Consider the following 57,671-nt stretch of genomic DNA (forward strand, 5'->3'; position numbering starts at 1 on the left):
AAATTTGAGTTGCGAGACTGCGGAAAATGACCTAACTCGATTTCCTGAATGCTTTTATCATATATCTTTTGAAAATTCAGAACTATAATGGTATAATGTTTACATATATTTAATAAAATAGATAACATAATGCTTATTGAGGTGACAATATGATATCCAAGAAAAGAGCAGTGATTATAGCTGTTTTGCTAGTATTAGTAACTAGTGCATCCACATTTGTTTTTAGTAATATGATACAGATATCTCTTAAAGATAAAGTTATTATTACTCAAAGTGAATACAATGACTTAGCAAGTGTATATAGGAAATATTCTAAGAACATTCTTTTAGAAGATATAGTAAAAGAATATTATCTAAGAGATGTAGATGAAGATGTGCTATTAGAAGGACAACTGAAGGGTCTGTTTAGTGCTATTGAAGATCCTTATTCAGTGTACATGACAAAGGATGAATTTAAAAGTTTTATGGAGCATACTAAAGGTGTATTTGGAGGGATTGGTGTTTATGTTGCTCCAGGAGATGACAATCTAATAACTGTAGTATCGCCTATAGAAGATACCCCGGGAGAAAGAGCAGGTATAAAACCTGGAGATAAAATTATTAAAGTAGATGGCAGGGAGTTTACTGCTGATAAAATGGATGAAGCAGTTAAACATATGAAGGGTGAACCGGGTACAGAGGTATTACTTACTATTATGAGAAAAGACTTAGAGGGTAATTCGCAAATTTTCGATAAAAATATTAAAAGAGAAGAAATCAGAATCAAAAGTGTTAAATCAAACATGCTTAAGGATAACATTGGATATATAAGAATCATTTCTTTTGACGATTTCACTTATAATGATTTTATGGCACACTTAAAAGAATTACAAAATAAAGGTATGAAAGGCTTAGTATTAGATTTAAGAAATAATCCTGGAGGACTTTTAGATATTTCTGCTAAAATTGCAGATGAATTAATGGGTGAAGGAACTATAGTTTATACAGAAACAAAGAAAAAAGAAAGAGAATATTTAAAATCAGATAAAAATAAATTAGGAATACCTTTAACAGTCTTGGTAAATGAAGGTAGTGCAAGTGCTTCAGAAATCCTTTCAGGAGCCCTTCAAGATACCAAGGAAGGTACTATAATAGGAACTACTACTTTTGGTAAAGGTGTTGTACAGCGAATAAAAGAGCTTTCGGATGGCTCGGGGTTTAAAATCACTGTATCCGAATATTTCACACCTAATGGAAGAAATATTCAAGGCATAGGAATAGAGCCTGACATTATAGTTGAGATACCTAAGGATGTTGAGCAAATAGGTGTAGAAAATCTAGAAGAGGACACTCAGCTTCAAAAAGCAATTGAGGTAGTGAAAGAAAAGATTAATAAATAATGGAGAGAATATATTAAAGGATAGCTTTTTAGCTATCCTTTTCATATTCATTAAGTTCATCAAAATTAATACCATATATAAACTGAGAATCAGCATTATCTGAAGATGGAACTACGCTAAAAAAGCCTGTGTTTAAATTGTGGCTATAATAAATATTCTTATCTAGTACCTGTCCTAGTAGTTCGGATTCATCCTTTTTAAGATTATATAAATATATAGAATAATCAGTGGAGGTGTTATTTTTACCAACTATGAAAATTGTGTCCTTATTGACAATAGAAAATTCCCTAGTATCAATATCAGTTAACAATGTTTCCTCATTTTTCTTTAAATCATAGATATACAATTCGTATTTATCTTCTTTTTCTACTTTTTTTCTATAAATTAGCCTATTATCGTCTATAAATTTACCCTCAATACCAGAGCTGATTTTTCTTGATTTATCATCACTTTTCTTAAAATACAGACTAGAAATATCTTTGGTAAAATCACTTTCCTCAAGAACAAAGGCATCTCCATTTACGTCAAAATTAGTAATATTTAAATTTACCTTAAACAAAACCATTTCCTCATTATTCAAGGTATCCAGAGTAATTATTGAAGATACCTTCTGATCATCATTATTTACTGCGCACAATATGTGGTTGTTCTGCCATTTTATATTCCACGTATGTCTGCGATCCATTGGAGTAATTTTTTGAGTTAGGTTACTATCTAAATTTACTACATATAAATCAGTTAGTTTTCCATTATACTCAATTATTGCAAGTTTTTTTAAATCTGGGCTAAATTCAACAGAAAAAATAGAGTTATTAGTTGAATAAATTTTTCTTTTCTCAAAGCTGTTAAGATCGTATAACCAAAGACTTTCGCTAGATATATTGTCGTTTTCCTCTCTTTGGACATAAGCAATAAAGCTATCCTTTGCATAGTCAATTATCTTACCTTGATCAATAGTCTCAGATAAAAGTATTGGCTGGGCATTTAAGATGTCGCCACTATCAGAGTTGATTTTTGCTTTGAACATAAAAAGAGGGCTACTAGGATTATTTTTTAGAAATGTATTATTTAATCTCACATTCCATATGTACTCACTATTTTCTTTTATAAGACTTACAACGGGCATAGTGTTAGCAGTATACTTAAATTGAGTATATATTTTATTAAGAACCTGGGCCCTATCAAATTTTATTTGGATGGGCTTATAGTTGCTAGGAATAACATTGAATTTTAAATCCTTAAGTGGCAAATCATCAATATCTTCAAGCTTAATCAAAATTTGTGGAACTACTATATCTTTTTTACCCCATTCTTTTTTTACTGAGGTATATATGTTAACTTCATTGTTTACCCTAGATATGCTGTCAACACTGGCAGTAGAGCATTCAACTACACCAAATTTAACTAAAAAGTATTGACCTCTGTCTTTTTCCATTAACTCAACAGCGGGAGAGATAGATTGGAAGCCCTTAGACAATATTGTTTTCTCTACTTTATATTCTATGTCAGATGTCACATTTGTAGAAAGGCTAGAGTCAACTAAAGGTGTATTACTTTTAGGACTGCAAGCAGTTAAAGTTAACATCAATGACACATATAATATCCCTTTCTTCATTTAAATTACCTCCTACTATGAGTTATATATTCCACATTAAATCAAAATGACCTTCTAAAATTAATAATAATTTTTTGGAAAAATAAAATATATTTGATATATTGATTTATATGAATATTAAATATATAATTAATACGAACAAGTGTTCCGAAATTGTGATTAAATTAATTTTGTGAGATACTATGGTTTATAAGTATAAATTGAGGTGATACCTTGAACAAATTTAAAATAAAATCAGAGTTTAAACCTACTGGCGATCAGCCTCAGGCTATTGAGCAGTTAGTTAATGGAATAAATAAAGGCCTAAGCTCTCAGACTCTTCTAGGGGTTACAGGCTCTGGTAAGACATTTACCATGGCTAATATAATTGAAAGAACTCAAAAACCAACTATTGTAATAGCACATAATAAAACATTAGCGGCACAGCTAACTAGTGAGTTCAAGGAATTTTTCCCTGACAATGCTGTAGAATACTTTGTAAGCTATTATGATTATTACCAACCAGAAGCATATGTACCCCATACGGATACATATATAGAGAAGGATGCATCAATAAATGATGAAATTGATAAGCTAAGGCACTCTGCAACGGCTGCGTTATTTGAAAGAAGAGACGTAATAATAGTAGCTAGTGTGTCTTGTATATATGGATTAGGAGATCCAATCGATTATGAAAATCTAGTACTATCCTTAAGACCAGGAATGATAAAGGATAGAGATGAAATCATAAGAAAGCTTGTAGATATTCAGTATGAAAGAAATGATATAAACTTTGTTAGAGGAACCTTTAGAGTTAGGGGGGATGTGGTGGAAATATTCCCAGCTTCGTCTAATGAGCATGCTATTAGAGTAGAACTTTTTGGAGATGAAGTAGAAAAAATAACAGAAGTCAATGCTTTGACTGGTGAGATTATAGGAACTAGAAGCCATATTTCCATATTTCCTGCATCTCACTATGCTACAAGCCCAGAAAAGATTGAAAGAGCTATAAAGAGCATAGAAGAGGAATTAGAGGAAAGATTAAAGGAACTAGCTAAGGAGGATAAGCTCTTAGAAGCTCAAAGACTACAGCAAAGAACCATGTACGATATAGAGATGTTACGGGAAATGGGATTTTGTCAAGGAATAGAGAACTACTCTAGGCATATTAGTGCAAGACCACCAGGAAGCAAGCCCTACACTTTACTAGATTATTTCCCAGAGGATTATCTTATGATAATAGATGAGTCCCATGTTACTATTCCTCAGATTAGAGGAATGTATGCAGGAGACAAATCAAGAAAAACTACCTTGGTAGACTATGGGTTTAGGCTACCTTCTGCACTTGACAATAGACCACTTCAGTTTGATGAGTTTGAAAAGCATATTAATCAAGTATTATTCGTAAGTGCAACACCTGGACCTTATGAGCTAGATAATTGTCAGCAAATTGTAGAGCAAATTATTAGACCAACAGGTCTATTAGATCCAGAAGTTGAAGTTAGACCAACGAGAAATCAGATAGATGATTTGGTAAAAGAAATAAACATTAGAGCAGAGAAAAACGAAAGAGTTTTAGTGACTACCTTAACTAAGAAAATGTCTGAGGACTTAACTAATTATTTTAAAGAAATAGGTATAAAAGTTACCTATCTACACTCAGATATTAAAACTATTGAAAGAATGGAAATAATAAGAGATCTTAGAATAGGCAAGTTTGATGTTCTTGTAGGCATCAATCTTTTGAGAGAAGGACTAGATTTACCAGAGGTTTCTCTAGTAGCAATACTAGATGCAGATAAAGAAGGCTTCTTAAGATCGGAAACATCTATGGTACAGACTATAGGAAGAGCTGCTAGGAATTCAGAAGGCAAGGTTATAATGTATGCTGATAGAATAACAAATTCAATGCAGAAAGCAATAGACGAAACTAATAGAAGAAGGCATATACAGTTAAAATATAATAAAGAGCATAATATAATTCCTCAAACTATTAAAAAAGGCATAAGAGATGTTATCGAAGCTACTAAGGTAGCAGAGGACCATGAAAAATATGGTTTTGATACAAAGAAAGAAATGGGTATAGATGAACTAATGGTTTATATTAAAAATCTTGAGATTGAAATGTTTGAGGCTGCAGAAAATTTACAATTTGAAAGAGCAGCAGAATTAAGAGATAAGATTAGCGAGTTAAAGAAAAAAATATAATTACTTATGCATGTAGACTGTTGAAAAATGCATTTGTGTTATCCTGGGCATTAGCTAAGAATCTAGTATTAAAATACTCAGATAAGAAAAACGAGGTGCAGAAATGTTAAAAGACAAAATAATAATTAGAGGAGCAAAGGAGCACAATTTAAAAAATATTAATCTAGAGCTCCCAAGAAACAAATTTATTGTATTAACAGGCTTAAGTGGTTCTGGTAAATCATCCCTTGCCTTTGATACCATATATGCAGAAGGTCAAAGAAGATATGTAGAGAGCCTTTCAGCCTATGCTAGACAGTTTTTAGGTCAAATGGAAAAACCAGACGTTGAGTATATAGAAGGTTTATCTCCTGCCATATCCATAGATCAGAAGACTACAAGCAAAAACCCAAGATCTACTGTTGGAACAGTTACTGAGATTTATGACTATTTAAGACTTCTGTATGCTAGAATAGGAACACCACATTGCTATAAATGTGGAAAGGAAATAACTTCTCAAACAGTTGACCAAATGGTGGATCAAATACTATCCTTAGAGGAAAGAACTAGAATTCAGCTGCTTTCGCCTATTGTAAGAGGGCGCAAGGGGGAGCATCAAAAAATATTTGAAACCATAAGAAAAGAAGGCTTTGTGAGAGTAAGAGTAGATGGAGAATTAAAGGAATTAAGTGAAGAAATAAAGCTAGATAAAAATAAAAAACATAATATAGAAGTAGTAATAGACAGATTAATAGTTAAGGAAGGAATAGAGCAAAGACTAACAGATTCCCTAGAAACAGGACTGAAGCTTTCAGAGGGATTAATAATAGTTGATGTAATAGACAAGGAAGAATTACTCTTTAGCCAAAAACTATCCTGCCCTGACTGTGGTGTAGGCATAGATGATTTAGAGCCAAGATTATTTTCGTTTAACAGTCCCTTTGGTATGTGTCCAACCTGTAATGGATTAGGCAGCCACATGAAAATAGATCCTGAGCTAATTATTCCTAATAAAAACTTGTCTATAAATCAAGGCGCCATAGCCCCTTATGCTAGCACGTCTGAAGACACATATTATTTTAAAATGTTTACTGCTATAGCAGAGTATTATGATTTTAGTCTGGATGATCCTATTAGCAGTGCGCCAAAAAAGTTAATAGATGAAATACTCTATGGAACAGGCAAAAGAGAAGTAGAATTTGAATTTGATAGTAGATTTGGTGGATGGAGAACATATAAAGCGCCTTTTGAAGGTGTAATACCTAATCTAGAAAGACGATATGGTGAAACAAATTCAGATTATATGCGCGATAAGATAGAAGGCTTTATGGGCATTATACCTTGTCCTGACTGTAATGGAAATAGGCTAAAGCCAGAAGCACTTGCAGTAACTATAGGAGAGCTAAATATTTCAGAGTTTACTCATATGTCCGTAAGACAGGCAATAGACTTTGTGAATAATTTAAGCTTAACTAAAATGCAGGAAAAAATTGCATATCAAATTTTAAAAGAAATAAGAGAAAGACTAAAGTTCCTTGTAGATGTGGGATTAGATTATCTAACATTATCAAGAAATGCAGGGACTCTTTCTGGCGGAGAGTCTCAGAGAATAAGGCTAGCTACTCAAATAGGCTCAAGCCTAGTAGGAGTTCTCTATGTATTAGACGAACCAAGCATTGGGCTTCATCAACGAGATAATGATAGACTACTAAAAACCCTTAGAAGTCTTACAGACCTAGGAAATACTTTAATAGTAGTAGAGCATGATGAAGATACTATGTATTGTGCTGACCACATAGTAGACATAGGACCAGGGGCAGGTGTTCATGGAGGCTATATAGTTGCAGAAGGAAGCCTTGAAGATATAAAAAAATGCAAGGAATCTATTACAGGCCAATATTTAAGTGGTACTAAAAAAATAGAAATTCCGAAAAAGAGAAGAAAGCCAAACGGCAAATGGGTAGAGGTACTAGGCGCTGCAGAAAACAACCTAAAGGATATAGATGTTAGGATACCCTTAGGTGTGTTCACATCTATAACAGGTGTTTCAGGCTCTGGTAAAAGCACATTAGTAAATGAAATATTGTATAAAAGACTATCTCAGGAGCTACACAACTCTAAGGTTAAACCAGGAAAACATAAAGACATATTAGGCATGGAGCATATTGATAAAATCATAGATATAGATCAATCACCTATAGGTAGAACACCTAGATCAAACCCTGCAACGTATACAGGAGTATTTGATCAGATTAGGGACTTATTTGCTATGACTCCAGAGGCTAAAGCTAGAGGATATAGTAAGGGCCGCTTTAGCTTCAATGTGAAGGGCGGAAGATGTGAAGCTTGTAGAGGAGATGGTATATTAAAGATAGAAATGCACTTTTTGCCTGATGTATATGTTCCATGTGAAGTATGTAAGGGCAAAAGATATAACAGAGAAACTCTGCAAGTAAAATATAAAGGAAAGACTATATCAGATATATTGGATATGACAGTAGAGGAATCTGTAGAATTCTTCGATAGCATACCAAGCATAAAGAGAAAGCTAGAGACCATGTACGAAGTAGGGCTTGGATATATAAAGCTAGGTCAACCTTCAACGCAGCTTTCAGGTGGGGAAGCACAGAGGGTCAAATTAGCCACAGAGCTTAGCAAAAGAAGTACAGGCAAAACCCTATATATTCTTGACGAGCCTACAACTGGTCTTCATACAGCAGATATTCACAAGCTTATTAAGGTGTTAAATCAGTTAGTAGATGCTGGAAATGCAGTAGTAGTTATTGAACATAATTTAGATGTAATCAAAACCTCTGACTATATAATAGATTTAGGGCCAGAAGGCGGAGATAAGGGTGGTACAGTAATTGCTAAAGGAACACCAGAGGAAATATGCAAGATTAAAGAATCATATACAGGTCATTTCTTAAAAAAAGTATTAGAAAAATAAATATTAGTATAATCCCCTTAATTTTGTCAATAATTTTAGTAAAAGCAAATTAGGGGGTTTTTTTATGAAAAAAAGCTTAGTGTTTTTACTAGTTGGAATAATACTTTTACTATCAGCTACAGCCTTTGCAGGAGGATATTTCAAAAGAATAGATGTATTTATAAAGGATATAAAGATAGAGGTAGATGGAATAAATATAAAAACAGATACAGAGCCTTTCATATACAATGACCGAGTGTTTGTTCCATTGAGACCAGTAGCAGATGGCTTAGGATGTGAAGTTACATGGGACAGCAAAGAAAACAAGGTTATAATAAACAAATATAAGGATTTTCCAGAATGTGATTATTTAAATGGTGAAATATTCGTATATGGAATGATAACTAAAATAGACCATGAAAACAAAACCATAGAAATTGAGCAGCATATTGACGATAATAGCAGGGAAGTAACTCCATTACTAAGTATAAGAGAAGATGTCATTATACTACTTCAGAGAAATGATAAAACTATGAATATTGATTTTAGCGATTTGAAATGTGGAGATATTTTAGGGGCAGTTATAGACAAGGATAATTTCATAAGAGGAATAATAATATCCTTCTAAAGACTAGAGAAGATTTTAATATAAGATAGGGCTGACCATTGTGTCAGTTCTTTAATTTTTTGTTACCAAAGACTTATTTCTATAAATATAATTTATAACATTAATGTTTATTGCTCTTTTTGCTTTCTTGTAATAATATGATGTTATTGAGAAAAGTCTAGAGTGTTTTGGGCATGTTTAATAAACACATCATAACATAACAAGAAAGCAGGCTGATAACTTTGATATTTCAAAATTTTATTTTTAGTATAAATGCTGTTTTCCCAGTTTTTATAATTATTATATTGGGATATGTTTTAAAAACGAAAGGTATAACAGATGAACACAGCATAAAGAAGATGAATACTATTTTATTTAATATAGCATTACCTATGCTATTATTTAGGGATATTTCTCGTTCGAATTTTAATGATTTTTTTAATTTAAAATTGCTAATTTTTGCCCTTGTTGCAACTCTTTTATCATTTATACTAATATGGCTAGGTGCAGAACTATTAATTAAAGAAAAAAGCTCTATAGGTGCATTTGTGCAAGGTTCTTTCAGGAGTAACTATGCCCTTATAGGACTAGCATTAGCATCTAACATTGGAGGTAGTGATGCAGTCACAAAAGGTGCACTAATAACTGCTTTTGTTATTCCCTTATATAATATATTAGCAGTTATTGTCTTAACCATAAGATCAGAAGGTAATAATAAAATAGGGATAAAATCAACTTTTACTAATATTGTAAAGAATCCATTGATAATAGGAATAGTCCTTGGCTTACCATTTTGCATACTAGGCATTAGGCTTCCAGCAGTTATAGAAACTTCCGTAGATTATATGGCAAGAATTGCAACACCTATTGCTATGTTAGCCATAGGTGGCACTATATCCTTAGATCAGATTAAAAACAAAAAAATGAAGCTGGCAATGGCTGCGGCTACGATTAAGATTATACTGCTACCTATTGTCTTTACTCCTATTGCTGTGCTTTTAGGTATAAATGGGAATGCTTTATTAGTTTTATATATTATGCTAGGCTCACCTACAGCAGTTAGCAGTTATGTCATGGCCTGCAACATGAATGGCGATGAAGAACTAGCTGCAGATATATTCATAATAACCACTTTGCTTTCTGTATTTACATTTACCATTGGTATATACATATTTAAGACTTTTGGACTTTTAGTTTAGTTTTGGACAGGCTATATGTAATACTAAAAAGGGGAGGGGGTTATTGCTTCAATTTTACCATTAAAGCAATAACCCCCTTTTGGCTTTACACCGAATATACACCTTTATTTTTAACTACATACACATTATCATATTTTGTCTTTGTATCCTCAAATACTACATGACTTACATTTACCACTGTTATGCCCTCAAGACTTAAAATAGTATTTTCTATTTCCTTTGCTATTTTAGAATCCAAGCTTGAGAAGGCTTCATCTAAGAAGATAATGTCTGTTTTTTGCAAGAGTCCTCTAGCTATGGCTACTCTACTTTTTTCTCCACCTGATATATTTTTCCCATTATCATAAATCATAGTGTCAAGACCTTGAGGAAGTGACTGAACAAAACTTTTCAGCCCTGCTCTTTCAATTGCAATATTTATATCCTCTTCAGAAAAATCTTTATATAAAGTAATATTATTTCTTAAGGTATCTTCAAATAGGAAAACCTGCTGCTCTATATTAGATATGTGCTTAAAGTAGCTTCCTTTTGTAACATCCTTAAGATTTGCCTTATCTATTAATATTTCCCCATCTTTAGGTGAGAAATATTTTCTAAGCAATTTTAAAAGGGTAGATTTACCACCGCCACTTGGGCCTATGACTAAGTATTTCTCACCTTTTTTAAGAGATAGATTAATATTATTCAGCACATCTCCATTTTCATAGCCAAAGGAAACATTGTTAAATTCAATAGTATGATTGAATTTTTCCAAAACAATGGTTTCTTCATAATTATCTTGATTTTCCATTGTATTCTCAATTTTCTCAAACAACTTTTTTGTTGACAATATTTTAGGTAACCATTCTCCAAATCTCATAATAGGTACAATTATTTTCTCCATATTATTTACTATTAATATAACTCCACCTAGTGTTAAGCTTCCTTTTATAGCCATGTAAGAAGTTATTCCAAGCAATGCAAAGAGGGAAATCATCATATTAAGATTTTGTAAAGAGAAAATAAAAGTAGATATTTGATCTATGATATAGCCTTTTTGTTGTATTGCATTACTTTTATTGAAAAAATCATTTTTAACCTTTTCATTTAGATTATTTGCTTTTATTATATGAAAGGCACTTAATACTTCCTTAATATATGAAGTATAACCCTCATACAATTCACTTCTTTGAGCTTGATGCTTTTGGATAGGCTTATTAAGTAATATTGAAACAAGTGTACTGACAAATCCTATCCCTAAGCCTAGTGCTAAAGAAAGGGGGCTAACATATGCAATAACTATAATTCCAACTATAAAATAAACCACACCTAGTATTATTTCATATATACCATCTATATAATTAGTTTCAATAGTATTAACATCATTAGTTAGGGTAGACACATACTTTGCATTATTATCTCTTTGAAATTCATTGATATTCTTTTTAAATATTCTACTAACATAGTTAACCTTAGCTGATACGATAGCCTTTCTTTTGTAGAGTCCTTTCCCAACGGCTAATAATACATTTACAGGTAAAAGTGATAATGCAAGCAATAAAAGCTTTATAGCTTCTTTATTGAACATGTCCCTATTGCCTGAAACAGCCATATCTATAGTATCCATCATAGTAATTGAAAGGTAGCCTTCCAATACTGCGCCTGCTGAAGCAATGACAAGAACTAGTAAAAGATATGGTAATGCTTTATATATGGATTTTTTCACAGAGCAAGCACCTCCATGCTAAAGTAATCTTGACTTTTATACTGAGTTACTAAACCGTTCTTAACCTCAAGTACATAGTCATATTTTTCTGTTATTCCCTTATAATATCTGTGAGATATAGCAATAACTGTGCTATCTAATGAAAGTATAGTATCTTCAACAGCTCTACCGAGCTCTTCATTGAGACTTGAAGTACCTTCATCTACGAACAATATACTAGCATTTTTGACTATGGCTCTTGCAATGGAAATCCTTTGTCTCTGTCCTCCTGAAAGATTTTTACCATTTTCCATCAGAGTTTCTTGTAGGCCTAATTTTTTTTCATTTAAGAATTCAATTAACCCTGCTCCCTCTGCAGCCTTAAGGATTTTTTCCTCAGGTATATCCTTGAATAATGTAATATTGTTAGCAATTGTATCTTCAAATAAGAACACGTCTTGATATACAAAGGATACATTATTATTTAGGCTTTCTTCTTTTATTTCCCTATAGTTTACTCCATCCATTGTTATGCTCCCCTCATAGTCATCTACAACCATTGATAGAAGCTTTATTAGTGTAGACTTTCCAGAACCACTTTCTCCTTTGAGTAAATATTTCTTACCTTTTTCAATATTAAAGGATGCTCCTTTAAATATTTCTTTTCCATCATAATTGAATTTTAAGCCTTCTACTCTGATTTCAGAATTAAATTCAAAATTCTTTTCTTTTACAATACTAGAGCTAGTATCTTCATCATTTTTAGTTATCTTATTGTAAATAGTATTAGATGCTCTTAATTCATTTAAAAATGGGAACAATTGTACTATAGGCCACACACAGCCATTGGATAGCTGTAGCATTAGTGCTGTTTTAGCAAAGGATGCTCCATTTAAAATTGAACTTATGGAGTAGATTAATATCCCAACGAATATTACAAAGCCAAGAAAGTTAGTTAAGTTTCTTTGTCCTTCAGTAAAAACAGTGTAGTGTAGCTTTTTTCTCTCTACCTTATCAACAGCCTTTAGTGTGCTACCTAAAAATTTGTCTTCAATATTATTTAGTTTCAAAATCTCTAGACCGTTAAATGTATTTGCAATATTAGTAGTGAACTTTTCGTTGTTTTCTGATACTTCCTCTTGCAATTTCACGGTTTTCTTTTCAAAGGATTTGCTGAAGAAGAATAAAACAATAGATACTACAAATAGACTTAATGCAAACTTGTAATCTAGAAAAAGCAATATTATTAATGATGCAGTATATTGGCCTCCAAAGTAGATTACATTTAACAATTTATGAAAAAAATGTTGTTCGAATACATTAATATCATTTATAAGATTTGATATGTATACATCTTTAGATTTTTTGCTAAAATTCTTATATGAATGTTTAAGAATCTTATCAAAGGCTTGTATTCTAACATCTAAAATTGTATCCCTCATAAAGCTTATTCTCATAAATCTAGAGAGTATAAATAGCAATATACCAAGAACGGCAAAGAATATAGCTAGTGCAAAGACCTTTACAAAATAGTCCATTTGTCCTTTTTCAATACTTCCAATTATAAGTGCAAAAGAAAAGTTTCTAAGCAATGTATCCACTACAGGTAAAAAACAAGCTAATACATATAAGATAAACCTGCCTTTTCTTTTTAACAATAACTCCTTCATAGCATTCCTCCTCCTAAAACCAAAGGTCATTTTAATTATTTTAATATATTTATCATCTTAATCAATATTCTAATAGATATTTTATATATGTCAATAGTATTTATTAAAATTATTAAAAAATAATTTAAATATATTAATAAACAAATTAAAATATTTAAGTTTAATAGTTGATTTTTATAAATCATCCTGATTTTATACATTTTCTCATTATAAGAAGTCATATTCATATAACTATAAGTATATGAATAAGGGTTGAAATGTTTACTAATTATCAATAGAATATAATAACAGAGTAAAAATCATATAATAAATAGGATTATAGATTAGAGAGGTTTTTTACTATGAATGAATATCACTACAAATATGGAAACACACCATATAGTACTCAGTCCTATAACCAAGGAAATGGTTTCGAGGAGAGACCAAGAGTACCTATTATAAAAGTGAATAAACCTATAGTAACCTATGTTTTAATAGCTATTAACATAATTATGTGGGGATTATTGAGCTTTATTTCTTCCAAAACAGGAGAAAGCTACAATGAACTACTCATGCTATTTGGAGCTAAAATAAACATTAAAATTATTCAAGGACAATATTGGAGATTTATTACACCTATATTTTTGCATGCTGATATTACACATCTGCTTGTAAATTGTTATTCCTTACATGCTGTTGGTACTACTGTTGAAAGAATATATGGGCATACTAAGTTCCTGGTTATATATTTAATAGCTGGGACTTTAGGAAGTATCTTAAGCTTTGTATTTTCTATAAATCCTGCTGTTGGTGCTTCAGGTGCAATATTTGGACTCTTAGGTGCACTTTTATATTTTGGAGTTGAGCACCCTAGACTTTTTAGAGCTTTTTTTGGACGGAGTATATTTATGATTCTGGCTATTAACTTAGGCTATGGGTATGTAAACAAAAGAATAGATAATTTTGGGCACATTGGAGGACTGATAGGAGGATTCTTGGCATCAGGAATAGTAAAAGCCCCTTTTAATGGCAAATGGTATCTTAGTAAAGCAACATATATTATTTTAATATTAGCTATACTAGCATCAGGATTAGCTTATGGCTTTAACTATGGAAACAATAACGCTCTTCTTATGCTAGAGGAATTATATAAGCATGACCAAAATCAAAACTGGAATGAAGCAGTTAAGATTGGCCAAGATATTTTAGATTTAAAGCCTACAAACAAAAACATAAATATAGAAGTACTATGGATTACAGCAAAGGCAGAGGTAATTACAGGTAAATATAATGAGGCTGTTGAGCATGCTAAAACTCTTGTAAAGCTTTCTCCTGTAAATGGACATTATCTTTTAGGGATTATATATTATGACCTGGGACAATTAAATCTTGCAAAGGAAGAGCTCCTAAAAGCTAAGGCTCTAAGCTCACCATACCCTAATATCGATGAGTTGCTAAGAAAAATAGGGGATTAATCAAAACCATATGACAAATGTCATATGGTTTTGTTATTTAGGTCATTATCTTTTCAGATTTTTTTATACTATGATTATATTATAGAGAAAAGTTAAAGGAGGGTCTTGCTTTGGTAGTTGAAATAAAGAATATAGTGAAGCGTTATAAGGAGGATTTGGCAGTTGACAATGTAAGCTTGTCTATAAAAGAGGGAGAGGTATTTGGGTTGCTAGGACCAAATGGAGCAGGAAAAACAACAACAATTAATGCTTTAATGGGATTAACTAAAATAGACAAGGGGGAAATCCTAGTATTTCAGAAAAATATTAATAAATTTAGTAATGAGATTAAAAAAGAAATAGGTATAGTACCTCAAGATATAGCCATATATACAGATTTGACAGTTTATGAAAATATAATATTTTTTGCAAAGCTTTATGGACTTAGAGATAGCTTACTGAAAGAAAGAGCGGAAGAGGTTATAGAGTTTACAGGACTGCAAGATAAGAAAAAGGCATTTGCAAGAAATCTTTCTGGAGGAATGAAAAGAAGATTAAATATCGCCTGTGCTATAGCTCACCATCCTAAACTAATAATAATGGATGAGCCTACTGTGGGCATAGATCCTCAATCTAGAAATCACATATTAGAATCAATAAAAAAACTGAATAAAAATGGCTCTACAATTATATATACCTCTCACTATATGGAAGAAGTAGAAGAGCTTTGCACCAATATAGCTATAATGGACAAAGGAAAGATAATTGCTCAGGGAAGCGGTGATGAATTAAAGGAATTAATAGCTGTTGACCATAGGGTGTCATTTGATCTTTCTTCTGTAAACTTTACCCTAGTAGATAATATTAAAAATATAACTGGGGTTATTGATTGCATAATAGAAGGGAACAAAATAATTGTAGTGTCTAAAGCAGATAGTAAAAATCTTAGTCGTATAATTGACTGTATCGTAAACACTGGAGTTGATATATTGAACATAAATATAGAAAGACCAAATCTAGAGGGAGTATTCCTAACCCTAACTGGTAGGTCACTAAGAGATTAGGAGGTGAGCATGTGAATATATTTAATATAGCTTATTATAGTCTAATAAGAAATCTTAGAGATAGAAAGACCCTAAGTCTCATGATGCTGTTACCCTTATTAAGTACATTAATTTTAGGCTCTGCATTGAGCAGCTCATTTATTGTATCATCAATAGGAAAAACCACTATATGCTACTTAAATCAGGACAAAGGGTGGGCTGGAGAGGCCTTTCATCAGTTTATTAATAGTGAAGATACTAAGTCCATTATTGAGCTTAAGGAGATTTCTTCTTATGATGAGGGAGTTAGCTTAATAAGAGAAAGAAAAGCTTCAGCTATAGTTATTATAGAATCAAATTTTTCTCAAGAGCTAGGACTAGGAAAAGAGGCTAATATAAGGATATATAATAGTCAGTATAGTAATTATAGAAGCTCAATTATTAATAATTTAGTGGAAAGCTTTATTAATATGAGTAGCTCTAGAATTGCAATAGAGGAAATAGGAAGGAAGAATTTTGTCCCTATATATAGCGATAATATTGAAGAAATATCCATATCTTCAACAGGAAATCTTCCGAGGGCGATAGACTATTATGCTGTAACCATGCTGGTTATGTCTATAATGTATGGGACAATATATGGAGCCTACGCAATTGGAGAGGATGAGATTTTAAAAACAGAAATAAGGCTAAAAAGCTCACCTATTAAAAACTATCAGATTTTCTTGGGGAAATTGTTAGGAACAATAGTCACATTGATTTTGCAGGTACTTATTATGATCGGCTTCACTAAATTTGTCTATAAATCAAACTGGGGCGATAATATGCCTATTATACTCTTTACATGTTTTTCAGCTATAGTTATGGTAGTAGGTATAGGAATAATGACTCATAGCATATTTAGAGATTCTAATAAAGCTTCAAGTATATTAAACTTAGCAGTTGCATTATTTACCTATTTAGGAGGAGGCTATTTCCCCATAGATGGATTTACGCCTAAAATGAAGCTAATATCCTCATATATATCCCCTAACTATATGATACAAAATATAATATTTAATAGTATATATGGAGGAAGCAATAAGGAGATTCAAAATTATCTAATAGCCATATGGAGCATTACCATCCTAACTTTTATAATATCTTCCCTTTTAGGAAGGAGGAATGTAGCATGATTATTTTTAAAAACAATATTACAAGAATATTAAGAAAAAAGAGTAATATAATTTTTATGATTATTTTGCCTATATTAACTATGGTGATTTCCCTCAAATTTACTAATGTTAGCTACCCACCAACAGTAGGAATTATAGATAGAGACAACACAGAGCTAACTAGTTTTTTAATCAATAGCTTAGAAAACAATTGTGAGGTAGTATTCATAGATGAAGATGATATAAAGGATAAATTAATAAAGGGAGCCATAGAATTTGCAATAAATATTCCTAATGGATTTACTGAAAATATAATCACTAATAAAGAGTCAAAAGTTAATACATATAAGATAAAAGATACAGAACATACTATTCCTTTAAGTATGTCATTAAATAACAATATAAACTCATTTAAGAATATTGCTAGAGCTACAGAAGGAGACTATGAAAGCTTTTATAAGGGCTTAGACAGTTATAAAAGTGGAAACCTAGGTGTTGAGTATAAAAACATAGAGGGAACTGATAGAAAACAGGATAAGCTATTGCAAAGTTTTGGATTTATAATCATGTTTATGATGTATCTTTCTAATAATGTAGCTAGATTAATGCTTGAAGACAAAAGATATAAAACATATGCTAGAATATTCTGTTCGCCTATTAGCTCTAAAAGCTATATGCTGCAAAACATATTAAGCTTTATAACTATTATTTTTATCCAGGTTGCAATAGTTTTTACAGTAGCAACAAAAATGATAAATATAAATTTAGGTCCATCTATTAAAGGAATGTTTTTATTATTAATAATTTTCGGTGTTTGTAGTGTAGCTATGGCAGTTGCCATAAATATTCTGTCTAAAGATATGAGACAAGGCAATGTAACTTCGCAGTTTATAATATTGCCAATGAGTCTTCTTGGCGGATGCTTCTGGCCTAGAGAGATTATGCCGAAATTCCTACAGCAGCTTGCTAGGTTTATCCCTGTAACCTGGACATTGGAAGGAATAGAGAAGCTGCTTTTTCAACCTGATATAAAAATTGCAGGGACAGAAGTAATTATACTTATATTATTTTCCACAGTGTTTTTTCTTTTAGGATTAAATAGAAGAAATAACATGGAGCTTTAAAAAGGAATTTTGCAGTAAAACGTAGAAGTCTATTAAAATCTATAGAAAAATTAAGTGGGGTATGAATTTATGCATTATATATTTAAACTATTGATTCTAATATACACAATATTTAAAATGTCAATTTCATATGAAATATCCCCTACAGAAATAATAATTCTATTGGTTGTCATATCCTTTGACATATATAGAGAAAAATATAATAAGCATGAAGCTTTAGATATTATTATAGCTCTAATAGAAGCTACACTTATAGCTGTAGGAGCTAGATATAATTCACTATTTATTATTTTATTAGCTATTGGGGCTTATGATTTTATTAGAGTTAGAATATATTTTTTAATTATCCCTATATTATTATTTGGATTTTTTACGTTAGGCTTAAATCAGTTTGGAGATTTTTCTCTATTAATAGTATTGAGCTGCTTCTTTTCCTTTGTGACTACTAGCCTAAAGGAGAAGGAAACAAATTATAAAGAAAGCTATGATAGAGAAAGACAATACAGATACGACCTAGAACAAAGTAGAATAAAGCTAATAAACATGTCTAAGGAAATAGTTTATATAACAGAGGTTAAGGAGAGAAACCGTATAGCTAGAGAAATTCACGATACTGTAGGCCATAAAATTGCAGGAGTTTTACTACAATTACAGGCTTCCTTTAAGCTCCGAACTAAGGACAATGAAAAATCAGATAAGCTACTTAAAGACTCTATTGAAAACCTATCAGATACTTTAATAGTACTTAGAAATACAGTCCATAATATTAAGCCAAAGGATAAAGTAGGCATAGAATATATTAAAGAAATTATCCACAACTTTTCTTTTTGCACCGTAGACTTTAGCTACAAAGGAGATTTTAATAATATTTCTCCAAATAACTTAGAAGTCATTAGTCTTAGCATTAAGGAAGCATTAACTAATGCTTCGAAGCATTCTCAAGCTGATAAGATAATTATCAGTATAGATGTATATGAAAAATTTATTAGGCTTTTTATAAAAGATAATGGAACAGGCTGTGAGAATATAAAAGAAGGTTTAGGTATTAGCGGAATGAGAGAAAGACTCACTAATATAGGGGGCAGCATTTCTATTGACTCAAGGGATGGATTTATGATTGTAGCCATTATACCAATAGAAAACATACAAGGAGGTGTGAGGATTGAAGGTACTTATAGTAGATGATGATGGTTTGATAAGAGATAGCTTGAAAATACTTCTGGGCTTAGAGTCTGATATAGAAGTAGTGGGTATTGCATCTAATGGACAAGAAGCCTTTGATTTATGCGGAAGAATTAGACCAGATATAGTTCTTATGGACATAAGAATGCCGATAATGGATGGAGTATTAGGTACAAAGCTTATAAAAGAACATTTTAGCCATACCAAAGTAATAATATTAACAACCTTTAAGGATGACGAATACATAAGAGAAGCAATAAAGAACGGAGCGGAAGGTTATATTTTGAAAAATCAATCCTCTGATAGTATTGTAGATAGCTTAAGGGCAGTATATAGAGGGAATACAGTATTAGATAAGGAAATTGCAGATACTTTAACCTCAATGATAAAGGATAAACCGGATAAAAAGAATGATGTAGATTACGATTTTGGAAACAGAGAACTAGAAATATTAAAACTAATATCAGAAGGCCTATCTAATAAAGAGATAGGAGCTCGGCTTTATTTAAGTGAAGGTACTGTTAGAAATTATATAACTGGGCTTTTAGATAAATTAAACTTAAGAGATAGAACCCAGCTGGCTATATTTTATTTAAAGAATATGTAGAGCAAGAATTACTAAAATAATTCTTGCTCTGTTTTTATACGAATAGAAAAGTTCTAATTTTTATTCTGAAATATTTCTGATGGGTATATTATTTTGGACCATCAAGCCTGTAACCTGCCTCTTTAACTCACCATTAGCATGAAAGACTATTTTGCCAATACTATTTACTAGGTAAAGCTCTATACGATCAGAATATATAAAATAATTTTCAATATCATTATAGCTATAATACCCTGAATCATTGTGTATATATACGTTTAATCTAAAGGGTATTTCAATTCTAGCATCAAAGCCTGTTATTAATAAGCCATTTCTTTGAAAAAATATTTTAGTGTTTTTATTAGATTTTCTCAACAGCATTTGTATAAAGAAAACAGAACCTATAAAAAGCATAATTCTTATTAATAATGTGTAATCAAAAATAATTCCCCTCAATAAAGGTAATAAATAAAAAAATATTAAGAGTAGATAAAATATTATTTTTTCCCTCATAATAAACTTGCTTATAGATACAGATAGTAGAGTAGTATTAGAGTCTAAAGCCTTTTTGTGGAATAGATATCTTATAAGTCCTTGCAACAAAGCAAAAGATATAAGTACTAAAGTGCTAAAAAAAGGAATCACTATATTGATTACTATATTTTCATTCATAGAACTAATGACTGGGCTTATAACTAGCGAAAATGCAGATATTATAAATAGAGAAAGAAAGAAGGTTAAGAAAGAAATCACAGTCTTTTTAGTAAGAGACATATTAGACCTCCTATAAAAGTTTCTTTAATCTAAATTATATACAATTTTTCAATTTAAACAACATAAATGTGGTATTATAATTATATAATATGAAAGCTACAAAGGGTGAAAATCATTGTTTAATATAGAAGAAAAGCTTAAAAAGCTACCAGATCAGCCTGGGGTATATTTGATGAAGGACAAAGAAGAGCAAATAATATATGTGGGCAAGGCAATATCTTTGAAAAAAAGAGTGAGACAATACTTCCAATCATCAAAAAATCATACTCCAAAGGTCAATGCTATGGTAAAAAACATAGAGGAGTTTGAGTATATAATTACGGACACAGAAGTAGAGGCTCTTATACTTGAGGCAAATTTAATAAAAAAGCATAAGCCTAAGTATAATATTTTATTGAGAGATGATAAGCAGTATCCGTATATTAAGGTAACTACAAATGAAAAATTTCCAAGAGTGATAAAGACTAGAAATATACTAAAGGATGGGGCAAAGTATTTTGGACCTTATACTAGTGGTGGCGCTGTAAATGACACCCTAGAAATAATAAATAATCTTTATCCTCTAAGAACCTGTAGAATGAACTTTGATAAAAACGAAAGAAGACAAAGACCTTGTCTCAACTACTATATTGGTAGATGTCTTGGACCCTGTCATTATGACGTAGATGAGAAAAAATACATGGGAATGATAGATGAAATATTACTATTTTTAAATGGCAGAGAAGAAAAGCTAATTGAGGTTATGGAAGAAAAAATGAAGGAAGCAGCTAAAAGCTTAGATTATGAAAGTGCTGCAAAATATAGAGATAAGATAAATTCATTAAATCTTATATTAGAAAAACAAAAGATAGTTTCCCATACTTTAATAGACCAAGACATAATAGGAATGGCTACAGGAATAGATGAGGCATGCGTTCAGGTTTTCTTTGTTAGAGGAGGAAAGGTTACAGGAAGAGAGCATTTTATTCTAAAGGATACTGAATACCTTGAAAGAGGAGAAATACTTAGCTCTTTTATCAAACAGTTTTATATAGGAACCTCCTATACTCCTAAAGAAATACTTGTAGAAGATGAATTCGAGGACATGGAGGCTGTTAGTAGCTGGCTTAGTGAAAAAAGAGGCTCAAAGGTAAGTGTAAAGGTACCTAAGCGAGGAGAAAAAAATCTCCTAGTTGAAATGGTGAGAAAAAATGCTTTAGACATGCTAGTTCAGCATGGAGACAAGCTAAAGAGAAAAATGGACGAAAATCTTAAAGCCCTAAATGAATTGAAGGAAGCATTACAATTAGATGATATACCTAAGAGAATAGAAGCCTTTGATATTTCAAATATACAAGGAGTAGAATCGGTAGGCTCAATGGTAGTATTTGAAAATGGACAATCAAAGACTAGTGACTATAGAAGATTTAAAATAAAAACTGTTTTAGGTCCAGATGACTATGGTAGTATGGAGGAAATTATATATAGAAGATTTAATAGGGGCATTAAAGAAAAGGATTTAATCAAACAAAATATAGCAAGGATAGAGAGCTTCTCAGTATTTCCAGATTTGATTATGATGGATGGAGGGAAAGGTCAGGTAAATGTGGCTAAGAGAGTATTAAATGAACTTGGACTCAATATACCTGTTTGTGGTTTAGTAAAGGATGATTTTCATAAAACCAGAGCCTTAACATATGAAGATATAGAAATAGAACTAACTACAAATAGCTCTGGGTTTAAGCTTATAACCAGAATACAAGACGAAGCCCATAGATTTGCTATTAATTATCATAGAAGCCTTAGGGATAAGAAAATGATTAGATCTATACTCGATGATATAAAAGGAATTGGAGATAAGAGAAAGAAAGCACTTTTAAAAGCCTTTGGCTCTATAGATAACATTAAAAAAGCCACTGTTGAAGAGCTGGCATCCGTTGAAGGTATGAATAAGCTGGCAGCCCAACAAGTATCTGATTTTTTCAGGGCACAAAATACAAGAAAAGGATAAGGAGGAGAACATGAAGTCAGTATCTATTGATAAATTAATAGAAGATTTAGGATTAGAGGTTATTCATAAATCAGATAATCCTATAACAGAAATAACTAGGAGTGAGCTAAGCAGAATAGGTCTTCAGATTGTTGGTTTTTTTAAATATTTTGGCTATAAAAGAATTCAAATTATCGGAAACGTGGAATGGCACTTTTTAGCCGGACTTGAGAAAAAAGTTAGAGCGAATAGACTAGACACTATTTTTCAGTATCCATTACCTGCAGTAATATTTACTAGAAATCTAGAAATATTTGATGAGGTCATTGATGCAGCAAAAAAGTATAACAAAACTATATTAAGAACAGAAATGACTACTACCAAATTTATAAACAGATTAATTAATTATCTTGACGATGCATTGGCTCCTCAAATAACCATGCATGGTGTATTAGTGGAAGTTTATGGCATGGGAATATTGATAACAGGTGAAAGTGGTGTAGGGAAAAGTGAAACTGCTCTTGAACTAGTAAAAAGAGGACATAGACTTATTGCAGATGATGCTGTTGAAATTAAAAAGGTTGGGGAGGATTTGCTTATAGGCGAATCTCCAGAGCTTATTAGGCATTTTCTTGAAATAAGAGGTCTAGGAATATTAGATATAGAAAGATTGTATGGAATAGGCGCAGTGAAGAAATGGGAGGCTATAGACTTAGTTGTAGAGCTTGAAGATTGGGATTCTCAAAAAGAATATGATAGATTAGGATTAGATGACGAATATATAGATATTTTAGGGAAACAAGTATTGAAGCTTACTATACCAGTGAGGCCTGGACGGAATGTTGCTATGATTCTTGAGGTGGCTACAAGAAATACAAGACAAAAGCAATTTGGATATAGTGCAGCTACAGAGCTAGATAGAAGGCTAATGCAGGAGCTTGAAAAGAAAAAGCAGAAATAAATATATCCTATATTTTAATAAGTAAATCAATAAATATTTTAAAACTAAGACATTTTTGTAATATTTATTGGTATTAGTTTTATTGACTTTAATTAAATAGTTTAATATACTAAGTATAAGGGATATATTGTATACAGTATTTTTAATAACAAGGGGGTTACAAAATGGCAAAAGTCATGAAGACTATGGATGGTAATACTGCTGCAGCCTACGTTGCTTATGCTTTTACTGAAGTTGCAGGTATTTATCCTATAACACCGTCATCAACTATGGCAGAGCATGTTGATGAATGGGCTGCTAATGGCAAGAAAAACATATTTGGTCAAACAGTACATGTTGCTGAGATGCAATCAGAAGCAGGTGCTGCAGGAACTGTACACGGTTCATTATCAGCAGGAGCTTTAACTACTACATTTACAGCTTCTCAAGGATTATTATTAATGATTCCAAACATGTATAAAATAGCTGGAGAATTACAACCTGGAGTATTCCATGTAACTGCACGTGCTATTGCAGGACACGCATTATCAATATTTGGTGATCATTCAGACGTTATGGCTACTAGACAAACTGGATTTGCTCTATTAGCTTCTGGTAGCGTTCAAGAAGTAATGGATTTAGCAGGAGTAGCACATTTAAGTGCTATTAAAGGAAGAGTACCATTCCTTCATTTCTTTGATGGATTCAGAACATCTCATGAAATTCAAAAAATTGAAGAAATATCTTATGAGGATTTTGCAAAATTAGTAGATTATGATGCTATAAACGAGTTCAGAAACAGAGCTTTAAATCCTGAACGTCCTTATACAAAAGGAACAGCACAAAATCCAGATATCTTCTTCCAAGCCAAAGAAGCAGCAAACAAATTCTATGATGCAGTACCTGATATTGTAGCTGACTACATGAAAGAAATAACTAAAATTACTGGAAGGGAATATTATCCATTTAACTATTATGGAGCAGAAGATGCAGAAAATATAATAGTAGCTATGGGTTCAGTATGTGAAACTATCGAGGAAACTATAGATTACCTAAATGCTAATGGAGAAAAATATGGATTAATAAAAGTTCATCTATATAGACCATTCTCATCTAAATACTTCTTTAATGTATTACCAAAGACAGTTAAGAGAATAGCTGTACTAGACAGAACAAAAGAACCAGGAGCATTAGGAGAGCCATTATACCAAGATGTTAGAACATTATTCTACAACATGGAAAATGCACCACTAATAGTTGGTGGCAGATATGGTTTAGGCTCAAAGGATACTACACCTTCACAAATTAAGACTGTATTTGACAATCTTAAGGGTGAAAAACCAGCTGATGGATTTACCATAGGCATTGTAGATGATGTAACTCATAAATCATTAGAAGTAAAAGAAGAAATAAAAACTGCACCACAAGGAACTATAAGATGTAAGTTCTGGGGCTTAGGCTCAGATGGAACAGTAGGTGCAAATAAAAACTCTATTAAAATAATTGGTGATAAAACAGATCAGTATGCTCAAGGCTACTTCTCTTATGACAGTAAAAAATCAGGTGGAGTAACTATATCTCACTTAAGATTTGGTAAGAAACCAATTAAATCAACTTATTTAATAGATGAAGCTGATTTTATCTCTTGTTCAACTCAAGCTTATGTAAATCAATATGATTTATTAAAGGGCTTGAAAAGAGGTGGAACATTCCTATTAAACTGTATATGGTCAGTAGATGAGTTAGATGAAAAATTACCTGCAAGCATGAAAAAATATATTGCAGAAAATGATATCAATTTCTACACAATTGATGCTACAGAAATAGCTGAGAGCTTAGGCTTAGGTAATAGAACAAACACTATTATGCAATCCGCATTCTTTAAACTAGCTAATGTTATAGACATTGATGATGCTGTAAGATACATGAAGGAAGCTGTTGATGAATCTTATGGTAGAAAAGGTGAAAAGATAGTTAAAATGAATTATGATGCTATAGATAGCGGTATTAATGCTTTAGTAAAAGTTAATGTACCAGAAGCTTGGAAAGATGCAGAAGCTGAAGAAGAAGCTAAAAAACAAGTTCCTGATTTCATTAAAAATGTACTAATTCCTATGAATAGACAGGAAGGAGACTCTTTACCAGTAAGTACTTTCGTAGGTGTTGAAGATGGAGTATTCCCACATGGAACAGCTGCATATGAAAAACGTGGTATTGCAGTTCACGTGCCTGAGTGGCAAATGGACAAATGTATTCAATGTAATCAATGTTCATTTGTTTGTCCACATGCTGCAATTAGACCATTCTTAGTAAATGAAGACGAAAAGAAAAATGCTCCTGAAAGCTTTGAAACTAAGAAGGCAATAGGAAAAGGCTTAGAAGGACTTGAATATCGTATACAAATAAGCACACTAGATTGTACAGGTTGTGGCAACTGTGCTGATATATGTCCAGCAAAAGAAAAAGCTCTAATTATGAAACCAATAGAAGAACAATTAGAGGTTCAAGTGCCAAATTGGGATTATGCAATGACTGTATCAGTTAAAGATGATTTAATGCCATTAACAACATTAAAAGGAAGCCAATTTGCACAGCCGCTTCTTGAATTTTCAGGTGCATGTGCAGGTTGTGGGGAAACACCTTATGCAAAAGTGATTACTCAATTATTTGGAGATAGAATGATGATAGCTAATGCTACAGGTTGTTCATCAATCTGGGGCGGTTCAGCTCCTTCAACACCATACTGTGTTAATAAAGAAGGAAAAGGACCAGCTTGGGCAAATTCACTATTTGAGGATAATGCTGAGTATGGATATGGTATGGCACTTGCTGTAAAACAAATTAGAAGCAAGCTAGAAGATTTAGCTAGAGAGCTAGTAGAACTAAATGTATCAGATGAAATCAAAGAAGTTTTCAATGCATGGATAGAAGGCAAGGAAGATGCAGATGCTTCTAAGAAAGCAGCAGCTAAAGTACTTCCATTATTAAATCTAAACACTGGAAATGCTAGAGCAGATGAAATATTAAAAGAATTTGCTGATAAAAAAGATCATCTAATCAAGAAATCCATGTGGATTGTAGGTGGAGATGGTTGGGCATACGATATTGGATACGGCGGATTAGACCATGTACTAGCTTCAGGTGAAAATATAAATGTGCTTGTATTTGATACAGAGGTTTATTCAAATACAGGAGGTCAATCATCTAAATCAACACCAACAGCAGCTGTTGCTAAGTTTGCTGCTTCAGGTAAGAAGGTTAAGAAGAAAGACCTTGGAATGATTGCTGCACAATATGGTTATGTTTATGTAGCACAAGTAGCTATGGGTGCAGATAAGAATCAATTCCTTAAAGCAGTATTAGAAGCTGAAAGCTACGATGGACCATCACTAATCATTGCATATGCTCCATGTATTAACCATGGAATTAAAGAAGGAATGGGACGTACTCAAAATCAATCTAAGAAAGCAGTAGAAGCTGGATATTGGCATCTATACAGATACAATCCATTACTTTCTGATGAAGGAAAGAACCCATTTGTCCTAGATTCCAAAGAACCAAAGGCTTCATTTAGAGAGTTCTTAAATGGTGAGGTTAGATATTCATCATTAGTACAGACATTCCCAGAGCAAGCAGAAGAATTATTTATTAAAGCCGAAAAAGAAGCAAAAGAAAAATACGAAAAATATAAGAAGTTAGCAGAAGCATAAGATAAAAATAAATAAAAAGCTAAGGCCGCTGGAAAATTCAATAAATAGAATTTTTCAGCGGCTTTTCTTGCTCTTGCTTATTAATTAAAGGATTTCCAAAAAGCAAAGCGAATAAATGATATATTACTTATAATAGAATAAAACATTAAGACAAGGAGAGATTATTAATGAAAATACCAGTTATTATTGATACAGACCCAGGTATGGATGATGCAATAGCAATATTTCTAGCATTTTCATCAGATAAGCTAGACATAAAAGCATTAACTACAGTAGCAGGAAATATTCCATTAGAAAGAACTACAAGAAATGCATTAGATTTAGTTAGGTATATAGAGGCGGAAACAAAAGTAGCACAGGGAGCTCACAGACCACTAATTAAAACCTTAGAAACTGCTGAATGGGTACATGGAAATACTGGATTAGGAACTTTAATATTACCTGAAAGTCCTAATGATGTATATTATAAAAAAGCCTGGAATACCATTTATGAGGAAGCACAAGCTTGTGATGGAAAGCTTCAATTAATATGCTTAGGACCACTTACAAATATAGCTATTACTTTAATGGTGCACCCAGATATAAAGGATAAAATTGAAAAAATTACACTGATGGGAGGTTCATCTTACTTAGGAAACACTACCCCATCAGCAGAATTTAACATATATGTAGATGCGGAAGCAGCGGATATAGTTTTTAAATCAGGAATACCTATTACAATGGTGACCTTAGATGCTACTAATAAGTCAATAGTAAAGGAAAATGAAATTAGAGAAATTTGTTCAATAGAAAGTAGGGTGTCTTCTGCAGTAAAAGAGCTATTATATTTTAATGCTGATTTTCGTAAAAGATCCTCTGGTCTAGATGGTGCTATAATACATGATGCATTAGCAGTAGCTACAGTTATAGAACCTGATATTATAGAAAAGGGAAACTATCATGTAGGTATTGAGACAGAAGGAAAATTGACTTATGGCAGAACAGTTATAGATATGGAAAGAGTAACTAAAAACAACCCTAACGCAGAGGTGTCTTTAGGATTAGATAGAGAAAAATTTGTTGAAATGTTTAAGGATATGATGAAAGCATATATATAAGGTATATCGAAAGTCGAGCAGTTTAGTTCAAATGCTCGGTTTTTTTAGGTGGAGTACCAGTAGGACGGCTTATTATAACTGGTATGTTAGCCTTGTTTGCCAAGGCAATAAATAGGTTATAATATTAAATGTTCAAAATAAAAATATTATACAATAGTTAAAATTAATTATAGGGGCTGACAATATTGGGTGAACAAAAGGAAATAGATAAATGCATTCAGAAGGCGAATAAAGCAATTTTAAATGATTGGGTTAAAATGGGTATTCAATTATGGCCAGATTACCTAGAGAATGAATTAAAGGACATTTTTCTAGGAATTTTAGGCTCAGATAAGGAAGAATGCTTTTTATATTATTTAGATAATGAATATGTAGGATTTATTAATGTTTCTATTAGAAATGATTATGTAAATGGCTCTGAATCAAGTCCAGTAGGTTATGTTGAAGGTATTTATGTAAAACCAGAACATAGGAATAGAAACATAGCAAGAAAATTAGTAAGGGCAGGAGAATTATGGGCAAGTGGCAGAGGCTGTAAACAAATGGCTTCTGATATTTTAATAGATAATAATATTAGCTATGACTTTCACAAAAAGGTTGGGTTTAATGAAGTAGAAAGAGTTATTTGTTTTATTAAAGACATCAATGACTGATTCTTACTTTTATAGCATTATTGATACGTTTTCAAGTTTAATTTCTTAGGCTAATATAGGATTTGAAAAGGAGAGGCTAATTTAGCCTCTTTCTTAATGTATTAATAATTCCATAGAGCATTATTTACTTAATTATCCTGTTTAAATACTCATATTAGTAGCAAAATAAAATAAAAAGGTGATTTTATGTCTATAAACGAAAAATTTATTATCAATCTTCAGGGAAAGTCTTTTGTAACCTATGAAGGTCTTTTGGATTTAGCACATCAGAAGAGTTTAAAATCAATACAGGTTGAGCTTATTCAGGTACCATCAAAGGATAACAACATGACAGCCATTTGCAAGGCAGTTGTAGTTGCGGAAAATGGAACCTTTGTAGATTATGGCGATGCAAGTCCTATGTCTGTAAATTCAACTATCCAGCCTCATATTATAAGAATGGCATCTACTCGTGCAAAAGCAAGAGCTTTAAGAGACCTTACTAATGTAGGTATGACATCAATAGAGGAAATAAATATTGAAGGTGTAAGTGAGGATAAAAATCTTGAATTTGATGATTTTAGCTCTGAGGATTACTTTGTTGAGCCTCCTACTAGAAGACAGATAGAGACAATAAAGAAGCTATCAGACGATTTAAGAAAGGATATTGATATAACATCATTAAGTAAAAAAAGTGCAGGAACATTAATTTCCAGTTTGTTAGAAGAAAAACATAAAAGGCATTAAGAGCGACTCTTTTTTGAGTCGCTTCTTGATTTAGAAAGAACTTAATCACATAAAGGACATATACTTAGAATATTTATATTCTAGGGAGTGATAGAATGAAAAGGATTTTTAAAACTATAATATCAATGATTTTAATAGCTTTTATAGTTATGTGGCCCTTAAATGTTTTTATATATGAACCAGCAAGGCTTGAAGAAATAAATAATAAAAAAACAGAGGCATGGAAGGGCGTAATTCAGCTTTGGGATTTTCCAAGAGTTGACTCAAAAACAGGTAGCAGATATGGTTGGATACAGGATAAAATAAGAAAATTTGAAAGACAAAATCCAGGTGTTTTTATTGAGCTAACACCATTAGACTGGAAAAAAGGACCTATAAAGCTTGAGGTAGCACTTAAGACAGACAATTTGCCTGACATAGCACCTATAGGAACAGATTATTTGTATATGGATGGTTCTATATTGGAACCCCTAGATGAATATTTTACTGAAAGTGAAATAAAAGAATTTAAATATTTGGCAATGAGCGCAGTTACAAAGGACGAGAAGATGTGGGGAGTACCTTTTATGATGACTACATACTCCCTATTTTTAAATGTAGAGCTGTTTAAGCAAAGAGGAGTAGAGCTTCCCCTAGATGGTAACTGGACTTATGATGAGTTTGTTGAGAAGATGAAAGCATTAACCTGGGATGAAAATAATGATGGTAAGCTAGACTATTTTGGATTTATTTCTCCCATAAAGCCAGATTACTATAATTTATGGGGTATAATATTAAGTGATGGTGCCCATATAGTAAATGAGGAAGGAAAATATTCTTTTTTTGGAGAAAAAGCTGTAAGTGGACTTCAAAAGGCTATTGACTTAAAGGAAAAACATAATGTGACACCTGAGAGCTTTGGGATATGTGATGAAAACGAGGCCTGGGACTTATTTTTTAACAAAAAAAAGGTAGGAGTTTATCCTACAGGCTCCTGGGCTGCGAAAACACTTTTAGAAAGCTACAGCTCTGGAGAAGGCTTTGAATATATGGCAGCAAATTATCCAATAGGTGACAGAAGGATTCCCATATCCTTAAATAACAGTGTCAGTGCATATGGTGTTTTTAAACAAGAAGATGAAGGCAAGCTTCAAATGTGTATTAAGTTTTTAAAATTCATTACTCAAGAAAACCATCAAAGGGAATTAGAAAGGCTAGGTGTATTTCCAGCTAAAAGCAATATAGATGATATATACATAAATGATGCAAATATGAAAAAAATTGAAGATTGCTTATCTTATACTATGTCATTGCCTAAGCATAAGAAATGGAAGGAAATAGATAGGATATTGCAAACTCAAATTAGGCTAGCAATTTTAGGAGATAAAACTGCTGAGGAAGCCATAGAAGAAGCAAGAAAGCAGGTTATACAGTTAAGTGGTGATAAATAAAAAATATAAAATCACCAACTGTTGTTAATTAATATAAAAAAAGATATACTAAAAGCTAGAAACATAACCCTATCTCTATATGTCAGAGAAGGTATAATATAAAGATTTTCATTTAGAATGGAGCTGATATAATTGGATAAAAATCATGTTTATAGACTATTTAAAAATATTATAGAAAAAGGTGATGTTCTGATTCATGAGCCTATGAGCAAGCATACCTCATTTAAAATCGGAGGACCTGTAGATGTTTTAGTATTACCAGGTAGTATAGAAGAGTTGGCTAGCTCGATTAAACTATGTAAAAGTGAAGGCTTAGACTATTTTGTAATGGGAAACGGTAGCAATATAATAGTTAGAGATAAAGGCATACGTGGTATTGTAATAAAAATATCAGAAAGCTTAAATAATATAATCATAGAGGGGACAAAGCTAATCGCTGAAGCTGGAGCATTATTGTCTGTAGTATCTAAGTCCGCACTTAGAAGCTCCTTAACGGGGTTAGAATTCGCCAGTGGAATACCAGGCTCTTTAGGAGGAGCCATTGCCATGAATGCCGGTGCTTATGGTGGAGAAATGAAGGATGTAGTCACAAAGGTTAAATGCGTAGATGAAAATGGCAATTTTGTAGAGTATGAAAATTCAGATATGGAATTTGGGTATAGACAAAGTAGGATACAAAACGAAAAATTAATTGTTGTTCAGGTAGAGATGAAATTAAAAGAAGGAAACTACGAGGATATTAGGGCTTATACTAATGAGCTTACAGAAAAGAGAACATCAAAGCAGCCTCTTCATTTACCTAGTGCAGGAAGTACCTTTAGAAGACCTGAAGGATATTTTGCAGGTAAGCTAATTGAAGATGCAGGCTTGAAGGGTTTAATACTTGGAGGGGCACAAGTTTCAGATAAGCATTGCGGATTTATTGTAAATATAGGTAATGCTACTGCTGACGATGTAATAAATCTTATTAGGGTAGTTCAGAAAACTGTATCCGACAAATATGGGGTAAAACTTGAGACAGAGGTTAAAATTATAGGAGAAGAGTAATGATAATTAAAATCGTGTTCCTGCAAATGTTGCCTTAGTATTTTATTTATTATGCAGGATAAAGCTGAAGGAGGCTAACAAATGAAGATAATTGGTGACTATCATACTCATACTATATATAGTCATGGAAAAGGAACTATAAGGGAAAATGTAGAGAGTGCCATAAGAAAAGGACTTAAGGAAATTGCCATATGTGACCATGGACCTAGGCATATAGGCTTTGGTGTAAAGAGAAAAAACTTTAAAAAAATGAGAAAAGAAATTGATGAACTAAATAAGGAGTACAGTAATATTAAAATACTCTTAGGTGTGGAAGCTAATATAATTGGATATGATGGCGAGATAGATGTAAATGATGAAATAATAGGCATGATAGACATACTATTAGTTGGTTTTCATTTTGGATCATTACCAAAATCTCTAGGAGATGCCTATAAAATGTTTATTCTTAATTATTTAAGAAGATTTTCTAAAAGAATTAGAGAAAAAGCTAGAAGATTAAATACCCAGGCTGTTATTAATGCAATAAATAGATATAATATAGATTTAATCACGCACCCAGGAGCAAAGGTAGATATAGACACAAGAGAATTAGCTAAGGCAGCTGCTAAACGAGGAACAGCATTAGAAATAAATGCGAGTCATGGTTTTTTAACAGTTGAGTACATTAAAGTTGCTATGGAGGAAGAAGTAAAGTTCATGATCAATAGTGATGCACACAGACCAGAAGACGTGGGCAAAGTAGAAAAAGGAATAAGAAGAGCATTAGAGGCTAATCTTAAGGTAGAAAAAATAGTGAACGCTGTGGATTAAAAAAGAAAGGAGTGTTTGGAAATGAAATTTATTATAATAACAGGATTATCTGGTGCTGGTAAAAGCCAAGCTGTCAGAGTCTTAGAAGACATAGGATACTATTGTATGGACAACCTTCCTCCTGCACTTCTTCCAGATTTTGCAGACTTATGCTTACATTCAAAGAGAAATATTGATAAAGTGGCGGTTGTTGTAGATATAAGAGGTGGAAAGTTTTTTAACGATTTATTCAAAAGTCTTTATGATCTTGAAGAAGCAGGCTTTGAGTACAAAATATTATTCTTAGATGCCTCTGACGAAGTATTGATTAAGAGATTTAAGGAGCAGAGAAGACCTCACCCTTTAAGCACTGAAGGCAGGATAATTGATGGTATAGAAAGTGAAAGAGAAAAATTAGATGAAGTAAAAATGAAATCAAACTACATTATAGATACGTCAAATCTAACTACAGCCATGCTAAAAGAAGAAATAAGAGATATATTTTTAGAAGGTAAGGAAACTAAAAACTTAACAGTTTCTATAGTTTCCTTTGGCTTTAAGAAAGGAGTACCTCTTGATGCGGATTTAGTTTTTGACGTAAGATTTTTGCCTAATCCTTATTATATCCAAGAGCTTAAAGACTTTACTGGAAATGATAAAAATGTACGAGAATATGTTATGAAATGGGAGCAGACAAAAGTATTTACTGAAAAACTAATAGATATGATTGATTTTTTGATTCCTTTTTATATCAAGGAAGGAAAGAGTCAGCTAGTTATAGCTATTGGATGTACAGGCGGAAAGCATCGCTCTGTTACTATAGCTAATGTATTATATGAGGATTTAAAAGAAAAAGAGTATAGAGTTATTATGAATCACAGGGATTGCGAAAAATCATAAAGGGGAAATAATATGCATTTTAGAAATGGAAAGCTGACTAATAAAATACTTAGCAAAGAAAAACTTCTTACCAGAGGTCCTAAGGTTGTAGTTTTAGGTGGAGGAACAGGACTTTCAGTTTTTTTACGTGGGTTAAAGGAATATACTTCAAATATTACTGCAATAGTAACAGTAGCTGATGATGGTGGAGGTTCAGGGGTTTTAAGAGAAGACTTAGGTATGCTACCACCAGGCGACATTAGAAGCTGTTTATTAGCCTTAGCAAATACGGAGCCAGCTATGGAAAGGCTTTTACAGCATAGATTTAAGGAAGGAAGACTTAAGGGGCAAAGCTTCGGTAATTTATTTATAGCTGCCATGAATGATATATATGGAAACTTTGAAACTGCCATTAAGGAAATGAGTAATGTATTAGCTGTAACAGGGAAAGTGCTCCCAATGACTTTAGAGAATGTAAAGCTTTATGCTAAACTAGAGGATGAACATGTAATAGAAGGAGAATCTAATATACCTATAAAAAATGGCGAGCTAGGGAGCAGAATAGAACAGGTATTTATAAAGCCTAAAAAAGCCAAGCCCTTAGATGAAGCCGTAGTGGCAATAAAGGAGGCAGATTGCATAGTTCTAGGACCAGGCAGTCTATACACTAGTGTAATACCCAATCTGCTTGTTTCTGATATGGTAAAGCATATTCATAATTCTAAAGGATTAAAGGTGTATATATCAAATGTAATGACTCAGCCTGGAGAAACGGATAACTATGGAGTTTTAGATCATATAAAGGCTATAATTAAACATTCTAAAGAAGGGATAATAGATTATGTTATAGCAAATATAGAAAAGATACCAGAAGAGATTTTAGCCATATATGAGAAGGATGGAGCTAGAGCAGTTATTATCACAGATGAAGAAGAAAAGATGTTAGACCAAATGGGAATACAAGTAATAAAAAACAATCTTATAGATATTAAAAAGAATTATATTAGACATGATGCAATTAAGCTAAGTCAAATTATATTGGATTTAGTTATGAATAGAAAAGATAAATAAAATAAAAGATAAAAAGAGATAACTAAAGCCTGTAATCCTTTGCTAATACGAAGGAATACAGGCTTTAGTTGTATTTTCTTATAATGAATAGGTAAGTTCTACTTTAATTTTTTAATATAAAAGAACTTGACTGTAATGAGTTTCAAGAAAAGCTTCCTTAATTTCAATGTGATCATATAAGCTTTTCTTATAATTCGCCTCTATATTTTTCCATCAGAGTTGAGAAAAGCTCAGCAGAAGTTGGCGGTGTATAAGTTATAGCATTTGCCCCTGCTTCTATGGTTCTCAATATACTTTCATCAGTAGGACCACCTGTTGCAATAATAGGTATGTCGGGGAAATCCTTTCTGATTGTAGCTACAATTTCAGGAGTTTTACTTGCACCAGATACATTTAAAATACTTGCTCCTGCTTTAATTCTTTCTAAAATATCTGTTTTAGCAGTAGTGACTGTAACCACCACGGGTATATCTATAGTATCTACCATTTCACTTATTACGTCATTGGAGGTTGGGGCGTTAACAACTACTCCCATGGCTCCTTGAAATTCAGCATGTAGAGCTAGATTTATTGATCTTTTCCCTGTAGTAATGCCTCCACCTACGCCACAAAAAACAGGGATATCAGCAGCAGTCATAATAGATTGAGTAATAACAGGTTGAGGTGTAAATGGATATACTGCAATTACTGCATCGGCATTAATATTTTTTATTATAGCTACGTCAGTGGAGAACACTAAGGAACGAATTAGCTTCCCATTAACTCGTATTCCCGAGGCTTTCTCAATGACTGTTGGAATATAAATCATATTTCTTTTTAAATAACTGGAAATCGCAGGAATTCTTCTTTCTTCCATTATAAAAGCCCCCTTTTATAAGTTGTAATTTATTATAACATCAACGTGAATGTATTCCAATCAAAATATTATAGCCAAAGCTAACAACACAATTAGACTTAATAGATGCTCGAGTTTTAGATGAAAATATTACATAAAATTAATTAAATAATTAATGAAAAAATATAAAGGAAATGGAGCTTAGATATAGAATAATTTCTATATAAATATTTTTGAAGGCTTAAAATAAATTTAGTAATTTAAACTGATAAAGTAAAGGAGGGCTTTTTGTGAGTGAGATTTATGCTAAAATGGCAGAACCTTATAAGATTAAAATGGTAGAAAGTATCAGATTAATCCCTAAGGAGGAGAGGATTAAAAAGATTAAGGAGGTTGGCTATAACCAATTTGCATTAAAATCTGAGGATGTGTTTATTGATTTGCTGTCTGATAGTGGTACTGGTGCTATGAGTGATCATCAATGGTCAGGACTAATGCTTGGGGATGAAGCATATGCTGGCAGCAGGAACTTTTATAACCTAAAGGAAACTGTTGAAGAAATTATCGGATACAAATATCTAGTTCCTACACACCAAGGACGAGGAGCTGAAAATATTTTATTTCCTCTATTGATAAAACCAGGTCAGCATGTACTAGGAAATATGCACTTTGATACTACTAAGGCTCATATAGAGCTTAAAGGGGGAAGGGCTACTAATCTTGTTATCGAAGAAGCTTATGACACTCAGCTAGAGCATCCTTTTAAGGGAAACTTTGATGTAGAAAAGCTTGAAGCCTTTATACAAGAAAAAGGTGTTGAAAGCTGTGCTTTTATATTGATAACAATAACATGTAACAGTGCTGGTGGGCAGCCTGTATCAATGGCAAATATCAAGGCTGTAAAAAGCATAGGAGATAAATATGGACTGAGGATTTTCTTCGATGCGGCTAGATTTGCAGAAAATGCATATTTTATTAAACAAAGAGAAGAAGAATACAAGGATAAAAGTGTAAAGGAAATAATTAAAGAAATGTTCTCCTATGGAGAAGGATTGACTATGAGTGCTAAAAAAGATGGAATAGTAAATATGGGAGGAATGGTTGCCATCAAAGAAGACGAAAGCTTATTTGATGGTGTAAGACAAATGGTAATACCTATGGAGGGATTTCCAACTTATGGAGGTCTTACAGGTAGAGACATGGAAGCTTTATCAAGGGGTATTAGAGAGGCTGTTGAAGAATCTTATTTACAAGCTAGAATTGGACAAATGGAGTATCTAGCTAGAAGGCTTGATGAAGGTGGAATACCTATACAAAAGCCTGTAGGAGGTCATGCAGTTTTCGTAGATGCTAAAAAACTTCTTCCTCATATACCATATTATCAATTTCCAGCTCAAGCTCTATGTGTAGAGCTTTATATAGAAGCGGGAGTTAGAGGTGTTGAGGTAGGTTCATTCTTATTAGGCAGAGACCCTGATACAGGAGAGCAGCTTGAATCACCCTTAGAATTTTTAAGGCTAACTATACCTAGAAGAGTATATACTAATAATCATATGGATGTAGTTGCCCAAGCATTAATAAACATAGCAAAAAGGAAGGATGAGCTTAGAGGCTACGAATTTACGTATGAACCAAAGGTACTTAGACATTTTATAGCTAAACTAAAGCCTATAGAATAAAATGAATGCGACTAATTGTCGCATTCATTTTATTCTGCTAATAAATATTTAATAGCTAATTTTACAGTATTTTCAATAGCATCTCTATGAGTTCTTTCGTGGGAATGTGAAGCATCTACTCCTGGACCTATAAGCCCATGCTTGAATTCCCAGCCTGCCCTCATTGCAGCACTAGCATCTGAACCATAGAATGGATAAATGTCTATTTTGTAGTTTATGTCATTATTTTCCGCAATATTTACTAATCTGTTTTTTAATTCTAAATCATATGGACCACTTGAATCCTTTGCACATATAGTTACACTATATTCGTCTGAGGTTTGACCATCTCCAGGGGCTGCCATATCTATGGCAATAAACTCAACGGTTTTTTCAGGTATTGAAGCTGAAGCACCATGACCAACCTCTTCATAATTACTTATAAAGAAATGAGTAGTATATTTTGGCTTAATTCCATTGTCCTTAAAATATTTTGCTATAGTTAATATGGCAGCTACGCCTGCTTTATCATCTAGGTGTCTTGATTTTATAAAGCCACTTTCAGTAACTGTAGTTCTTGGATCAAGAAAAACAAAATCACCAACAGAAATACCTAGTTTTTTAATCTCTTCTGCAGTTTCAATCTTCTCATCAAGTCTAATCTCCATACTATTTTCATTTCTTTCAAGCTTGCTAGTTTCACCACCATGTATATGAGTAGATGCCTTAGTAGTTACAATAGTTCCTGAATATTTTCTCCCATTAGATGCTTCAACAACGCAGTATTCTCCTTCAATAGTATTCCATGAATAACCGCCTATCTGTGTAATTTTTAATCTTCCATTGCCTTTAATTTCTTTAACCATAGCACCTAATGTATCAATATGAGCTGATAGTGTTTTATGAATTCGATCATTTTCACCTTCTATAGTAGCTATTAAAGCTCCCTTTTTAGTTTGGTGGGTTTTAACCTTAAGGTCATCAAATTCTTTTTTTATTATATCCATAGCTGCCTTAGTATTGCCTGTAGGACTTGGGGTTTTTAAAATCTCAACAAGCCTGTCAATAGCATATATCATGTCTACATTCATAAGCAAATCCTCCTTTAAAATAATATATCTATGTAATATAATACAATTTTACATCAGGTAGCCAAAATAGTAAACAAAACTATAGCCAAATAAGCCCTTGAATAGTTGAAAGATTTGAACTTATATGATAATTTAATTGTATATACTTTTTATGATTTATAAATGGGATATTTATATAGGGGTGTGGCAACATGAGACAGGAGATAAGTGCAGGAGGGGTTGTAGTATTTGGTAATGCAATATTACTTTTGAGAAAATATAATGGCGATTGGGTTCTTCCAAAGGGAAAGGTAGAAGACAATGAAGACATTGCAGAAGCAGCAACCAGAGAAGTGCTAGAAGAGGGAGGTGTAAAAGCAAATATTGTTAAATATTTGGGTAAAATAAATTACACTTTTAGGAATACTAGAGATGAGGAAGAAATCGTTAACAAAACAGTTCATTGGTTTTTAATGGAAACTAGGAACATGGATTGTGTACCACAAAAACAAGAAGGCTTTGTAGATGCGGTATTTGTACATGTTAATAGGGCTGCAGAAATAGCAAAGTACGAAGATGAGAAGAAGATCATATTAAAGGCGATACAAAACATGTAATATAAGAGCCATTAATGAGGAAGGTGTGGCATATGTCATTTTCATCAAAAACTAAAAATGAATTATCTAGAATTCCAACAGAAAATAATTGTTGTATGTTAGCTGAACTAGCTGCACTTATAAGAATGAGTGGTTCTATTCAGCTTAGTGGACTAGGAAGGGTAAGCTTGAAATTTACTACTGAAAATGCAGCTATAGCAAGAAGAATATTTACCTTAATAAAGTCACTATATAATATAAATGTTGAAGTAATGGTTAGAAAAAACAAGCAGTTAAAAAAGAATAATAATTATCTAATCATAGTTAGCCATTCTAAAGATGCAGAAAAGATACTTGTTGATACTAAAGTAATAAAAAAGGATAACAAGCTACATTATATAATAAACTATGGTATACCTGATAGTATAGTTCATAATAGATGTTGTAAAAGGTCATATATTAGAGGAGCCTTTTTAGGGGGTGGCTCTATTAGTAACCCTGAAAAGACTTATCATTTAGAGTTTGTTACACATAATGAACAACATAGTAAGGATTTATCTGATGTTATTAATACCTTCGGACTAAATTCAAAAATAGTGTTGCGTAAAGAAAGCTATGTAGTATATCTTAAAGAAGGAGAACAAATAGTTGATTTGTTAAATATTATGGGAGCACACTCTGCATTGCTTAAGCTTGAGGATATAAGAATAATTAAAGAAGTTCGAAATAATGTAAACAGAATAGTCAACTGTGAAACTGCTAATTTAGAAAAAACTATTAATGCTTCTATAAGACAAATAACTAATATAGAATATATAGACAAGGCAATGGGTATAGAGCATTTACCTGAAAATCTAGTTGATATTGCAAGATTAAGGCTTTCACACAGAGATGCTAGCTTGAAGGAATTAGGAATGATGCTAAACCCGCCAATAGGAAAATCCGGAGTAAATCATAGGCTCAGAAAACTAGAGGAAATAGCAGAGCAGCTAAAAGAGAGGAGGAAATAATAAGATGATAACAAAAACTACTAAAATAAAAAACAATATAGGGCTTCATGCTAGGCCTGCTGCAATATTTGTAAGAACATGTAGCAAATATAGAAGCGAAATTTATGTTGAAAAAGATGGCAGAAGAGTCAATGCTAAGAGTATTATGGGTATAATGTCATTAGGAGTATCCCCAGGTGAAGAATTAAAAATAACAATTGATGGAATAGACGAAGAAGCTGCTATGAAAGACTTATTAGATTTAGTTGAGAACAGATTAGATGAGGAATAAAAAGCACATAAATCCTTTAAGTAATATGTAGCGATAGTTCAAAAGTCCCTATTTGTTAAAATTATGCATTAATTACTACTTTTTTTGGTAGATATATAATATAATATCAAAATGTGGATAAATTTATTGTTTTTTGTCATGAAAAGGAGACTACCATGATACTTATCTCAACGAAATCGCTTAAAGAAGGCATGATATGTGCAAGGCCTATATTTGCAAGTAATGGGGCAGTACTAATTGATGAGGGTGTTTTAATTAAGGAAAGATATATATCAAAACTTAAAGACTTAGGAATAGCTAATATCTATGTTAGAGATGATTTAGATGATAAAATAGAGATTCATGACATAGTTAGAAGTGAGCTAAAACAAAGCTCTTTAATAGCTATTGAAAATATTATGAATAATATATGTCTATTTGATGAAGGGGAATTCGAACATATAAAAGGTATTATTGTCAGCATAGTGGATGAATTATTAACTGCTGAAGACATATTGGTAAATATATCTGATATGAGAACAGTTGATAATTATACCTTTGGTCATAGTGTAAATGTCTCCATATTATCTATGGTTATAGGTTTAAGCTTAGGCTACAGTAAAGAAAAGCTTATTGATCTAGGTGTGGGAGCTATACTTCATGATATTGGCAAAACAGAAATTGATATTAGGATACTTAACAAACCTCATAGTCTATCAAAAAGTGAATTCGAAACAATAAAAAAACATACTATACTAGGTTATAGTATATTAAATAATATAAAAAACATAAGCTTTGATTCTAGAATGATAGCGTTATCTCATCATGAAAGATTTGATGGCAATGGGTATCCTCATAACTTAAAGGGAGAGGATATTCACGAGTATGCTAGAATAGTTTCCATTGCTGATGTTTATGATGCATTAATTAGTGATAGAGTATACAGAACCAAAATTAGTACGGATGAGGCTATAGACTATGTTGAATCTATGGCTGGAACTCAGTTTGACAAATGCATTGTTGATAATTTCTTAAAAAATGTAGCTAGATATCCAGTAGGAAAAGGAGTTATACTGAATACAGGACTTGAAGGCTATGTAGTCTCAAATAATAAAAAATACATATCTAGACCAGTAGTTAGGATATTATATAATAATGCTGGAAGTAAAGTAAAGATACCATATATAATAGATTTATCTGAAACAGACGATTCGATTAATATAGTTGGTACAACAGATAATATAGAATTATTTTAAGGGCATAAAATTGTAACCTAATATTAGTTTTGGTATAATGAAGATAGTGAAATCCACTATCTTTTTTTGTTAAGAGGAAGTGAAAGAGATGATTAGAAAAGATAATAATAAATTCATACATCTTCATGTCCATACCCAATACAGCTTGTTAGATGGTGCATCTAGAGTCAACAAGCTTTTAGACAAGGCTAAAGAGCTTGGTATGGATAGTATAGCTATAACTGACCACGGAGTAATGTATGGGATAGTAGACTTTTATAAAACGGCAGTAAAAAAAGGAGTTAAGCCAATATTAGGATGCGAAGTGTATATATCTAAGGGGAAATATACTGAAAAAGACCCAGTTAGGGATAAAGGTCAATACCATCTCGTGCTTTTGGCAGAAAATAATGAAGGCTATTCAAATCTAATGAAGATAGTATCAGAGGGTTTTATAAATGGATTTTATTATAGACCAAGGGTAGATCATTCTATACTCAAAAAGTATAGTAAAGGCATAATTGCACTAAGCTCTTGTCTTGCAGGAGAAGTTCAGCAATACCTTCTTGAAGATAACTATGATAAAGCTAAAAGAACAGCTTTATTGTATAATGATATTTTTGGACAAGGAAATTTTTACTTAGAGCTACAAGATCATGGTATAAGAGAACAAAAATTAGTTAACCAACAACTGCTAAAGCTAAGCAAAGAGACAGACATTCCTTTAGTGGCTACTAATGATGTTCACTATATAAACAAAGAAGATTCAAAATTTCATGATGTTCTTCTATGTATACAAACAGGAAAAACCCTAGAGGACGAGGAAAGAATGAAATTCCCATCCTCTGAATTTTATCTAAAATCCTATGAAGAAATGAAATCCTTATTTAATGGATTTAATGGTGCTCTAGAGAATACAGTACAAATTGCCGAACGATGCAACGTAGAGCTGGACTTTAATACTCTTCATTTGCCTGGATATACTGCACCTGATGGCTTAACAAACTCAGAATATCTTAGGAAGTTGTGCTACGAAGGATTAAAAATAAAATACAAGGAAATAAAAGAAGAATTAATTGAACGTCTAGAATATGAAATACAGACCATTGAAAATATGGGATATGTAGATTATTTTTTAATTGTTTGGGATTTTATTAAATATGCAAAAGACAACGGAATTATGGTAGGTCCTGGACGAGGCTCTGCTGCAGGAAGCTTAGTATCCTATACCCTGGGGATTATAGACATAGACCCTATCAAATACGGATTGTTATTTGAAAGATTTTTAAATCCTGAAAGAGTGTCTATGCCAGATATAGATATAGATTTTTGCTATGAAAGAAGAGAAGAGGTAATAGATTATGTCATATCTAAATATGGTAGCGATAAGGTAGCCCAGATTGCTACATTCGGTACTATGGCAGCAAGAGCGGCTATTAGAGATGTGGGCAGGGCAATAAACATGTCGTATGGAGAAGTAGATTTTATTGCAAAGCAAATACCTATGGAATTAGGTATAACAATAGATAGGGCTCTTGAAATAAACAAAAAATTAAAAGAATCCTACGATGAAGATGAGGATGTGAAAGAGTTAATAGATCTTGCTAGATCAGTGGAGGGTCTTCCTAGACATACATCAACTCATGCTGCTGGTGTGGTTATATCAAAGCTACCTATAACAGAATACGTACCATTATCAAGGAATAATGACAGTATTACTACACAGTTTACAATGACCGAACTAGAAGAGCTAGGTCTATTAAAGATGGACTTTTTAGGACTTAGAACTCTTACAGTTATTAGGGATGCAGTAAAGCTTATTGAAGATAATCATGGGATCAAGATAGATTTTTCAGATTCAAATTATGATGATCCAGAGATATATAGGATGTTTAGTAAAGGGGAAACCTTAGGAATATTTCAGTTTGAAAGCTCTGGAATGAGACAGTTTTTAAAAGAGTTAAAGCCTACAGGCTTTGAAAATATAGTTGCAGCCAACTCTCTTTATAGACCTGGTCCCATGAATCAGATACCGAGATATATTCAAAACAAAAACAACCCTGATTCTATTAAGTACTTACATTCTAAGCTGGAGCCTATACTAGATGTTACTTATGGCTGTATGGTTTATCAGGAGCAGGTAATGCAGATTGTAAGAGATATAGGCGGCTTCTCCATGGGGCGTTCTGACTTAGTTAGAAGAGCTATGGGAAAGAAAAAAATGGATGTAATGGAGGAAGAAAGAAAGCATTTCATATATGGAAAGAAAAATGAAAAAGGTGAGATGGAAATTACAGGAGCCATAAGGAACGGAGTAGATGAGGAGACTGCCAATAAAATATATGATGAAATGATTGACTTTGCTAATTATGCATTTAACAAATCACATTCTGCTGCATATGCTGTAGTTGCATATGAAACAGCTTGGCTTAAGCACTATTATCCTGTTGAGTTTATGGCTGCACTTATTACAAGTATAATGGGGAATACTACATCGGTTTCATTATATATTCAGGAGTGTAAAAGGCTGGGAATTAGAATACTTCCGCCAGATATTAATGAAAGCCACTCTAAATTTACAGTTTCTCATAAAGCTATTAGATTTGGTCTTGCTGCAATTAAGAATGTAGGAGCAGCTGCAATAGATTCTATTGTAAAAACAAGAGAGAAAAGTGGGAAATTCAGCAGCTTTATAGACTTTTGTCAAAGAGTGGACTTAAATGTTATCAACAAAAGAATGATTGAGAGTATGATTAAATGTGGTGCATTTGACTCTTTAGGGGGGAATAGGGCACAGCTTTTAGCCATATATGAGAGGATATTGGAAGGTATTAATCAAGATAGAAAAAGAAATGTAGAAGGACAATTTTCACTATTTGAATCCCTTAGCCCAGAAAGCAATCCAGATTTAAGTATCCATATACTACCAAACATAAATGAGTTTCCAGAAAGAACTTTATTGTCTATGGAAAAAGAAATGACAGGAGTCTACATCAGCGGGCATCCCCTATCTTCTTATGCTGAAGAACTTAGAAAAATTTCTAAAATAACTAGCGCAGATATTGTTGAAGGAATGGAAAGCATTGAAATAGACAAAGACACTATTAGAGACGGCAAAATGGTTACTATTGGTGGAATCATAGTAAAGAAACAAAATAAGATTACAAAAAATAATAATATGATGGCATTTGCAACTCTTGAAGATTTATTTGGAACCATAGAGCTTATTATTTTTCCTGCAACCTTTGATAAGTATAATAAACTAATATATGAAGACAGCATTGTCGTAATTGATGGAAGACTTAGCATAAATGAAGAGGAGGAACCAAAGATAATAGTTGAAACAATAAGACCTCTTTCTAAATTTAAAAAAGAAAAGCTCTATATTAAAATACCAAAGGATAAGCCATTAGAATATCTTGAACAGATAAAAGAGGTATTATCTCAACACAATGGGCAGATGCCTGTTTATGTCTATTTAGAGAAGAAAAAAAGCACCATAATGGCAGATAGAGATTATTGGGTAAATGCAAATGAAGACCTTCTTAATATACTTGAAAAGATGCTTGGAAAAGATTGCATAAAAGTATGTTGATATTGTTAAACATGGTAAAATCATAGTGGAATATTTTATTTTTGTGGTATAATATGTTTATAGTATATATTCATAATAACATTCATTGAAATAGCTTATTAAATTGAAGCTTTGGAGGTAATAAAATGTGGACAGCAGTATATATGGCAGAAGGTGTTGAAGCGGCTAAAGAAATAGAGAGAAAACTACAAGCAGAAGGTTTTTTAGTTAAAGTGAAACCCTTTTCCAAAGAAGGAGACAGTATACTATATAAAATATTAGTACCAGAGTTTGAGGCAGACGATGTACAAGTAGTGCTTATAGATTTAGGATACTGAGCATCCACCCTATATTTTTTAGAATAATTGTAGTGATTCGATTAAACTGGGACATTATTAGGCCAGGCAGGATTATGAAGAAGGAGGTCATTTGATGAACACAATAGGGGTGTTGACAAGTGGAGGCGATGCACCTGGAATGAATGCTGCCATAAGGGCAGTTGTAAGAACTAGTATATATAATAATTTGAGAATTATGGGAATTAAGCAAGGATATAATGGATTGATAAATGGGAATATATATGAAATGAATATTTCTTCAGTTGCAGACATTATCCACAGAGGAGGCACTATGCTAAAGACAGCCAGATGTGATGAGTTTACAACTGAAGCAGGCAGAGAAAAAGCTATGACAGTGTTGAAGGTATTTGGAATAGATGGCTTAGTTGTCATAGGTGGCAATGGATCTCTTAAGGGAGCTAGAGAGCTATCAAAATTAGGCTTCCCGACTATAGGAATCCCTGGAACTATAGATAATGATTTGGGTTATACAGATTTCACTATTGGTTTTGATACGGCAATAAACACAGTAATAGATGCTATTGGTAAAATAAGGGACACTTCAACCTCACATGGTAGGGCAAATATAATAGAGGTTATGGGTAGACATTGTGGAGATATTGCTCTTTATTCAGGGTTAGCAGGTGGTGCTGAAAGTATAATAGTACCCGAGGAGGGATTTCATATAGAGGAAGTTTGTAAAAGACTTATTCAAAGTAAAAATAGAGGAAAGTTACATAGTATAATCCTTCTTGCAGAAGGTGTAGGTAATATAGGAAATGCATATGAGCTTGGAGACGAAATACAAAAGTATACCGATATAGATACTAGAGTTACTATATTAGGTCATCTTCAGAGAGGTGGAAGTCCCACTGCCTTTGATAGAATAATAGCTAGCAAAATGGGGGCTAAAGCAGTAGAGATTCTTATGGAAGGAAAAACTTCAAGGGCCCTAGGAATTAAAAGTAATAAAGTATTTGATATGGACATAGAGGAAGCACTTTCAGTAGAGAATAAATTTGATACGGAAACTTATGAATTAACTAAAATTTTATCTATATAGGGGTGAGGGAATATGAAAAAAACTAAAATTGTATGTACAATAGGACCAGCATCGGAAAGCGAAGGGGTATTTGAAAAATTAGTATTAAATGGTTTGAATGTAGCTAGATTAAACTTTTCTCATGGAACCCATGAGGAGCATAAGAAAAGAATAGATGTTATTAAAAAAGTAAGAGAAAACCTTGATATTCCTGTAGCCATTATGTTAGATACTAAAGGACCTGAAATAAGAACAGGAGATTTTAAAGACGGTACAGTCGAACTTGTTGAAGGTCAAGAGTTTACCTTAACTACTAGAGATGTTCTTGGAGACGACAAAATATGCAGCATTACATATGAAGGCTTACCTAATGATGTTAAACCAGGAGATGTTATATTAATTGATGATGGACTTATTGAATTAAATGTTATAGATGTAATTAATAATTCTGATATAAGGTGCAAGGTTATTAACCCAGGACCTATTAAAAATCATAAGGGTGTAAATGTACCTGGGATTAAGATAAACTTGCCAGCAGTAACGAAAAAAGATATAGATGATATAATATTTGGCATTAAAAATGAAATTGATTTTATAGCTGCTTCTTTTATTAGAAAGGCTTCAGACGTTATTGAAATAAGAAGAGTATTGGAAGAACACGCAGCTAATAATATTCAGATAATATCTAAAATAGAAAACCAAGAAGGCGTAGATAATATAGACGAGATAATACAGGTTTCAGATGGAATAATGGTAGCTAGGGGAGACCTTGGAGTAGAGATACCAACTGAAGAGATACCACTTGTTCAAAAATCAATTATTAAAAAATGTAATGAAGAAGGTAAGCCCGTAATCACTGCTACCCAGATGCTAGATTCAATGATGAGAAATCCAAGACCTACAAGAGCAGAGGTTACAGATGTTGCAAATGCAATATTAGATGGTACAGATGCCATTATGCTTTCAGGAGAAACAGCTGCTGGGAAATACCCATTAGAGGCTGTTAAGACGATGGCCAATATTGCTCTTAGAACAGAGCATTCACTTGATTACAAAGAGATGATTCGCAACAAATCAATTGGAAGAGATATTACTGTAACTAATGCAATTAGTCATGCTACTTGCTCTACAGCTCAGGATTTAGGCGCTGCAGCAATAGTAACAGCTACATCATCTGGCTATACGGCAAAGGCAGTTTCTAAATTTAGACCTGCTGCTCCAATTGTTGCAGTAACCCCTAAAAAGGATGTTATGAGAAAGCTTATGCTAGTATGGGGCGTATATGCAATATTATCTAGTAGCGTTGATTCAACTGATGAGGTAATAGATTCATCTGTAGAAAGTGCTATTAAAAAAGGTTATATAAAACAAGGAGATTTAATTGTAATTACTGCAGGAATACCAGTAGGAGTAGCTGGAAGTACAAACCTAATTAAGGTGCATATAGTGGGAGAAATCTTGATTAAAGGTACTGGAATAGGAAACACTTCTGCAAAGGGTAAAATTTGTATAGTGAATAATATAAATGACCTAGAAAGCAAGTTTAAAGCTGGAGATATACTTGTGGCAGTAGATACAGATAGAGATATGGTAGCATATATGGAAAAAGCGGCTGCTATAATAACAGAGCATGGTGGGCTTACATCTCATGCTGCGATTGTAGGATTGAATATTGGTAAGCCAGTAATAGTAGGTGCAGCTGATGCTACTACAATACTTAAAGATGGAGAATTAGTTACTATAGATAGCATTAGAGGACTTGTATATAGAGGAGAGACTACTGTCCTATAATAAATATATCTACAATAATAGAATATAAATATTTTAAAATCCTTTGCTAAGCTAAAAGATGCAAACAACACTTGCCATCTAAGCTTTAGCAAAGGATTTATTTATAATAAATAGGGAGCTAGGTATATAAAGCTAAATACTGCAGAGTAATATTGCCTTTTATTTATTTTCTTAAATTGCTATAATTATATATAGCTGACGTATAAAAGAAGGAGAGATATTATGACAAATGAAACAATTATTAGAGCTAGATATGCTGAAACTGACCAAATGGGAATAATATACCACGCAAATTACTTTATATGGTTTGAAATAGGAAGAACAGAATTTTTTAGACAGCTTTCTATGGATTATAAAGAGTTAGAGGAAAAAGATATATTGCTTCCTGTCATAGATGTAGGCTGCAAATATGTTCAATCTGCAAAATATGATGATGAAGTTATAATTAGAACAAAGCTTTCTACATTAAAAGGAGTAAGGGTAACATTTGAGTATGAGGTAATAAGGAAAGAAGATAATGAATTATTAGCAAAAGGCTATACTATACATGCCTTTGTAACAAAAGAGCTTAAGCCAGCAAATCTAAGAAAAAAGCTACCAGAAGTTTGGGAGGCACTGGAAGGAAGTATTGAAAAATAAGTAGTAAATTTAAAAACAATTATTATCTAAAAAGAGGTGAAAAGGTTGATAAAAAGGTTACTAGGAAGGACAGGCTTAGAAATATCTATAATTGGTTTTGGAGGCATACCTATACAAAGATTAGATAAAGAATCTGCAGTAATTTTAATAGAAGAGCTTTATAAGCAAGGAATAAACTTTATCGATACAGCCAGAGGCTATACAACAAGCGAAGAGCTTATCGGACATGGACTTAAGAAGATAGGAAGGGATAAATTTATATTAGCAACTAAATCTATGTCTAGGGATTACGAAAGTATGAAAAGAGATATACAAATAAGTCTAAATAATTTAAAGACTGATTATATTGAGCTTTATCAAGTACATAATGTAAGAACAGAAGAAGAGTATAGCAAGATTTTGAGTGAAGATGGAGCTTTAAAAGCACTTTTAGAAGCAAAAGAAAAAGGAAGCATCAAACACATTGGTATAACTAGCCATGATTTAAATATTATAGAAAAGGGAGCAGAGTCAGGACATTTTTCTACAATTCAATTTCCATATAATCCTGTAGAAAGACAAGCAGAGGAGTTGTTTAAAAGAGCAAAGGAGCTAGGACTTGGTGTAATAGTTATGAAGCCATTAGCCGGAGGAGCTATTATTAATAAAGAGCTTTCATTAAGATTTGTTTTAGAAAATAATAATATTTCGGTTGCAATACCAGGAATGGATAGCGTTGAGCAAATTATAACCAATAGTAAGCTAGGAATAGAATATAGAAGCCTTAATGATGAAGAAAGGGCTATTATTTTATCAGAAGCTAAGGAGTTAGGATCAGAATTCTGCAGAAGATGTGGATACTGTGCTCCATGTCCACAAAGAATAGACATTCCTGTTCAATTTCTAATGGAAGGGTATTATACAAGATATAACTTAAAGGATTGGGCAAAGGAAAGATATTTGTCTATGGAAAATAAAGCAGTAGACTGTATAGAATGTGGAATATGCGAAACAAGATGTCCTTATGATTTGCCTATAAGAAGGATGCTTAAAAAAGTAGCATATAATTTAGGATAATTATGTATAAATTGGACTAGTATAGTCAATAATTCATAGTATTAAGTGAAATAATAAGGGTATACTGGTTCTATTGTTTGGTGCATCCATTGGATGCACCAATTTTTTTGAAAAGAAAACTATTAGTATACTGCCTTTGAGAGGATTCATACCTGATTAATTAACAAAAATTAGGGTAAAAGAAAATAAGACATATTTTTTTACATAAGTGCTTGAGAAATATATTAACTGACTAGATTTGGAGGGAAAATCATGAATGTTACAAATGTAACTAATGACATTTATCAGCTTTCGGTAAATGTAGAAGATATATTGTTTGAAGGTCTATGGGAAATCCCAAATGGAGTTTCATTAAATTCTTATATAATTAAAGGGGAAAAAACTGCAATCGTAGATGGTGTCTGTGGATGGGATGGAGTGCCTGAAAGCTTATTTGCATTATTAGATAAGCTAAATATTGCACCTGAATCTATAGAGTATCTTATAATAAACCATATGGAGCCTGACCATTCAGGATGGATTGAAGATTTTAAAAAGATAAACTCTAATTTTAAAGTTGTATGCAGTAAAAAATCAGCAGAATTATTAGAAGCCTTTTATGGACATACGGAAAATATAATACATGTTACAGATAAGGATACATTAGATTTAGGGAAAGGCCATATTTTGAAATTTGTAGAAATACCTAATGTACATTGGCCAGATACAATAGCTACCTTCGATACATTAACAGGAACTTTATTTTCCTGCGATGCCTTTGGATCCTTTGGAAGAGCTACAAGCTCTAACTACGATGATATGCTCAGCAAAGAGGAAATAGATTTTTATGAAAAGGAGGCGGTAAGATATTATTCAAATATTGTAGCAGCCTTTTCTATGCCTGTTAAAAAAGCTATCCAAAAGTGTTCTGATTTGCCTATTAAAATTGTTGCACCTGGTCACGGAATTGTATGGAGGAAAAACCCTAATAAAATCATAGAAGATTACTCTAGGTATGCATCATATCAAAAAGGACCTGCACAAGAAGAAATAACTATTATCTGGGGCTCTATGTATGGTATGACAGAAAAAGCAGTTCAACATGCTATTGATGTATTAGAAAAGGAAAAAATAAAAGTTCATGTCCATAGAGTACCAGAAACATCTTGGGGAACAATTTTAGCATCTGCTTGGACCTCAACAGGAATAATTCTTGCTATGCCAACCTATGAATATAAAATGTTTCCACCACTAGCAGCAGTATTAGAAGAGCTAGGAAAGAAAAAGGTGCAAAACAGAAAAGCATTTAGATTCGGCTCCTATGGTTGGTCAGGTGGGGCGCAGAAAGAATTAGATGAAATTATAAGTAAATACTGCATGAACTGGGACTTCCTAGAACCTGTAGAGTTTAAAGGAAGGCCAGAACCAAAAGACTTGGAATTAATTACAGAAAAGCTTAGGACTTTAGTAGGTGAAGTAAGAGAATTGACAAATGAATAATAAAGTTTTAAAAAAGCATAAGCAGTTTAGCTTATGCTTGTGCTTTTTATAACGAACAAGAAAGTACTGCTTACTATTTAATGATAATTTAATTTTGTTACTTCCAAATATAAAAAGAAAACTAAGTATGTTAATATTTTTAATAATATTACCAATAATAATTATAATTACAGTTTAAATGCAATTATTTATTATATAATATTAACAAATATAAAGAGGAGGGAACAAAATGCCTGATAATAATAACGAAAAAAAAGGAGTATTAAATTCACTAGAAAGACTAGGAAACAGATTGCCACACCCTATTTATATTTTTATGATAATGGCACTAATCGTTGTAATAATTTCGGCCCTAGCTGCTGGAACAAAGATGATTCATCCTGGAACCGGCAATGAGGAGGTCGTTAAAAGTCTTATTTCAAGAGAAGGTATAATCTGGATATTGGATAATGTTGTAAAAAACTTTACTAAATTCCCTCCGCTGGGAATGGTTTTAGTCATGATGATAGGCTTGGGATTAGCAGAAGAAGCAGGTTTATTAAGAACATTACTTAGAAAAGTAATCGTAGGGGCACCTAAGACCTTAGTAACCTTCATAATCGTATTTGCTGGTATTATGGGTAATATTGCTGGCAGTGCTACTTTTGTAGTTATTCCTCCCCTTGGTGGGCTAATCTTTAAAACTTTAAAAAGACATCCTATAGCAGGTATAGCTGCTGGATTTTCTGGTGTTGCTGCAGGACTAAGTGCAAATCTTTTAATCACTCCCACAGATATTCTATCTGCAGGAATAACAGAAAAAGCTGCTCAAATAATAAACCCTGAGATTTTAGTTCATCCAGCAGTTAACTGGTATTTTATGATTGCATCTACAATAGTGCTATCATTAGTAGGTGTATTTGTAACTGAAAGAATAGTTGAGCCTAGACTTGGAGCATATGATGCTCAATATGCAGGTGATGCAGATTATGCAGATGAAGAAGGATTAATGCTTATTACAGCAGATGAGAGAAAAGGATTGAAAAACGCTGGGATAATTTCCTTATTATATTTTATCTTAATAGCCTTATTGGTTATTCCTAGAAATGGTTTACTCAGAGAGCCTGTTACTGGAACTATCGTTCCTTCTCCATTTATATCATCTATGATACCTATTCTTCTCGTTTGGTTTATACTTGCTGCTTTAGCATATGGGATTGGTGCAAAATCAATAAGAAATTCTAATGATGTTGTAAAATACATGACTGATGCTATGAAATCCTTTGCTGGATTTATTGTATTATGCTTCTTTGCAGCTCAATTTGTAGAATTTTTTGCTTACACTAATTTAGGGCTATTATTAGCTGTAAATGGAGCAGGATTCCTTAAATCAAGTGGTTTTGTCGGAATTCCATTAGCTATTGTATTTATTATTTTTGTTTCACTGATTAACTTTTTAATAGGCAGTTCATCAGCTAAATGGGCATTACTTGCACCTATATTTGTTCCAATGTTTATGCAGGTGGGATTTTCACCGGCTTATACACAAGCAGCATATCGTATTGCTGACTCAGTAACAAACTGTATATCACCACTTGAGCCTTTCTTACCATTCATAATAATTTGTGCTCAACGCTTTGATAAAAGATCAGGCTTAGGTACAGTAATTTCTACAATGATTCCATATGCGTTAGTTTATCTTGCAGCTTGGACATTGTTGTTAGTGTTATGGTCATTATTAAATATACCATTAGGGCCAGGAGCATTTATGAACTTATAGTACAATAATAGGAGGTTTATCATGGAATTAAGAGAAAAAGAGAGATTAAAAGAAGAAATAATTAGAGAAATTGAAAATAATCGTGAAGAATTAATAAAAACAACTAAATATATATGGAACAATCCTGAAATAGGATACCAAGAGCATAAGGCAAAGGAAATCCTTGTTAATGTGCTAGAGAAAGCAGGATTTCAGATACAAAGAGAAGTAGGCAATGTAGCTACGGCATTTGTTGCTGTTAAAAATGGTAAAGGAAAAGGACCAAGAGTTGCCATAATGTCAGAATATGACGCTTTACCTGGAATAGGTCATGCATGTGGACATAACTTATTTTCAGTATCGGCCATTGGAGCGGCATTGGGAATATCAAAGGTAATAGAAGAGTTAGACGGTAGTGTGGTTGTTATAGGAACGCCAGCAGAAGAAGGTACCGTACCTAATGCAGGAGGAAAAGCAGTACTTATTGAAGAGGGAGTTTTTGATAACATAGATGCGGCAATGATATGCCACGCAGAAGGAAGAACAATAGTAGAACGTTTGTTGGTTGCAGCTGCATCAATAGAAGTTGTATTTACTGGGAGGGCAGCACATGCTGGCGGATCTCCTCATGAAGGGATTAATGCATTAACTGCAGGCTTGTTAACTATAAACAACATAAATGCTATACGTCAACACTTTCTCCCAAGGGTAATTGTTAATCCAATTATTTCAGAAGGTGGAATTACAGCAAATACTATTCCAGATAAATGTCTTTTAAAGCTTAGTATTAGAGCTGATAAAAGAAATGTATTGTCAGCGGTAATGGATAAGGTAGAGAACTGTATAAAGGCAGCAGCTTTAGTTACAGATTGTAAATATGAAATAATAATGGATAAAAAGATATATGAAGATTTAATTCCTAACCATGAATTATCATTATCCTTTAGAGAGGCCTTGGAAAACTTAGGCGTAGATTATATAGAAAGGGAAGAAGCAAATTATGCATGGGATGCAGGAAATGTTAGCTATGTATGCCCTACAATTGCTCCATATATTAAAATTGGTAACGAAAACCTTGTAGGGCATACAGAGGAATTTAAAGAAGCCAGCAACTCTGAAACAGGATTTGAAGGCATGATTATAGGTGCTAAAGCTATGGCACTTACTGCATTTGATTATTTGACATCTCCAGATTTAAGAGAAAGAGCACAGGAAGAATTTCAAAAAAAAATAGCAGGAGAATAGTTAGGATATAAAAGTAATTTAAAACAGCAGGCTCGATTGAACTATAAGCCTGCTGTTTTCATTTAAATTTAGTTTTCTGGATTCAAGAATAGGGGTCTTGGCATTTCATAAGATAAATCAAGGCTTGCAAAATTATTTATAACTTCTCCATTGATTAGGATTTTTACTTTATCTACCTCTTTTAAGCTTGTAAAGGAAAACAATATAGAGTCAAGCATCATTCTATTTAAATTGTTATCATCCTCATATGCACTTAAAAAGCTATCATCAAAGTTTAATATCAAAACATTATTTTCCAATCTTGAGTTTAAAAGCTTAATTTCTGAAGGAATAGTGGAAGATAAATATTCATAGCTACTGTTTTGTAAGGACTGGAATATTGAGCTAATCTTTTTTTCAATTGTCATGTCTTCAGCTATGTTATCTACATCACATTCTATTAAGAAATATCTGTTTGGTGAAGCATATGCTAAAAAGGCTTTATTTTCACTATTTATTGTAAAAGATTTAGTAATATCCTTATCATTAAAAAAGGTACTAGCTCTGTTATAATCAACTAAAAATCTTACATTTTCAACACCGGGATAATTTGCATAGGACTTTATAAGTGAATTCATTGAGGCTTCGCTTCTCTCACCACCATTAGTATATAAGCCTTCATTTGATGGCAAATCTACATATAAAGTAGTACCCTTCAATGAAACATAGTTATAGCTTCCCACTATTGGGTTCATATTTAGACCCAATTCTAAGGAAGGTCCTTTTTTAAGCTCATCTATTATTGAGGTCAAAGGCTTTTGAGTATAATTAATGAAGCGTGTAATACCTATTAATTGCTTAACAAGATTTTGATTATCCATAAAGTAAAGATTTAGAGCCGTTTTACCATCAGGGATATTACTAACAGCAGGAAAATAAGGAACATTACTTAAATATTTTATGTTAAAAATTAAAGGGTTTATGTTGTATAAGTTATTATTAATATTAGGCATTATTTCAATTTTGTATTCTCCATTAGGTAGCTCTAGCTCTTCTTGAGAGAGATTGATGTTCACGCTATAAGGAGTATCCTTAGTGAACTCTACCTGTGTAGAACCATGATTATATATATTATGTACTTTATATAGAGCTTCATTTTTAAATATTTTTAACGAGAATTGGTATTCTTCATTGAAATCTAAAACAAAGCTTTCATCTGATTTATATTTTATATAAATATCATTAGGATTTAACAAGGATTCACCATAATCACTTGAAGCTAATAAGGTTATCTGTTCATTATTGCTACTATGAACAATACTACTTTCATCTAGGATAGGACTATAAAGCACTGAAATGCCCATTGCAACAATACATACGGTTAATATTATCAGTAGATTATATAAAGACTTAAACATATGCTCATCTCCTCTCAAACTTGTCAGATGTTTACAATACTATTCTATATCAAAAACAGGAAAAAATAAACATATAAAACTCGTGAAAAAGTTGAAAAATATAATAAACTCAAATAATATATATATAATAATGTTAGAATTAAGATTACAAGTACATTTAGGGAGAGATAATATGGATATTTCGATAAAAAAAGAAGACATTGTAAAAGGTAAAATAATAGATATTAGTCATGATGGAAAGGGGATATTAAAGCCTTGGGGATACACTGTTTTTACTCAAGGAGGCATAATAGGTGATGAGGTATCTGTAAAGATAATTGAGACAAAAAAGAACTATGCTATTGGGAAAACCATGGCTATAGATGAGCCCTCAAAGCACAGAGTAGAACCAATGTGTAAGATTTCAAATATATGTGGAGGATGTCAGCTCCAAGAGCTTGATTATGGTACTCAGCTCCAGATTAAGACAAATAAAGTTAAAAATGACCTAGTGAAAATAGGTGGACTAGATGATGTTATTATTCATGATACTATCGGAATGAAGGAACCATATAGGTATAGAAATAAAGTACAGATTCCAGTAGGAAGAGAAAAAGGAGAGACTGTAATTGGCTTTTATAAGAAAGGAAGCCATGTTATTGCAAATACAAATACTTGTATTATACAGCATGAAATAGCTGATAAAGCAATAGAAGCAGTAAGAAAGTATATGAAAGAATTTAATATTGAGCCATATGATGCTAAAACAGGCCAAGGTCACATAAGGCACATTATTGTTAAAACCTCATTTGAAACTAAGGATACAATGGTTATTATAGTTACAAATAAAGAGCACTTACCTAATAAAAACCAGCTTTTAGACAGACTAAAAAGAGCAATACCAGAGCTTAAAAGCTTAATCCATAACATTAATAATAAAAAAACAAATATAGTAATGGGAATAAAGACAAGAGTTATATACGGAGAAGACCATATTATTGATTACATAGGGGATTTAAAATTTAAAATATCAGGAGAATCATTTTTTCAGGTAAATCCTGTACAAACAGAGGTGCTCTATAAAAAGGCATTAGAATATGCAGGGTTAAAGGGTGATGAAATAGTATTTGATATATATTGTGGCATAGGTACTATTTCACTACTGCTAGCACAAAAATCTAAAAAGGTTTACGGTATAGAGTCAGTAAAAGAAGCAATTGTAGATGCAAAAGAAAATGCAAGGATAAATGGAATAAATAATGTAGAGTTCCATTGTGGAAATGCAGAAGAGGTGTTTCCAGAGCTATACTCTAAAGGCATAAAAGCAGATGTGGTTGTGGTAGACCCTCCTAGAAAGGGCTGTGATACATCTGTGTTAGATACTATTATAAAAATGCAACCAGAAAAAGTAGTCTATGTATCCTGCAATCCCTCAACTTTAGCTAGGGATTTAAAGTATTTAAGCCAGAACGGATTTAAGGTGCTAGAGGTACAACCAGTTGATATGTTCCCGCAGGGGGTACACGTTGAGAGTGTTTGTAAATTAGTAAAGGAGCTGTTCTAATATAAAATCTTGCTTTTTATAATCAAAACTAGCTTCTATTAAAAAATCCTTTTTTCTCTAAGAATTTATAATAATAAATATAATATAGATATAAAGGTTGCATAGGTAGATATGAGTATATGGAGAATAATTTATTAGGAATTTGTAAAACAAATAGATATCCAAACATAATTATGCTATAATAAAGTCATAATATTAATAAGGAGACGATATTATGATAGAAATAAGGCCAATTAAGGATTTAAGGGATACAACTGAAATATCAAAACTTTGTGAAGAAAGTAAAGAACCTATCTATATTACAAAAAATGGTTAT

46 protein-coding genes (1 of these 46 running past the window's edge) are annotated in these 57,671 nt (G+C 32.4%); 39 read left to right on the forward strand and 7 right to left on the reverse strand.

Going from position 1 to position 57,671, the window contains the following annotated elements:
• Window positions 1-149 precede the first annotated feature (149 nt).
• Window positions 150-1,379, forward strand: a complete 1,230-nt coding sequence (locus tag BLV37_RS10690) for a S41 family peptidase (RefSeq protein WP_091731163.1) — start codon at window positions 150-152, stop codon at window positions 1,377-1,379.
• Window positions 1,380-1,407: 28 nt separating this feature from the next.
• Here BLV37_RS10690 and BLV37_RS10695 read toward each other — a convergent pair whose 3' ends face one another.
• Window positions 1,408-2,994 (reverse strand): TolB-like translocation protein, encoded by a 1,587-nt coding sequence (locus BLV37_RS10695; protein ID WP_091731165.1) that lies wholly within the window; start codon window positions 2,992-2,994, stop codon window positions 1,408-1,410.
• Between the two features lie 213 nt (window positions 2,995-3,207).
• On the opposite strand from BLV37_RS10695, the gene uvrB reads away from it, so the two are divergent.
• The 4 genes from uvrB to BLV37_RS10715 all read left to right on the forward strand — a co-directional run bounded on the left by uvrB (window position 3,208) and on the right by BLV37_RS10715 (window position 9,895).
• The gene (uvrB, locus tag BLV37_RS10700) at window positions 3,208-5,181 is read left to right on the forward strand and encodes an excinuclease ABC subunit UvrB (protein WP_091731168.1); all 1,974 of its coding nucleotides are present in this window, start codon (window positions 3,208-3,210) and stop codon (window positions 5,179-5,181) included.
• 103 nt (window positions 5,182-5,284) lie between these two features.
• Window positions 5,285-8,110 (forward strand): excinuclease ABC subunit UvrA, encoded by a 2,826-nt coding sequence (gene uvrA, locus BLV37_RS10705; protein ID WP_091731170.1) that lies wholly within the window; start codon window positions 5,285-5,287, stop codon window positions 8,108-8,110.
• A gap of 64 nt (window positions 8,111-8,174) precedes the next feature.
• Window positions 8,175-8,717: a copper amine oxidase N-terminal domain-containing protein gene (locus BLV37_RS10710; RefSeq protein ID WP_091731172.1), complete on the forward strand. Its 543-nt coding sequence runs from the start codon at window positions 8,175-8,177 to the stop codon at window positions 8,715-8,717.
• A 221-nt stretch (window positions 8,718-8,938) separates the two neighbouring features.
• On the forward strand, window positions 8,939-9,895 hold the full coding sequence (locus BLV37_RS10715) for an AEC family transporter (protein WP_091731175.1): 957 nt from the start codon (window positions 8,939-8,941) through the stop codon (window positions 9,893-9,895).
• Window positions 9,896-9,980: 85 nt separating this feature from the next.
• Here BLV37_RS10715 and BLV37_RS10720 read toward each other — a convergent pair whose 3' ends face one another.
• Window positions 9,981-11,600 carry an ABC transporter ATP-binding protein gene (locus BLV37_RS10720; protein WP_091731177.1) on the reverse strand — a complete coding sequence of 540 codons (1,620 nt, stop codon included), beginning with the start codon at window positions 11,598-11,600 and terminating at the stop codon, window positions 9,981-9,983.
• A complete protein-coding gene (locus BLV37_RS10725; RefSeq protein WP_176967960.1) occupies window positions 11,597-13,249 on the reverse strand; it encodes an ABC transporter ATP-binding protein in 1,653 nt (550 codons plus the stop codon). The genes BLV37_RS10720 and BLV37_RS10725 overlap by 4 nt, the downstream gene beginning before the upstream one ends.
• Before the next feature lie 341 nt (window positions 13,250-13,590).
• Here BLV37_RS10725 and BLV37_RS10730 point away from each other — a divergent pair, with 341 nt between their 5' ends.
• The 6 genes from BLV37_RS10730 (at window position 13,591) to BLV37_RS10755 (ending at window position 19,792) form a co-directional block, all read left to right on the forward strand.
• Entirely contained in the window at window positions 13,591-14,703 is a 1,113-nt protein-coding gene (locus BLV37_RS10730; protein ID WP_091731183.1) for a rhomboid family protein, read from the forward strand.
• Between the two features lie 110 nt (window positions 14,704-14,813).
• Window positions 14,814-15,746, forward strand: coding sequence for an ABC transporter ATP-binding protein (locus tag BLV37_RS10735; RefSeq protein ID WP_091731185.1), 933 nt, complete (start codon window positions 14,814-14,816; stop codon window positions 15,744-15,746).
• 11 nt (window positions 15,747-15,757) lie between these two features.
• A complete protein-coding gene (locus BLV37_RS10740; RefSeq protein ID WP_091731188.1) occupies window positions 15,758-16,900 on the forward strand; it encodes an ABC transporter permease in 1,143 nt (380 codons plus the stop codon).
• On the forward strand, window positions 16,897-18,003 hold the full coding sequence (locus BLV37_RS10745; protein WP_091731191.1) for an ABC transporter permease: 1,107 nt from the start codon (window positions 16,897-16,899) through the stop codon (window positions 18,001-18,003). The genes BLV37_RS10740 and BLV37_RS10745 overlap by 4 nt, the downstream gene beginning before the upstream one ends.
• 69 nt (window positions 18,004-18,072) lie before the next feature.
• Complete coding sequence (locus tag BLV37_RS10750; protein WP_091731193.1) at window positions 18,073-19,188, forward strand: sensor histidine kinase; 1,116 nt, start codon at window positions 18,073-18,075, stop codon at window positions 19,186-19,188.
• A complete protein-coding gene (locus tag BLV37_RS10755; protein WP_091731196.1) occupies window positions 19,166-19,792 on the forward strand; it encodes a response regulator transcription factor in 627 nt (208 codons plus the stop codon). The genes BLV37_RS10750 and BLV37_RS10755 overlap by 23 nt, the downstream gene beginning before the upstream one ends.
• A gap of 60 nt (window positions 19,793-19,852) precedes the next feature.
• Here BLV37_RS10755 and BLV37_RS15190 read toward each other — a convergent pair whose 3' ends face one another.
• Complete coding sequence (locus tag BLV37_RS15190) at window positions 19,853-20,185, reverse strand: hypothetical protein (protein ID WP_208975254.1); 333 nt, start codon at window positions 20,183-20,185, stop codon at window positions 19,853-19,855.
• A gap of 106 nt (window positions 20,186-20,291) precedes the next feature.
• On the opposite strand from BLV37_RS15190, the gene BLV37_RS15195 reads away from it, so the two are divergent.
• The 12 genes from BLV37_RS15195 to BLV37_RS10815 all read left to right on the forward strand — a co-directional run bounded on the left by BLV37_RS15195 (window position 20,292) and on the right by BLV37_RS10815 (window position 34,859).
• Complete coding sequence (locus BLV37_RS15195) at window positions 20,292-20,561, forward strand: hypothetical protein (protein WP_208975255.1); 270 nt, start codon at window positions 20,292-20,294, stop codon at window positions 20,559-20,561.
• A 99-nt stretch (window positions 20,562-20,660) separates the two neighbouring features.
• Window positions 20,661-22,535 (forward strand): excinuclease ABC subunit UvrC, encoded by a 1,875-nt coding sequence (gene uvrC / locus BLV37_RS10765; RefSeq protein ID WP_091731202.1) that lies wholly within the window; start codon window positions 20,661-20,663, stop codon window positions 22,533-22,535.
• Between the two features lie 10 nt (window positions 22,536-22,545).
• Window positions 22,546-23,475, forward strand: coding sequence for an HPr(Ser) kinase/phosphatase (gene hprK, locus BLV37_RS10770; protein ID WP_091731204.1), 930 nt, complete (start codon window positions 22,546-22,548; stop codon window positions 23,473-23,475).
• Window positions 23,476-23,639: 164 nt separating this feature from the next.
• A complete protein-coding gene (gene nifJ, locus BLV37_RS10775; protein ID WP_091731207.1) occupies window positions 23,640-27,164 on the forward strand; it encodes a pyruvate:ferredoxin (flavodoxin) oxidoreductase in 3,525 nt (1,174 codons plus the stop codon).
• 167 nt (window positions 27,165-27,331) lie between these two features.
• A complete protein-coding gene (locus BLV37_RS10780) occupies window positions 27,332-28,261 on the forward strand; it encodes a nucleoside hydrolase (protein WP_091731209.1) in 930 nt (309 codons plus the stop codon).
• A 185-nt stretch (window positions 28,262-28,446) separates the two neighbouring features.
• Window positions 28,447-28,914: an aminoglycoside 6'-N-acetyltransferase gene (gene aac(6') / locus BLV37_RS10785; protein WP_208975256.1), complete on the forward strand. Its 468-nt coding sequence runs from the start codon at window positions 28,447-28,449 to the stop codon at window positions 28,912-28,914.
• A 186-nt stretch (window positions 28,915-29,100) separates the two neighbouring features.
• Window positions 29,101-29,640, forward strand: coding sequence for a hypothetical protein (locus BLV37_RS10790; protein WP_091731212.1), 540 nt, complete (start codon window positions 29,101-29,103; stop codon window positions 29,638-29,640).
• A 95-nt stretch (window positions 29,641-29,735) separates the two neighbouring features.
• Window positions 29,736-31,070 carry an extracellular solute-binding protein gene (locus BLV37_RS10795; protein ID WP_091731214.1) on the forward strand — a complete coding sequence of 445 codons (1,335 nt, stop codon included), beginning with the start codon at window positions 29,736-29,738 and terminating at the stop codon, window positions 31,068-31,070.
• 132 nt (window positions 31,071-31,202) lie between these two features.
• Entirely contained in the window at window positions 31,203-32,117 is a 915-nt protein-coding gene (murB, locus tag BLV37_RS10800) for a UDP-N-acetylmuramate dehydrogenase (RefSeq protein WP_091731217.1), read from the forward strand.
• 81 nt (window positions 32,118-32,198) lie between these two features.
• Complete coding sequence (locus tag BLV37_RS10805; RefSeq protein WP_091731219.1) at window positions 32,199-32,930, forward strand: PHP domain-containing protein; 732 nt, start codon at window positions 32,199-32,201, stop codon at window positions 32,928-32,930.
• Window positions 32,931-32,951: 21 nt separating this feature from the next.
• Window positions 32,952-33,809, forward strand: coding sequence for an RNase adapter RapZ (gene rapZ / locus BLV37_RS10810; protein WP_091731222.1), 858 nt, complete (start codon window positions 32,952-32,954; stop codon window positions 33,807-33,809).
• A 12-nt stretch (window positions 33,810-33,821) separates the two neighbouring features.
• Window positions 33,822-34,859: a gluconeogenesis factor YvcK family protein gene (locus BLV37_RS10815; protein ID WP_091731225.1), complete on the forward strand. Its 1,038-nt coding sequence runs from the start codon at window positions 33,822-33,824 to the stop codon at window positions 34,857-34,859.
• Between the two features lie 187 nt (window positions 34,860-35,046).
• Here BLV37_RS10815 and BLV37_RS10820 read toward each other — a convergent pair whose 3' ends face one another.
• The gene (locus BLV37_RS10820; RefSeq protein WP_091731228.1) at window positions 35,047-35,715 is read right to left on the reverse strand and encodes a beta/alpha barrel domain-containing protein; all 669 of its coding nucleotides are present in this window, start codon (window positions 35,713-35,715) and stop codon (window positions 35,047-35,049) included.
• 290 nt (window positions 35,716-36,005) lie between these two features.
• Between BLV37_RS10820 and BLV37_RS10825 the strand changes: the two genes are divergently transcribed.
• Window positions 36,006-37,373: a tryptophanase gene (locus BLV37_RS10825; RefSeq protein WP_176967961.1), complete on the forward strand. Its 1,368-nt coding sequence runs from the start codon at window positions 36,006-36,008 to the stop codon at window positions 37,371-37,373.
• 29 nt (window positions 37,374-37,402) lie between these two features.
• Here BLV37_RS10825 and BLV37_RS10830 read toward each other — a convergent pair whose 3' ends face one another.
• Window positions 37,403-38,443, reverse strand: coding sequence for a M42 family metallopeptidase (locus tag BLV37_RS10830; protein WP_091731230.1), 1,041 nt, complete (start codon window positions 38,441-38,443; stop codon window positions 37,403-37,405).
• 191 nt (window positions 38,444-38,634) lie between these two features.
• Between BLV37_RS10830 and BLV37_RS10835 the strand changes: the two genes are divergently transcribed.
• From BLV37_RS10835 to BLV37_RS10895, 13 genes are all read left to right on the forward strand, one after another.
• Window positions 38,635-39,039, forward strand: a complete 405-nt coding sequence (locus BLV37_RS10835; protein WP_091731234.1) for an NUDIX hydrolase — start codon at window positions 38,635-38,637, stop codon at window positions 39,037-39,039.
• A gap of 32 nt (window positions 39,040-39,071) precedes the next feature.
• On the forward strand, window positions 39,072-40,028 hold the full coding sequence (gene whiA, locus BLV37_RS10840) for a DNA-binding protein WhiA (RefSeq protein WP_091731237.1): 957 nt from the start codon (window positions 39,072-39,074) through the stop codon (window positions 40,026-40,028).
• A 4-nt stretch (window positions 40,029-40,032) separates the two neighbouring features.
• Window positions 40,033-40,299, forward strand: coding sequence for an HPr family phosphocarrier protein (locus BLV37_RS10845; protein WP_091731239.1), 267 nt, complete (start codon window positions 40,033-40,035; stop codon window positions 40,297-40,299).
• 155 nt (window positions 40,300-40,454) lie between these two features.
• Window positions 40,455-41,534, forward strand: coding sequence for an HD-GYP domain-containing protein (locus tag BLV37_RS10850; protein ID WP_091731241.1), 1,080 nt, complete (start codon window positions 40,455-40,457; stop codon window positions 41,532-41,534).
• 88 nt (window positions 41,535-41,622) lie between these two features.
• Window positions 41,623-45,108 (forward strand): DNA polymerase III subunit alpha, encoded by a 3,486-nt coding sequence (locus BLV37_RS10855; RefSeq protein WP_091731243.1) that lies wholly within the window; start codon window positions 41,623-41,625, stop codon window positions 45,106-45,108.
• A gap of 125 nt (window positions 45,109-45,233) precedes the next feature.
• On the forward strand, window positions 45,234-45,425 hold the full coding sequence (locus tag BLV37_RS10860; RefSeq protein WP_091731245.1) for a hypothetical protein: 192 nt from the start codon (window positions 45,234-45,236) through the stop codon (window positions 45,423-45,425).
• A gap of 94 nt (window positions 45,426-45,519) precedes the next feature.
• Window positions 45,520-46,488 (forward strand): 6-phosphofructokinase, encoded by a 969-nt coding sequence (pfkA, locus tag BLV37_RS10865; RefSeq protein WP_091731248.1) that lies wholly within the window; start codon window positions 45,520-45,522, stop codon window positions 46,486-46,488.
• A gap of 12 nt (window positions 46,489-46,500) precedes the next feature.
• Window positions 46,501-48,258 (forward strand): pyruvate kinase, encoded by a 1,758-nt coding sequence (pyk, locus tag BLV37_RS10870; protein WP_091731250.1) that lies wholly within the window; start codon window positions 46,501-46,503, stop codon window positions 48,256-48,258.
• A 222-nt stretch (window positions 48,259-48,480) separates the two neighbouring features.
• Complete coding sequence (locus BLV37_RS10875) at window positions 48,481-48,897, forward strand: acyl-CoA thioesterase (protein ID WP_091731253.1); 417 nt, start codon at window positions 48,481-48,483, stop codon at window positions 48,895-48,897.
• Window positions 48,898-48,942: 45 nt separating this feature from the next.
• Window positions 48,943-49,953 (forward strand): aldo/keto reductase, encoded by a 1,011-nt coding sequence (locus BLV37_RS10880; RefSeq protein ID WP_091731256.1) that lies wholly within the window; start codon window positions 48,943-48,945, stop codon window positions 49,951-49,953.
• 252 nt (window positions 49,954-50,205) lie between these two features.
• Entirely contained in the window at window positions 50,206-51,432 is a 1,227-nt protein-coding gene (locus tag BLV37_RS10885; RefSeq protein WP_091731259.1) for an FprA family A-type flavoprotein, read from the forward strand.
• A gap of 229 nt (window positions 51,433-51,661) precedes the next feature.
• Entirely contained in the window at window positions 51,662-53,191 is a 1,530-nt protein-coding gene (locus BLV37_RS10890) for an AbgT family transporter (protein ID WP_091731261.1), read from the forward strand.
• A 21-nt stretch (window positions 53,192-53,212) separates the two neighbouring features.
• A complete protein-coding gene (locus tag BLV37_RS10895) occupies window positions 53,213-54,415 on the forward strand; it encodes a M20 family metallopeptidase (RefSeq protein ID WP_091731264.1) in 1,203 nt (400 codons plus the stop codon).
• 68 nt (window positions 54,416-54,483) lie between these two features.
• On the opposite strand, the gene BLV37_RS10900 is transcribed toward BLV37_RS10895, so the two are convergent.
• On the reverse strand, window positions 54,484-55,812 hold the full coding sequence (locus BLV37_RS10900; protein ID WP_091731267.1) for a GerMN domain-containing protein: 1,329 nt from the start codon (window positions 55,810-55,812) through the stop codon (window positions 54,484-54,486).
• Window positions 55,813-55,984: 172 nt separating this feature from the next.
• Here BLV37_RS10900 and rlmD point away from each other — a divergent pair, with 172 nt between their 5' ends.
• Together rlmD and BLV37_RS10910 are read left to right on the forward strand one after the other, a co-directional pair.
• The gene (gene rlmD / locus BLV37_RS10905) at window positions 55,985-57,355 is read left to right on the forward strand and encodes a 23S rRNA (uracil(1939)-C(5))-methyltransferase RlmD (RefSeq protein WP_091731269.1); all 1,371 of its coding nucleotides are present in this window, start codon (window positions 55,985-55,987) and stop codon (window positions 57,353-57,355) included.
• Window positions 57,356-57,569: 214 nt separating this feature from the next.
• A protein-coding gene (locus tag BLV37_RS10910; protein ID WP_091731272.1) for a prevent-host-death protein crosses the window boundary here: on the forward strand, window positions 57,570-57,671 show its 5' portion. Its footprint extends 162 nt past the window's final position; 102 of the gene's 264 nt are visible here — the first part of the coding sequence; the start codon lies at window positions 57,570-57,572; its stop codon lies off the right edge, out of view.

The organism is Proteiniborus ethanoligenes (genome assembly GCF_900107485.1).
GTDB lineage: Bacteria > Bacillota > Clostridia > Tissierellales > Proteiniboraceae > Proteiniborus > Proteiniborus ethanoligenes.

Excerpts from the sequence above, each read along its gene's own strand:
- BLV37_RS10690 (WP_091731163.1), top strand. The coding sequence starts at position 150 with ATGATATCCAAGAAAAGAGCAGTGATTATAGCTGTTTTGCTAGTATTA.
- BLV37_RS10695 (WP_091731165.1), bottom strand. The coding sequence starts at position 2,994 with ATGAAGAAAGGGATATTATATGTGTCATTGATGTTAACTTTAACTGCT.
- uvrA (WP_091731170.1), top strand. The coding sequence starts at position 5,285 with ATGTTAAAAGACAAAATAATAATTAGAGGAGCAAAGGAGCACAATTTA.
- BLV37_RS10710 (WP_091731172.1), top strand. The coding sequence starts at position 8,175 with ATGAAAAAAAGCTTAGTGTTTTTACTAGTTGGAATAATACTTTTACTA.
- BLV37_RS10725 (WP_176967960.1), bottom strand. The coding sequence starts at position 13,249 with ATGAAGGAGTTATTGTTAAAAAGAAAAGGCAGGTTTATCTTATATGTA.
- BLV37_RS10730 (WP_091731183.1), top strand. The coding sequence starts at position 13,591 with ATGAATGAATATCACTACAAATATGGAAACACACCATATAGTACTCAG.
- BLV37_RS10745 (WP_091731191.1), top strand. The coding sequence starts at position 16,897 with ATGATTATTTTTAAAAACAATATTACAAGAATATTAAGAAAAAAGAGT.
- BLV37_RS10750 (WP_091731193.1), top strand. The coding sequence starts at position 18,073 with ATGCATTATATATTTAAACTATTGATTCTAATATACACAATATTTAAA.
- BLV37_RS15190 (WP_208975254.1), bottom strand. The coding sequence starts at position 20,185 with ATGCTTTTTATAGGTTCTGTTTTCTTTATACAAATGCTGTTGAGAAAA.
- hprK (WP_091731204.1), top strand. The coding sequence starts at position 22,546 with ATGAAGTCAGTATCTATTGATAAATTAATAGAAGATTTAGGATTAGAG.
- nifJ (WP_091731207.1), top strand. The coding sequence starts at position 23,640 with ATGGCAAAAGTCATGAAGACTATGGATGGTAATACTGCTGCAGCCTAC.
- BLV37_RS10780 (WP_091731209.1), top strand. The coding sequence starts at position 27,332 with ATGAAAATACCAGTTATTATTGATACAGACCCAGGTATGGATGATGCA.
- BLV37_RS10790 (WP_091731212.1), top strand. The coding sequence starts at position 29,101 with ATGTCTATAAACGAAAAATTTATTATCAATCTTCAGGGAAAGTCTTTT.
- BLV37_RS10795 (WP_091731214.1), top strand. The coding sequence starts at position 29,736 with ATGAAAAGGATTTTTAAAACTATAATATCAATGATTTTAATAGCTTTT.
- BLV37_RS10805 (WP_091731219.1), top strand. The coding sequence starts at position 32,199 with ATGAAGATAATTGGTGACTATCATACTCATACTATATATAGTCATGGA.
- rapZ (WP_091731222.1), top strand. The coding sequence starts at position 32,952 with ATGAAATTTATTATAATAACAGGATTATCTGGTGCTGGTAAAAGCCAA.
- BLV37_RS10815 (WP_091731225.1), top strand. The coding sequence starts at position 33,822 with ATGCATTTTAGAAATGGAAAGCTGACTAATAAAATACTTAGCAAAGAA.
- BLV37_RS10820 (WP_091731228.1), bottom strand. The coding sequence starts at position 35,715 with ATGGAAGAAAGAAGAATTCCTGCGATTTCCAGTTATTTAAAAAGAAAT.
- BLV37_RS10825 (WP_176967961.1), top strand. The coding sequence starts at position 36,006 with ATGGCAGAACCTTATAAGATTAAAATGGTAGAAAGTATCAGATTAATC.
- BLV37_RS10830 (WP_091731230.1), bottom strand. The coding sequence starts at position 38,443 with ATGAATGTAGACATGATATATGCTATTGACAGGCTTGTTGAGATTTTA.
- BLV37_RS10835 (WP_091731234.1), top strand. The coding sequence starts at position 38,635 with ATGAGACAGGAGATAAGTGCAGGAGGGGTTGTAGTATTTGGTAATGCA.
- whiA (WP_091731237.1), top strand. The coding sequence starts at position 39,072 with ATGTCATTTTCATCAAAAACTAAAAATGAATTATCTAGAATTCCAACA.
- BLV37_RS10845 (WP_091731239.1), top strand. The coding sequence starts at position 40,033 with ATGATAACAAAAACTACTAAAATAAAAAACAATATAGGGCTTCATGCT.
- BLV37_RS10850 (WP_091731241.1), top strand. The coding sequence starts at position 40,455 with ATGATACTTATCTCAACGAAATCGCTTAAAGAAGGCATGATATGTGCA.
- BLV37_RS10855 (WP_091731243.1), top strand. The coding sequence starts at position 41,623 with ATGATTAGAAAAGATAATAATAAATTCATACATCTTCATGTCCATACC.
- BLV37_RS10860 (WP_091731245.1), top strand. The coding sequence starts at position 45,234 with ATGTGGACAGCAGTATATATGGCAGAAGGTGTTGAAGCGGCTAAAGAA.
- pfkA (WP_091731248.1), top strand. The coding sequence starts at position 45,520 with ATGAACACAATAGGGGTGTTGACAAGTGGAGGCGATGCACCTGGAATG.
- pyk (WP_091731250.1), top strand. The coding sequence starts at position 46,501 with ATGAAAAAAACTAAAATTGTATGTACAATAGGACCAGCATCGGAAAGC.
- BLV37_RS10875 (WP_091731253.1), top strand. The coding sequence starts at position 48,481 with ATGACAAATGAAACAATTATTAGAGCTAGATATGCTGAAACTGACCAA.
- BLV37_RS10885 (WP_091731259.1), top strand. The coding sequence starts at position 50,206 with ATGAATGTTACAAATGTAACTAATGACATTTATCAGCTTTCGGTAAAT.
- BLV37_RS10890 (WP_091731261.1), top strand. The coding sequence starts at position 51,662 with ATGCCTGATAATAATAACGAAAAAAAAGGAGTATTAAATTCACTAGAA.
- BLV37_RS10895 (WP_091731264.1), top strand. The coding sequence starts at position 53,213 with ATGGAATTAAGAGAAAAAGAGAGATTAAAAGAAGAAATAATTAGAGAA.
- BLV37_RS10900 (WP_091731267.1), bottom strand. The coding sequence starts at position 55,812 with ATGTTTAAGTCTTTATATAATCTACTGATAATATTAACCGTATGTATT.
- rlmD (WP_091731269.1), top strand. The coding sequence starts at position 55,985 with ATGGATATTTCGATAAAAAAAGAAGACATTGTAAAAGGTAAAATAATA.